At 53.9% G+C, this 57,671-nt stretch carries 55 protein-coding genes and 1 other RNA gene (1 of these 56 running past the window's edge); 51 read left to right on the forward strand and 5 right to left on the reverse strand.

Going from position 1 to position 57,671, the window contains the following annotated elements; all coding sequences use genetic code 11:
• From ACQ4N8_RS03415 to rnpB, 28 genes are all read left to right on the forward strand, one after another.
• Window positions 1–2,250 (forward strand): SbcC/MukB-like Walker B domain-containing protein (locus ACQ4N8_RS03415; protein ID WP_430702923.1); only part of this gene is annotated, 2,250 nt, incomplete at its 5' end.
• 47 nt (window positions 2,251–2,297) lie between these two features.
• Complete coding sequence (locus tag ACQ4N8_RS03420) at window positions 2,298–3,077, forward strand: response regulator (RefSeq protein WP_430702924.1); 780 nt, start codon at window positions 2,298–2,300, stop codon at window positions 3,075–3,077.
• Window positions 3,078–3,080: 3 nt separating this feature from the next.
• A complete protein-coding gene (locus ACQ4N8_RS03425; protein ID WP_430702925.1) occupies window positions 3,081–4,190 on the forward strand; it encodes a sensor histidine kinase in 1,110 nt (369 codons plus the stop codon).
• 160 nt (window positions 4,191–4,350) lie between these two features.
• Complete coding sequence (locus ACQ4N8_RS03430; protein WP_430702926.1) at window positions 4,351–5,286, forward strand: ABC transporter ATP-binding protein; 936 nt, start codon at window positions 4,351–4,353, stop codon at window positions 5,284–5,286.
• A gap of 42 nt (window positions 5,287–5,328) precedes the next feature.
• Entirely contained in the window at window positions 5,329–6,459 is a 1,131-nt protein-coding gene (locus ACQ4N8_RS03435; RefSeq protein WP_430702927.1) for an ABC transporter permease, read from the forward strand.
• Window position 6,460: 1 nt separating this feature from the next.
• On the forward strand, window positions 6,461–7,615 hold the full coding sequence (locus ACQ4N8_RS03440; protein ID WP_430702928.1) for an ABC transporter permease: 1,155 nt from the start codon (window positions 6,461–6,463) through the stop codon (window positions 7,613–7,615).
• 461 nt (window positions 7,616–8,076) lie between these two features.
• Window positions 8,077–8,442 (forward strand): histidine triad nucleotide-binding protein, encoded by a 366-nt coding sequence (locus ACQ4N8_RS03445; RefSeq protein ID WP_430702929.1) that lies wholly within the window; start codon window positions 8,077–8,079, stop codon window positions 8,440–8,442.
• Window positions 8,443–8,941: 499 nt separating this feature from the next.
• Window positions 8,942–9,115 carry a 30S ribosomal protein S21 gene (gene rpsU, locus ACQ4N8_RS03450; protein ID WP_005547957.1) on the forward strand — a complete coding sequence of 58 codons (174 nt, stop codon included), beginning with the start codon at window positions 8,942–8,944 and terminating at the stop codon, window positions 9,113–9,115.
• Window positions 9,116–9,131: 16 nt separating this feature from the next.
• Window positions 9,132–9,575: a GatB/YqeY domain-containing protein gene (locus ACQ4N8_RS03455; RefSeq protein WP_430702930.1), complete on the forward strand. Its 444-nt coding sequence runs from the start codon at window positions 9,132–9,134 to the stop codon at window positions 9,573–9,575.
• 243 nt (window positions 9,576–9,818) lie between these two features.
• Window positions 9,819–10,106, forward strand: coding sequence for a sporulation protein YqfC (gene yqfC, locus ACQ4N8_RS03460; protein WP_430702931.1), 288 nt, complete (start codon window positions 9,819–9,821; stop codon window positions 10,104–10,106).
• 3 nt (window positions 10,107–10,109) lie between these two features.
• Window positions 10,110–11,291, forward strand: a complete 1,182-nt coding sequence (gene yqfD / locus ACQ4N8_RS03465) for a sporulation protein YqfD (RefSeq protein WP_430702932.1) — start codon at window positions 10,110–10,112, stop codon at window positions 11,289–11,291.
• A gap of 6 nt (window positions 11,292–11,297) precedes the next feature.
• On the forward strand, window positions 11,298–12,269 hold the full coding sequence (locus ACQ4N8_RS03470) for a PhoH family protein (protein WP_430702933.1): 972 nt from the start codon (window positions 11,298–11,300) through the stop codon (window positions 12,267–12,269).
• 48 nt (window positions 12,270–12,317) lie between these two features.
• The gene (locus ACQ4N8_RS03475) at window positions 12,318–14,609 is read left to right on the forward strand and encodes an HD family phosphohydrolase (protein WP_430702934.1); all 2,292 of its coding nucleotides are present in this window, start codon (window positions 12,318–12,320) and stop codon (window positions 14,607–14,609) included.
• Window positions 14,581–15,078: an rRNA maturation RNase YbeY gene (gene ybeY, locus ACQ4N8_RS03480; protein WP_430702935.1), complete on the forward strand. Its 498-nt coding sequence runs from the start codon at window positions 14,581–14,583 to the stop codon at window positions 15,076–15,078. Before ACQ4N8_RS03475 ends, ybeY begins: the two co-directional genes overlap by 29 nt.
• Window positions 15,078–15,449, forward strand: coding sequence for a diacylglycerol kinase (locus ACQ4N8_RS03485; RefSeq protein ID WP_430702936.1), 372 nt, complete (start codon window positions 15,078–15,080; stop codon window positions 15,447–15,449). Before ybeY ends, ACQ4N8_RS03485 begins: the two co-directional genes overlap by 1 nt.
• 166 nt (window positions 15,450–15,615) lie before the next feature.
• Window positions 15,616–16,029: a cytidine deaminase gene (gene cdd, locus ACQ4N8_RS03490; protein ID WP_430702937.1), complete on the forward strand. Its 414-nt coding sequence runs from the start codon at window positions 15,616–15,618 to the stop codon at window positions 16,027–16,029.
• A 489-nt stretch (window positions 16,030–16,518) separates the two neighbouring features.
• Window positions 16,519–17,421, forward strand: coding sequence for a GTPase Era (era, locus tag ACQ4N8_RS03495; RefSeq protein ID WP_430702938.1), 903 nt, complete (start codon window positions 16,519–16,521; stop codon window positions 17,419–17,421).
• Window positions 17,422–17,543: 122 nt separating this feature from the next.
• Window positions 17,544–17,681: a YqzL family protein gene (locus tag ACQ4N8_RS03500; protein WP_430702939.1), complete on the forward strand. Its 138-nt coding sequence runs from the start codon at window positions 17,544–17,546 to the stop codon at window positions 17,679–17,681.
• 21 nt (window positions 17,682–17,702) lie between these two features.
• Window positions 17,703–18,452 carry a DNA repair protein RecO gene (gene recO / locus ACQ4N8_RS03505; protein WP_430702940.1) on the forward strand — a complete coding sequence of 250 codons (750 nt, stop codon included), beginning with the start codon at window positions 17,703–17,705 and terminating at the stop codon, window positions 18,450–18,452.
• Window positions 18,453–19,032: 580 nt separating this feature from the next.
• Window positions 19,033–19,920, forward strand: coding sequence for a glycine--tRNA ligase subunit alpha (glyQ, locus tag ACQ4N8_RS03510; protein WP_430702941.1), 888 nt, complete (start codon window positions 19,033–19,035; stop codon window positions 19,918–19,920).
• On the forward strand, window positions 19,913–21,994 hold the full coding sequence (gene glyS / locus ACQ4N8_RS03515; RefSeq protein ID WP_430702942.1) for a glycine--tRNA ligase subunit beta: 2,082 nt from the start codon (window positions 19,913–19,915) through the stop codon (window positions 21,992–21,994). The genes glyQ and glyS overlap by 8 nt, the downstream gene beginning before the upstream one ends.
• A 90-nt stretch (window positions 21,995–22,084) precedes the next feature.
• On the forward strand, window positions 22,085–22,534 hold the full coding sequence (locus tag ACQ4N8_RS03520; protein ID WP_430702943.1) for a YaiI/YqxD family protein: 450 nt from the start codon (window positions 22,085–22,087) through the stop codon (window positions 22,532–22,534).
• 100 nt (window positions 22,535–22,634) lie between these two features.
• Window positions 22,635–24,458 (forward strand): DNA primase, encoded by a 1,824-nt coding sequence (gene dnaG, locus ACQ4N8_RS03525; protein WP_430702944.1) that lies wholly within the window; start codon window positions 22,635–22,637, stop codon window positions 24,456–24,458.
• Window positions 24,459–24,503: 45 nt separating this feature from the next.
• Window positions 24,504–25,628: an RNA polymerase sigma factor RpoD gene (rpoD, locus tag ACQ4N8_RS03530; protein ID WP_430702945.1), complete on the forward strand. Its 1,125-nt coding sequence runs from the start codon at window positions 24,504–24,506 to the stop codon at window positions 25,626–25,628.
• 100 nt (window positions 25,629–25,728) lie between these two features.
• Window positions 25,729–26,556, forward strand: coding sequence for a hypothetical protein (locus ACQ4N8_RS03535; protein WP_430702946.1), 828 nt, complete (start codon window positions 25,729–25,731; stop codon window positions 26,554–26,556).
• On the forward strand, window positions 26,553–27,314 hold the full coding sequence (locus tag ACQ4N8_RS03540; protein WP_430702947.1) for a tRNA (adenine(22)-N(1))-methyltransferase: 762 nt from the start codon (window positions 26,553–26,555) through the stop codon (window positions 27,312–27,314). Before ACQ4N8_RS03535 ends, ACQ4N8_RS03540 begins: the two co-directional genes overlap by 4 nt.
• Window positions 27,290–28,405: a Nif3-like dinuclear metal center hexameric protein gene (locus ACQ4N8_RS03545; protein WP_430702948.1), complete on the forward strand. Its 1,116-nt coding sequence runs from the start codon at window positions 27,290–27,292 to the stop codon at window positions 28,403–28,405. The genes ACQ4N8_RS03540 and ACQ4N8_RS03545 overlap by 25 nt, the downstream gene beginning before the upstream one ends.
• A 123-nt stretch (window positions 28,406–28,528) precedes the next feature.
• Window positions 28,529–28,932, forward strand: an RNA gene (gene rnpB / locus ACQ4N8_RS03550) — RNase P RNA component class A.
• 104 nt (window positions 28,933–29,036) lie between these two features.
• On the opposite strand, the gene ACQ4N8_RS03555 is transcribed toward rnpB, so the two are convergent.
• Window positions 29,037–30,965, reverse strand: coding sequence for a S8 family peptidase (locus ACQ4N8_RS03555; RefSeq protein WP_430702949.1), 1,929 nt, complete (start codon window positions 30,963–30,965; stop codon window positions 29,037–29,039).
• Between the two features lie 148 nt (window positions 30,966–31,113).
• Between ACQ4N8_RS03555 and ACQ4N8_RS03560 the strand changes: the two genes are divergently transcribed.
• The 6 genes from ACQ4N8_RS03560 to thiI all read left to right on the forward strand — a co-directional run bounded on the left by ACQ4N8_RS03560 (window position 31,114) and on the right by thiI (window position 35,920).
• On the forward strand, window positions 31,114–31,620 hold the full coding sequence (locus ACQ4N8_RS03560) for a YpuI family protein (protein WP_430702950.1): 507 nt from the start codon (window positions 31,114–31,116) through the stop codon (window positions 31,618–31,620).
• 147 nt (window positions 31,621–31,767) lie between these two features.
• A complete protein-coding gene (locus ACQ4N8_RS03565; protein WP_430702951.1) occupies window positions 31,768–31,980 on the forward strand; it encodes a DUF1540 domain-containing protein in 213 nt (70 codons plus the stop codon).
• A 67-nt stretch (window positions 31,981–32,047) separates the two neighbouring features.
• The gene (locus ACQ4N8_RS03570; protein ID WP_430702952.1) at window positions 32,048–32,470 is read left to right on the forward strand and encodes a hypothetical protein; all 423 of its coding nucleotides are present in this window, start codon (window positions 32,048–32,050) and stop codon (window positions 32,468–32,470) included.
• Window positions 32,471–32,664: 194 nt separating this feature from the next.
• The gene (locus ACQ4N8_RS03575; protein WP_430702953.1) at window positions 32,665–33,423 is read left to right on the forward strand and encodes a lytic transglycosylase domain-containing protein; all 759 of its coding nucleotides are present in this window, start codon (window positions 32,665–32,667) and stop codon (window positions 33,421–33,423) included.
• A gap of 106 nt (window positions 33,424–33,529) precedes the next feature.
• Window positions 33,530–34,669 carry a cysteine desulfurase family protein gene (locus ACQ4N8_RS03580; protein WP_430702954.1) on the forward strand — a complete coding sequence of 380 codons (1,140 nt, stop codon included), beginning with the start codon at window positions 33,530–33,532 and terminating at the stop codon, window positions 34,667–34,669.
• Window positions 34,670–34,684: 15 nt separating this feature from the next.
• A complete protein-coding gene (gene thiI / locus ACQ4N8_RS03585) occupies window positions 34,685–35,920 on the forward strand; it encodes a tRNA uracil 4-sulfurtransferase ThiI (RefSeq protein ID WP_430703174.1) in 1,236 nt (411 codons plus the stop codon).
• Between the two features lie 67 nt (window positions 35,921–35,987).
• Here the strand turns inward: thiI and ACQ4N8_RS03590 are convergent, their stop codons facing one another.
• Complete coding sequence (locus tag ACQ4N8_RS03590) at window positions 35,988–36,695, reverse strand: TerC family protein (protein WP_430702955.1); 708 nt, start codon at window positions 36,693–36,695, stop codon at window positions 35,988–35,990.
• A 129-nt stretch (window positions 36,696–36,824) separates the two neighbouring features.
• Here ACQ4N8_RS03590 and ACQ4N8_RS03595 point away from each other — a divergent pair, with 129 nt between their 5' ends.
• The 6 genes from ACQ4N8_RS03595 (at window position 36,825) to ACQ4N8_RS03620 (ending at window position 42,264) form a co-directional block, all read left to right on the forward strand.
• Window positions 36,825–37,484 carry a TerC family protein gene (locus ACQ4N8_RS03595; RefSeq protein ID WP_430702956.1) on the forward strand — a complete coding sequence of 220 codons (660 nt, stop codon included), beginning with the start codon at window positions 36,825–36,827 and terminating at the stop codon, window positions 37,482–37,484.
• Window positions 37,485–37,641: 157 nt separating this feature from the next.
• Window positions 37,642–38,142, forward strand: coding sequence for a hypothetical protein (locus tag ACQ4N8_RS03600; RefSeq protein WP_430702957.1), 501 nt, complete (start codon window positions 37,642–37,644; stop codon window positions 38,140–38,142).
• Between the two features lie 188 nt (window positions 38,143–38,330).
• The gene (gene typA / locus ACQ4N8_RS03605) at window positions 38,331–40,172 is read left to right on the forward strand and encodes a translational GTPase TypA (protein WP_430702958.1); all 1,842 of its coding nucleotides are present in this window, start codon (window positions 38,331–38,333) and stop codon (window positions 40,170–40,172) included.
• A 36-nt stretch (window positions 40,173–40,208) separates the two neighbouring features.
• Window positions 40,209–40,517, forward strand: a complete 309-nt coding sequence (locus ACQ4N8_RS03610) for a YlaH-like family protein (protein ID WP_430702959.1) — start codon at window positions 40,209–40,211, stop codon at window positions 40,515–40,517.
• Window positions 40,518–40,610: 93 nt separating this feature from the next.
• Entirely contained in the window at window positions 40,611–41,702 is a 1,092-nt protein-coding gene (locus ACQ4N8_RS03615) for an LCP family protein (RefSeq protein WP_430702960.1), read from the forward strand.
• 109 nt (window positions 41,703–41,811) lie between these two features.
• A complete protein-coding gene (locus tag ACQ4N8_RS03620; RefSeq protein ID WP_430702961.1) occupies window positions 41,812–42,264 on the forward strand; it encodes a pyridoxamine 5'-phosphate oxidase family protein in 453 nt (150 codons plus the stop codon).
• A 40-nt stretch (window positions 42,265–42,304) separates the two neighbouring features.
• On the opposite strand, the gene ACQ4N8_RS03625 is transcribed toward ACQ4N8_RS03620, so the two are convergent.
• On the reverse strand, window positions 42,305–42,880 hold the full coding sequence (locus ACQ4N8_RS03625) for a YhcN/YlaJ family sporulation lipoprotein (protein ID WP_430702962.1): 576 nt from the start codon (window positions 42,878–42,880) through the stop codon (window positions 42,305–42,307).
• A gap of 133 nt (window positions 42,881–43,013) precedes the next feature.
• Between ACQ4N8_RS03625 and ACQ4N8_RS03630 the strand changes: the two genes are divergently transcribed.
• Window positions 43,014–44,345 carry a PhoH family protein gene (locus ACQ4N8_RS03630; RefSeq protein WP_430703175.1) on the forward strand — a complete coding sequence of 444 codons (1,332 nt, stop codon included), beginning with the start codon at window positions 43,014–43,016 and terminating at the stop codon, window positions 44,343–44,345.
• A gap of 822 nt (window positions 44,346–45,167) precedes the next feature.
• Window positions 45,168–46,436 (forward strand): extracellular solute-binding protein, encoded by a 1,269-nt coding sequence (locus ACQ4N8_RS03635; RefSeq protein WP_430702963.1) that lies wholly within the window; start codon window positions 45,168–45,170, stop codon window positions 46,434–46,436.
• 9 nt (window positions 46,437–46,445) lie between these two features.
• Here ACQ4N8_RS03635 and ACQ4N8_RS03640 read toward each other — a convergent pair whose 3' ends face one another.
• Entirely contained in the window at window positions 46,446–47,522 is a 1,077-nt protein-coding gene (locus tag ACQ4N8_RS03640) for a coiled-coil domain-containing protein (RefSeq protein ID WP_430702964.1), read from the reverse strand.
• Between the two features lie 127 nt (window positions 47,523–47,649).
• A complete protein-coding gene (locus ACQ4N8_RS03645) occupies window positions 47,650–47,886 on the reverse strand; it encodes a DUF2626 family protein (protein WP_193416364.1) in 237 nt (78 codons plus the stop codon).
• Window positions 47,887–48,231: 345 nt separating this feature from the next.
• Between ACQ4N8_RS03645 and ACQ4N8_RS03650 the strand changes: the two genes are divergently transcribed.
• The 9 genes from ACQ4N8_RS03650 to bshC all read left to right on the forward strand — a co-directional run.
• Complete coding sequence (locus tag ACQ4N8_RS03650; RefSeq protein ID WP_430702965.1) at window positions 48,232–48,885, forward strand: RsfA family transcriptional regulator; 654 nt, start codon at window positions 48,232–48,234, stop codon at window positions 48,883–48,885.
• Between the two features lie 137 nt (window positions 48,886–49,022).
• The gene (locus tag ACQ4N8_RS03655; RefSeq protein WP_430702966.1) at window positions 49,023–49,994 is read left to right on the forward strand and encodes a ketopantoate reductase family protein; all 972 of its coding nucleotides are present in this window, start codon (window positions 49,023–49,025) and stop codon (window positions 49,992–49,994) included.
• A gap of 77 nt (window positions 49,995–50,071) precedes the next feature.
• Window positions 50,072–50,455, forward strand: coding sequence for a DUF3397 domain-containing protein (locus ACQ4N8_RS03660; RefSeq protein WP_430702967.1), 384 nt, complete (start codon window positions 50,072–50,074; stop codon window positions 50,453–50,455).
• Window positions 50,456–50,679: 224 nt separating this feature from the next.
• Window positions 50,680–52,389, forward strand: coding sequence for a peptide ABC transporter substrate-binding protein (locus ACQ4N8_RS03665; RefSeq protein WP_430702968.1), 1,710 nt, complete (start codon window positions 50,680–50,682; stop codon window positions 52,387–52,389).
• Window positions 52,390–52,578: 189 nt separating this feature from the next.
• A complete protein-coding gene (locus tag ACQ4N8_RS03670) occupies window positions 52,579–53,511 on the forward strand; it encodes an ABC transporter permease (RefSeq protein WP_430702969.1) in 933 nt (310 codons plus the stop codon).
• A 3-nt stretch (window positions 53,512–53,514) separates the two neighbouring features.
• Window positions 53,515–54,477, forward strand: coding sequence for an ABC transporter permease (locus ACQ4N8_RS03675; RefSeq protein WP_430702970.1), 963 nt, complete (start codon window positions 53,515–53,517; stop codon window positions 54,475–54,477).
• 11 nt (window positions 54,478–54,488) lie between these two features.
• Window positions 54,489–55,484, forward strand: a complete 996-nt coding sequence (locus ACQ4N8_RS03680; protein ID WP_430702971.1) for an ABC transporter ATP-binding protein — start codon at window positions 54,489–54,491, stop codon at window positions 55,482–55,484.
• A complete protein-coding gene (locus tag ACQ4N8_RS03685) occupies window positions 55,481–56,422 on the forward strand; it encodes an ABC transporter ATP-binding protein (RefSeq protein WP_430702972.1) in 942 nt (313 codons plus the stop codon). The genes ACQ4N8_RS03680 and ACQ4N8_RS03685 overlap by 4 nt, the downstream gene beginning before the upstream one ends.
• 168 nt (window positions 56,423–56,590) lie before the next feature.
• Window positions 56,591–57,671: the 5' portion of a bacillithiol biosynthesis cysteine-adding enzyme BshC gene (gene bshC, locus ACQ4N8_RS03690; RefSeq protein WP_430702973.1), read on the forward strand. The gene runs 557 nt beyond the window's last position; the window shows 1,081 of its 1,638 coding nt (coding positions 1–1,081); the start codon lies at window positions 56,591–56,593; its stop codon lies off the right edge, out of view.

The following is a 57,671-nucleotide window of genomic DNA, read 5'->3' on the forward strand; positions in this document are numbered from 1 at the left end:
GCGACTTGTGAGCTATCAACGAAATCAAACGCAACAAAGACCACTAGGCATAAGCACAAGTGGTCTTTTCATTTTCGGAGCGCCGTTCAGTTCGGTCAACAGCTCGCTGCCCTTGGCGAGCAGTTGGCCAAAGCGGAAGCGGAGGAGGCGGGCGGCCGCGCCTCCATGCAGCAAGCGGCGGACACGCTGCAGCGCGCGGTCGGCGAAGAGCAGGCGGCGGTCGCCGCCGTCCGGGGGATGGCGCAGCCGGTCCGGGAAACCGCGCGGCAGCTGTCGGGCCTCGAGGACGCCCTGCAAGCCTATGCCGGGGAACTGGCCGGCCGGGAGGCTGCGCTGCGGCAGGGGCTAAAGGATCGCGAGCGGCATCGCTGGTCGGCGCGGCTGGCCGAGGAGCTGGCCGGCGGCGAACCTTGCCCGGTGTGCGGTTCGGTTCATCACCCGGCGTTGGCGCAAGCGGACGAGGGGGAATCGGCCGGCAGCGAAGCCGAGCTTGAAGCGATAATCGGCCTGATTGCGGCCAGCCGGGAGCTGCTGTTTGACGTTTCCCGGGATCGGGATGTTTGCCTGAGCTTGTTAGATACGTTGAACGCACCGGACGAGGACGAGGGGGCCGCAAGTGACAGCGGCAAGCAGGCTGCCATGCCGCTGGGGGCACGCGAGGTTGCTGCGACCCTAACGGCCGCGGCCGGCGACGCGTCAGAGCCCGTCGCCTTAGCCGCCGCCGAACGGCATGGAGCCGCGCTGCGCGAGCAGCATGCCGACTGCCGCCGCCGGCTCGAGGCGCTGCAGAAAGACTACCGTGCGGCCCAAAGCGGGCTTGCGGCGGTTCAGCCGCAGCGAGCCGCCGCCGAAGCGGCCGTCGCCGCGGCCTCCGGGCTGCTGGAGCAGGCGGTACGGCGCTGCGCCGAGGGCCGCGAGGCTCTCGGCGCCAAACGGCGGGACTGGGACGGCTTATATCCGGGCCTTACGCCGGAGGATGCGGCCCGTCGGCTGGATGATTTCGCCGCCAAAGACCGAATGGCCGAGGATCTTCGCCAGCGTCTTGCGGCAAGCATTCCGTTCATCGAGGAGAAGACGGCCAAGCTGCAGGCGCTGGCCAGCGAAACGGTGGAGCTGGACAAGATGCTGCTGCAGTGGGAGGTTCAGGAGCAGGGCAAGCGGGAACTGCTGGGCGAGAAGCAGGAGCGGTTGTTTGCGGTAGCCGGCGACCGTCCGGCGGACGAGCTGTTGGGCGAAGCCCGGGAACGTCTGGCAGCGCTGCGCAACCAGGCGGAAACCGCCCGGGTCCGCCAAGCGGAAACGGCGGCTCAAAGCAACGAACTGTCCAAAGCGGAGGCCCTGGCCCGACAGGCGGCCGCCTCGGCCGGGGAGCAGGAGACGCAGTTGCAGGAACGCTGGCGGAAGGAGCTGGAGGCTTCGCCGTTTGACGGGGAATCGGCCGTGACGGAAAGCCTGCTCGCTCCGGGCGAAGCGGATACGATCGCCGGGACGGTGCAAAGCCATCGCACCCGGGAACGCGAGCTGGAGATCGGCTTGGGCGAGCTCGACGCCAAGCTGAACGGCCAGACGGTCAGCGGCGAGGAATGGCAGGCCGGCGGGACGGCGCTGGCCGCGGCCAAGGAGCAGGACGAGGCGGCCCTGCAGGCCAAGGCTCGCGCCGAACGGGACTGGGAGGACCTGCAAATCCGCCATGTCCGCTGGAAGGAGCTGGAGTCGTCCCGCGCCAAGCTGGAGCACGAAGCGGGAATGTTGGCCAAGCTGCAATCCGCCCTGCGCGGCAACGCGTTCGTCGAATACGTTGCCGAGGAGCAGTTGATGAACGTCAGCCATGCCGCGTCGCAGCGGCTGCGGTTCCTGACGAAGCAGCGTTATGCGCTGGAGACGGATTCCGGCGGCGGGTTCGTCATATGCGACGATGCCAACGGAGGCGTGAAGCGCCCCGTGGCCACGCTGTCGGGCGGCGAGACGTTCTTGACCTCGCTGGCGCTGGCGCTGGCCTTGTCGGCGCAGATCCAGCTGCGCGGCCAATATCCGCTGCAGTTCTTTTTCCTCGACGAAGGCTTTGGCACGTTGGATCCGGAGTTGCTGGATACGGTGATCACTTCGCTGGAGCATCTGCATCACGACCATCTCGCCGTCGGCATCATCAGCCATGTCGCCGAGTTGCGGTCGAGGCTGGCGCGGAAGCTGGTGGTGATTCCGGCGGAAAGCGGCGGGGCCGGCTCCCGGGTCGAGATGGAGCGGCTTTAGCGCGTGCCCTCGGGCATGCTTGACGGAAATGAAACGGAGGCCAAGGCATGAAAATTAGAGTGCTGATCGCGGACGATAATTCGTTTATCCGCGAAGGAATGCGAATCATCCTGAACAGCTTCGAGGAGTTCGAGGTGGTGGATTCGGTGCAGGACGGGCAGGAGGCGGTCGCTTTTTGCCGGAATCACCAAGTGGACGTGGCCCTGCTGGACGTGCGCATGCCGAACATGAACGGAGTCGAAGCGACGCGGATATTGACGGAAGAAGGCTTGGCGAAACCGCTGATCCTGACGACCTTTGACGACGATGAATACATCACGGACGCCATCCGTTTCGGGGCTAAAGGGTATTTGTTGAAAAATAACGATCCCGAACGGATCCGCGACGCGATCAAAAGCGTCCATTACGGGCATAACGTGCTGCAGGACGTCGTACTGGACAAGCTAAAACAGTCCCTTGGCGGAAGCGGTGCCCGGAACAAGCCCGACACGCCCCCGGCGGAAGACGCGCCGATCCGTCGCGAGCCCATGAACCCGCCGATAGCCGCCGGCCCTGACGCATCGGCAACTCCCGCGGCGTCTGCGGTCGGAGCTTCCGCCGGTGCCGCCGATCCGCCTTGTCCGCCGATCGATCTTAGCCTGTTTACCGAACGCGAGCTGGACGTGATGACCCGCATCGCCAAGGGATTGTCCAATAAGGAAATCGCCAGGGAAATTTTTATCTCCGAAGGAACGGTCGCCAATTATATCACTTCCCTCCTGAATAAAACCGGGCTTGAGCACCGCACGCAAATCGCCATCTATTATTTGACGGGAAGGACGCGCTAGTCGATGGAACCGTGGAGCGTAGGAAATAAAATGATCGTGCTGGGGCTGATGGTGGCCCTGGCCTATTTCTCCGCAGCGGCGCCTTCGTCCTGGCTCGTGCTGTTCATATTGGTGTACCTGGCCTTGAACCTGTCGGCCATGAACATCCGAAAACCGGGCTTCCGGCTAGCCGTTCACGGACTGACCGTGGTTTACGCTTCCCTCTGCGCCGTTTACGTCAGCCCGGAATTTGCGCTCCTGCTGCCGCTCAGCATCTGCGAGCTGGCCTGCTCCGGGCCGGTCCGCCAGATGGTCCCCGCGGCGGCGTTGATCGTTCCGGCCGTGTTCCTGCACGGTACGCTGCTGATCATCTATGCGTTCATCGCCTTGATCAGCTTGTTCAACAGTCTGCTCGTCCAGCGCCTCATCCGGCGCATGAACCAACAGGAGGGCCAGCTCGACAAGATGCGCGAGGATCAGGAAAAGCTGCGGAAACAGCTGCACGAGAACCGGGAATTTATTCGCGCCTCCGAGTATACCTACAAGCTGGAGGAGCGGAACCGGCTGTCCCAGGAAATTCATGACGGCGTCGGCCACTCCATGACGGGGGCGCTCATCCAGATGGAGGCGGCCAAACGGCTGCTGCATCATGACCCGCCCGGGGCCGAGAAGCTGCTGCAAAACGCGATCGGCATCGCTAAGGAGGCGATTGAGCAAATCCGGCAAACGCTCAAAAACATGAAGCCGCCGGTTCAGCAGTTGGGCATCCATCGGCTCAGGACCGCCGTCGAAGCCTTCGGCGGCCAGTCCGGCTTGCATACGACGGTCGTGCACGGCGGAGATTTGGAGCGGATTACGCCGCTGCATTGGAAGATCATTCACGACAACGTCACGGAGGCGTTGACCAATACCGCCAAATATGCGGAAGCGACGGCCGTCCATGTCGAGGTCCGGGTGCTGAGCAAGCTGATCAAAGTCATGGTATCGGACAACGGGCGCGGACAGGCGAAAATCGTCAAAGGGCTGGGGTTGCTCGGCATGGAGGAGCGGACGGCGGCGGTGCACGGCACCGTGATCGCCGACGGGGCGAACGGGTTTACGGTAACGATGCTGATCCCTTTCGGAGGAAAGTAGATTAACGTGCACCATGAATAATTTCACCACATGTTTGCCCGTACCGGACATTCAGAACGTGAAGAATCTCATGCGAAAAGGATGAACTTATGCACTGACATAAGGGCATCCTTTTTTTCTACAATAGGGTCAAGAACGAAACAGGAATGGAGAGGTAACGATGAATGTGTTGGAGATTCACGGTCTGACCAAAAAATTCGGCGATTTCATTGCGGTCGACAATATGTCCCTTTCCGTCAAGGAAGGGGAAATCTTCGGTTTTCTCGGCTCGAACGGCGCGGGCAAAAGCACGACGATCAATCTGGCCGCCTCCTTGCTCCGGCCGACGAGCGGAGAAATCCGCATTCTGGACAAGAACATCGCGAAGCACAGCCGCTTTGCCAAATCGAACCTCGGGATCGTGCCTCAGGATCTGGCGATCTATCAAGATATGACCGCGTTCGAGAACGTGGAGTTTTTCGCGGGCCTGTACGGCTTGCGGGGGACGGAGCTGAAGGAACGGGTGGAGGAAGCGCTCAAATTCGTCGGGCTTGAGGATAAGGGCAAAAGCTTTCCGAAGAACTTCTCCGGCGGGATGAAGCGTCGGCTTAACATCGCCTGCGCCATCGCGCATCGGCCGAAGCTGATCATTATGGACGAACCGACGGTAGGCATCGATCCGCAGTCGCGGAACTACATCCTTGCCTCCGTGCGCAAGTTGAACGAAATGGGCTGCACGATCATTTACACCAGCCATTACATGGAGGAGGTCGAGGAGATCTGCTCCCGCATCGCTATCATCGATCACGGGAAGATCATCGCCGACGGGACCAAAGAGCAACTGATCACCGCGATTACGGATGTGAAGGAGGTCCGCATCGAGCTCAAAAAGGCGGAGGAGGCGCAGCTTCGGATGCTTCAGGCGATTCCCGGCGTCCGCAGCGTCTCGGCCCACGATAACGCGATTCGGATTTACAGCGACATGGCCGTCGACAACTTGAGCAGCATTTTGCAGCAGCTGATCGAGAGCGGGGCGGTAATCCGCGCCGTCGAGGAGCTGGAGTCGAATCTGGAAACGGTGTTCCTCACGCTGACCGGCCGGAATTTGCGGGACTGACGGCAACGCGGGATATCGGAGCAGCCTTAAGGAGGAATCGGAATGAATACAATCAGGATTGCGCTCAAGGAGATCAAAAGGGATATGCGCAACCGTTGGACCCTGATGTTTATGCTCGCTTTTCCCATCGTCCTCATGTTGATTCTGGGCGTAGCCTTGACGAATGCGTTCGGCGGCACGGTCGAGGTTGGGGAAATACGCGTGTTGGTCCAGGATACCGGCAGGAATGAGGCGCTGTCCCAAGCCTTTGACGCTTTTGCCAAAGAGGCGGGCGGAATGGGGATGTCGTTCGACCGCCTAAAGCCGGGAATGAACGGCCGGGAAGAAGTAGAGGAGAACCGGTACGAGGATTACGTCGAACTTGACGGAGACGGGATTTCACTCTATTTAAGCGGTCAAAACGCGATTCAAAGCAATGTGGTCCAAGGGATGCTGACGGCGTTTGCCGACCAGTACAACGCGTTGTATGCCATCGTGAAATCCGCTCCGGACCAAGCGGAAACGGCGTTCGCCGCCGGCGCGTCCGGACGCGATTTCATCAAGGAGACCTCGATTGCCGCGGATCGGCAGCCGGGCTCCCTGGACTACTATGCTTTAGCGATGACTTCGATGATCGCCCTGTGGAGCTCGATTTCCGCTAGCCAGCTCATCACGGGCGAGATCAGGCAAGGAACCGGGATACGCCTCGCTGCGGCCCCGGTACGCAAGGGAGAAATTTTTGCCGGCAAAGTGCTGGGCAACATGGTGATCAATATGTTGTGCGTGCTGATCATCATCATCTTCAGCAAATACGCTTTTGCCGCCTACTGGGGCAATCATCTGGGTACGGTAGTAGGCGTGCTGGCTTCGGAGGTCGTGATGGCCGTCAGCTTGGGCTTGGCGATTAGCTACGTCCTGAAGGAAGCGGCAACCCGCGGCGTGATCATGATCTTTACGCAAATCGCGGCCTTTTTCGGAGGCGCGTATTTTCCGATGGGCGCGGATGAGGATTTAGGCGCCATCGGTTATGTCGCTAACCTTTCTCCGATCCGCTGGGCCAATGTGGCGATCACGAAAATCATTTACAACGATCAGTTGTCCGTGGCATTGCCGGTCGTCGCGCTAAACCTGGGCGTCGCTTTTGTGATGCTGGCGGCGGCAGCGCTTATGATGCGGCGCAGGGAGGGATTGTAATATGGGAAAAGACATTTGGTGGATCGCGGCCAATATGCTGCGGACAACGTTTCGTAAACGCAATAACCTGATTCTTTATTTGGGCTTGCCGCTCGTCGGGATTTTGGTGACCATGCTTATGTATGGCAACCTGGGGCAAACCGGGCTGCGGGTCGGTGTCGTGAATGAAGACGGGGCGGAGCGAATCGCGGCAGATACGGTTCGTTTTCTGCAGCGCTTGGATCAGGTACAATTGACGAAGGTCACGGAGGCGGAGCTTCGCGAGCAACTCGCCGCCGGCAAGCTGGACAGCGGACTCGTGCTCGAAGCCGGATTTTCGCAAAGCGTATTGGCCGGAGAGCCGGGCCGCATCGACATTCAGTCGGTCAAGGGCGCGCAAGTGACGGCTTACGTCAAATCCATGCTTTATAGCTACATTAACAACATTTCCGCCCTTGGCCGGGCCGCCGGGGGAGATCAAGCGAAGTTTGAACAACTGGTTGCGGATTACCAGAACCCTGCCGTCAAGCTGGCGGTCCAATCGGTCAACGACTCGTCCGAAACGAAACAAGCGATGACCTATCAATCGATCGGCTTCCTGATCATGTTCATGATGATGTCGGCGGTCAACCTATCGGAGCTGATTTTGAAAAGCAGGGAAGACCGCACCTTCTTTCGGGTCATCTCTTCGCCGATCAACGCCAGAACCTATGTGATCGCGAATATTATCGTCAATTTGACCGTCATGCTGGTACAGATCGTCTTCACCCTGTTTTTCATGCAAGTCGTGTTCAACATCGATCCCGGGATCCCATTCGGCCGAATGGCGCTGCTGTTAATGCTGTTTGCGCTCGTATCCGTCAGCCTTTCGCTCGTCATCGTGGCTTTTTCCAAAAACAGCGGCATTTCCGGCACTTTGCAAAATATCATCATCACGCCAACCTGTTTGCTCGCCGGTTGCTTTTTCCCGATCGAGATCATGCCGTCGGCCGCGCGCCGCATCGCCGATTTCTTGCCGCAGCGCTGGATTCTGCAATCCATCGATTCGTTGCAGAAGGGTGACGGTTTCGCCGGGGTTTGGTTCAACCTGTCGGTGCTGGCCGCGTTCGCCCTGGTCTTTTTCCTGCTGGCGGCTTACAAGTTTGGACGCAATAACGATACCCGCCATTTCATTTAAGAGGTTAATTAATAAATCATCACTTTAAGATATAAGGAATCGGAAGAAAAACTGCCGCTAAACGCGGTCTTGCTTCCTAGAAGGTACGACGATAGTGTTTATCTTATCACGAAGCAAGTCCTGAAGCGGATTCGGCATCGAATCTTGAATTCAACCGGGCCTTCCGGTGCCGAAAACCTGACTTTTTGAACACTCACGATAGGCAGAAAAAAATAACATTCGGAGTCGTGATGTAGATCACAGATACAGTACCACCCCGCTGTTATACTACAGTTAGCCGACATCATATTTGCAAGCACCCCGCCGGACGTATTGGTGACAGAGAGTTGTGCGAGATTTTCCGTCCAATACGTCCGTGCGACCAGCCAACTCATTTTTGAGGTAGCAGGGTGCTTCTTTTTTTTGCCTTTTTTCGGTATTATGGAGCCATTGGGAAAGAACAAATGACTAGGAGGATTACGATGGACAATTGTTTGTTTTGCAAAATCGCCGAGGGCTCGATTCCGTCGAACAAGGTTTATGAGGATGACCGGTTTCTCGTTTTCCACGATATCCAACCGGCTGCGCCGACCCATGTGCTGATCATCCCGAAGAAGCATATCGCCTCCATGAATGACGTGTCTCCGGAGGACTTCGCCTTGATCGGGGAGATGCACCGGATCGCCCAGGATACGGCCAAGAAGCTGGGCGTCGCGGAGAGCGGTTACCGGCTCATCAACAACTGCGGTCCCGACAGCGGACAAGCGGTTCAGCACATCCACTACCACTTGCTTGGGGGAGCCAAGCTGGGGGCGTTGGTGCAGTCCTCGGACTCGCATGCTCTATAACACTATAGAGGAAGTTCAAAAAGTCATCTTTGGATCACGAAGCTTATACAAGGAGTGGACTCGACGTCGAATCTTGAATTCAGCCGGGCCTTCCGTTGCTCACGTAGGTCTGCCTACGCTGCGCTACTCAATCCCTAGCTTCATCCAACCTTCTCGGTGCTCCAAACCCGACTTTTTGAACCTTCATTGAAACGGTAGTTCAAAAAGTCATCTTTGGATCACGAAGCTTATACAAGGAGTGGACTCGACGTCGAATCTTGAATTCAGCCGGGCCTTCCGTTGCTCACGTAGGATCCATCTACGCTACGCTAATGACGTCCTTGCCTCATCCAATTCTCTCGGCGATCCCAATCTGATTTTTTGAACTCGCACTATTTTAGAAATTGGAAGAGAAAAAAGCGGGCGCTCAGGTTGACACCCTATTTCCCTTTCCCCTATAATGAAATTTGATGAACCGTGTTATGCTCTTGGACGGTCTGGTCGGAGGGAGGGAAAACTGGTGTCTGAAACTAAAGTTCGCAAAAACGAGACAATTGATGCTGCACTTCGTCGCTTTAAACGTTCCATCGCTAAAGATGGGGTATTGGCTGAGGTGAAGAAACGTAAGCATTATGAAAAGCCAAGCGTAAAGCGCAAGAAAAAGTCCGAGGCTGCTCGTAAGAGAAAGTTTTAGGAGGATTTAGTCAACTATGAATCTTAGCGAGCGATTGAACGAAGATATGAAGCAAGCGATGAAGAGTCAAGACAAGTTCAAGCTCTCCACCATTCGAATGGTTCGTGCTACGATGAAGAATCTTGAAATAGATTTGAAAAGAACTTTGGACGATAATGAAGTGCTTGATATCCTAAGTCGTGAAATCAAACAGCGCAAAGATGCCCTCCAAGAATTTGAAAAAGCGGGTCGCGACGATCTTGCCGCACAAGTGAAAGCGGAAGCGGAGATCCTGACGGAATACCTTCCCGAACAGCTAAGCGAAGAAGAAATTAAAGTCATTGTACAGCAGACCATCCAGGAAACCGGTGCTTCTTCGAAAGCCGAGATCGGGAAAGTGATGAGCGCGCTGATGCCTAAGGTCAAAGGCCGGGCGGACGGCAAGCTTGTTAACCAGACGGTTCAGCAGCTTTTGCAATAACTTCACAGACAAACACCTTCTACACGATTCATCGTAGAAGGTGTTTTTTCATTTTTGCGAAGGACTTAAAAAGTCAAGGCTGCCTAACCAGAGCGGCCTTGACTTTTTTTATCGCGAATTGTGAATCGGAGGGAGTTTACGTCCGTCTTGGCAAAAGGGACTTCCGGGACAGCTCTTTTCCTTTCTCATAAAACAGTAAACCTCCGCATAATTTGTACAGTAAGGGAAGGAGGATTGCCCCGTATGAGCCGGTTTGTCCGCAAAATCCGCAAATGGACGGTCGATGCGCTCGACTTGCCCAGCGACCTTGTATTCGATTTACCCAGGCTCACCTTAATTGGAGGTCAGCAGCTTTATATAGAGAATCACCGGGGCGTTATCCATTTCTCTCCCGAAGCGCTGCATTTGGCTCTCAGCCAAGGAACGTTGGAGGTAGAGGGCAGCGACCTGGTCATTAAGGCGATCATGCCGGAAGAAGTTGTTGTGGAAGGCCGTATCTTCGGCATCAAATATCGCGAAACGGAGGAATAGCCCGTGAAATCACCGGCTTTAACCCAACTCAGGGGTGTCGTCACCATCACGGTCCGCGGAGGATCGATCGCACAGCTCGTGAACGAGCTATCCAGACAGGGCATCGACATTTGGGATGTCAAGCCCTTGCCTGGAGGGCAAATGGAGTTGAAGGTACAGCTCGCCGACTTTTTTCGACTGCGGCCGTTGTTAAAGCGGACAGGCTGCCGCCTAACCGTCAAAGGCCGTTCGGGCTTGCCGTTTGTATGGGCCAAGATATGGAAGAGGAAAGGCTTCATCGCAGGCTTTGCTTTGTTTCTCGTAGCGATCTTTTGCCTTTCCTCGCTGGTTTGGGACGTCGAGGTGAAGGGGAACGATCAAATCGCTTCCGAGGACGTGCTGAATGCGGCCAAGCAGGAAGGCATATATCCGTTTCAATGGATTTTTCGTTTGCCTGAACAGGACAAGCTTTCGGCCAGCCTGACCCGCAAGCTCCCGGGAACGTCTTGGGTCGGCGTGTCCCGCACCGGGACGCGGATTACGATCCAGGTGGTGGAAGCCACCCAGCCCATGGAACAGGAACTGCTGAGCCCGCGCCACCTCGTCAGCAAAAGCGATGCGGTCATCACGCATATTTATGCGGAAAAGGGCCAGCCGGAGGTCGGCAAAAACGATCGGGTCAAAAAGGGCCAGGTGCTCGTTTCCGGTTTTCAGGGAGGCAAAGCCGTCGTGTCCAAAGCGGAAATCTGGGGCATCGTTTGGCATGTCTATAACATCGAAGTGCCGCTGGTGCACCGGCAAAAGGTATACACTGGGGAACGGAAGCAACGCGGGTATTTGTATTTCGGCAAAACGGCGATTCAGTTGACCGGGTACGGCAAAATATCTTTCGCCCAGTCGGAGACGCTGACCGAGCTGGACCCGCTGACGTGGCGCAGCGTGAAACTGCCGATCGGTTGGATGAGCGAAAAGGTGATGGAGACCACGGAAATGGAGTGGAAGCGGACGGCCGAGCAAGCGAAGCAAGAAGGAATCGAACGGGCCAAGCGCGATATTTTGGCGAAAAACGGCGTGGATAGCGTCATTATGAATCAAAAAATTTTGCATGAGAAGACGGACAATGGTAAAGTTTATATGAAAGTGCATTTCGAAGTAGAGCAGAATATCGCCGAGGAAATGCCGATAGTACACGAGCAAGGAGAATGAGGCTATTTGTCAGAACAACTGGTAAACATCAAAATACCGCTTCAAAGCGCGGCTGAAGGACTCTCGTTATTCGGCCCTCAAGATGTGTTTCTTAAATTGATCGAACAGCATTTGCAAGCGAGCATCGTTTTGCGGGAATCGGAGATTACTATCCGCGGGGAACACCGAGAAGCGGAGAAGGTAGAGCAGTTGTTTGAAGTATTGCTTGAACTGATCCGGAACGGATACATTTTGACGGAACGGGACGTCCTGTACGCTATCGATTTAGCTAAGGATCTCCGTGCCGATCAACTTCTTGATTTATATAAAGGCGAAATCGCCATGACCTATCGGGGCAAGCCGATTCGCGTCAAAACCATCGGGCAAAAGCATTACGTCACGACGATCAAGAAACGGGACGTCGTGTTCGGCGTCGGCCCGGCCGGAACGGGCAAAACCTATCTGGCGGTCGTGCTGGCCATCACGGCGCTGAAGGAAGGCTCGGTCAAACGGATCGTTCTGACCCGGCCGGCGGTGGAAGCCGGGGAAAGCCTGGGCTTTCTGCCGGGCGACCTGCAGGAAAAGGTAGATCCTTATTTGCGTCCGCTGTATGATGCGCTATACGACGTTATGGGCCCCGAGCAGACCGCCAAGGCGCTGGAGCGGGGATTGATCGAAATCGCGCCGCTGGCCTATATGCGCGGGCGGACGCTTGACGATTCGTTTATTATTCTGGACGAGGCGCAGAATACGACGCCGGAGCAGATGAAGATGTTCTTGACCCGGCTCGGATTTGGGTCCAAGATGGTGATTACCGGGGACGTGACGCAAATCGACCTCCCCAAAGGCAAAAAGTCAGGCCTGGTGGAAGCAAAGTCGATTTTGCGCGATATCGAGGAGATCGGGTTCGTCTATTTTGCGGAATCGGACGTCGTCCGCCATTCGCTCGTCCAAAAAATCATTGTTGCGTATGACCGTGCTGCCGAAAATCAAGGTTAAGCTTCCAGCCACTTCGCGGGGTTTACATTGTTCAGGAGGGCTGTCTTTATGACAAATAACGATCAGCAAAAAAAGAGTGCGTTTCAGTCCAGAATAGCAGGATGGAAACATAGCACAGCCGTGCGTTATGTTCTGTTCGTGCTGCTCGTCGTTATGCTGTACGTCAGTCTGGCGCCCAAACTGCTTCCCGAAACGTACGATATCGCCGTAGGTTTGCCCAGCGACAAGGAAATTATGGCGCCGATGGATATTCCCGATACGAAGGCGACGCTGAAAGCCCAGGAGGAAGCGGCCGAGAAGGTAGGTCAGGTCTATACGATCCTTCCGTTCCGCAACGAAACGCTGGTCGCGCAAATGCTGGACCGGATTTTTCGTTTGAACCAGGACGATCAGGTGTCGGAAGATGACAAAATCAAGATTTACCGCGAAGAGCTGCCGCAGCGCGTCAAGGACTACGTTCAAAATTTCATCATGAACAATCGCGGCTCCAGTACATATTCGCCTACCCTGTTCGAGGAAGTTACGCAGCGGGTAGATGAACAACAGTATCACATCTCGGAAGAAACGTTTATCAAGATCCCCCGGTTGACCTCGGAGGATATCAATGAAATGAAGCCGGTAGCGGCGGACATCGTTGCCCGGTTGACGGCGGACCCGATCGTGGAGGCGCAGACCGCGCGGGCCAAGGTTGCGGAAATGGTCAGCACGAGCTCCCTTGGCAAGCGGACTTCCCGCGAAGTCGTTCAGGAGCTTGCTCGTCTCTCGATCACTGCCAATAAGTTTTACGATGAGGAAGCAACGAAGGCGGCGAAAGTGGAAGCACGTGAAAACACGCCGACCGTGTTTATCAAGCAGGGGGATGTGCTTGTCAAGAAAGGCGAGAAAATTACCCAGGAAATGTATACGCTGTTGGAGAAAAACGGCCTGCTCAAGGATGAGGTCGATTATTCTCCGCAATTTGGCCTCGTTCTGCTGTCCTTGCTGATGTCGATCGGGCTCATCATGTATATTCGCCAATCGGAGGGCGCGAACCGCTTCAAATATAACAATGCCCAGTTCGTCATGCTGCTGCTGATCATACTGATCACCATCGTTTCGATGCATGTGATTAACATATTGCAAACTGAGCAGCACGCGTACATCGGGTATTTGGCGCCGATCGCTACGGGGGCGATGCTAATTACGCTGCTTCTGGATTTGCCGCTGGCGTATATCTGCTCCATCCTGTTCAGCATTTTGGCCAGCATTATCCTCAATACGCGGCAAGGCGAGATGTTCGATTTTCAGTTCGGCTTTTTTGCCTTCGTCATCTCGTTTGCTTCGATTTTCGCCATTCACCGGGCCAGCCAGCGTTCCACGCTGCTCAAAGCGGGCATCATGATTTGCCTGTTTGGCTCGTTGTCCATCTTTACGATGATGTTGATCGACAATCAGGAATGGACGCAGGAAAGCACCTTATATGCTTTGGGATTCTCCGTGGCTGGAGGGTTGCTGACGACGATTCTGGTCATCGGACTGATGCCGTTCTTCGAGGTAACCTTCGGGATCTTGTCCGCGCTCAAGCTGGTGGAGCTGTCCAATCCGAACCATCCGCTGCTGCGCAAGCTGCTGACGGAAACGCCGGGCACGTACCACCATAGCGTCATGGTCGGCAATCTGTCGGAAGCCGCCGCGGAAGCGATAGGCGCCAATGGGCTGCTCTGCCGGGTCGGTTCGTATTATCACGACATCGGGAAGACGAAGCGGCCAAGCTATTTTATCGAAAACCAGAACAACATGGAAAATCCGCATGATTTCATCGATCCGAAGCTGAGCAAATCAATCATCATCGCGCACGCCAGGGACGGAGTGGAGATGCAGAAGGACTACAAACTGCCTAAGCCGATCCGGGACATTGCCGAGCAACATCATGGGACGACGTTTTTGCATTATTTTTACCACAAGGCGCTTCGTCTGGCCGAGGAGCAAGGCGTGGAGCCGGACTTCACCGAGGAGGATTTCCGCTATCCGGGACCGAAAGCCCAATCTAAGGAAGCTGCGGTAGTCGGCATCGCCGACAGCGTCGAAGCCGCCGTTCGTTCACTGCGCAAGCCTACGGTGGATCAGGTGGAATCGATGATCGAGAAGATCATCAAAAGCCGGTTGGACGACCATCAATTCAACGAATGCGATCTGACGATGCGCGAGCTGGATCTCATTGCGCAGACGTTGAAGGAAACGGTAATGGGCATCTTCCATTCGCGGATCGAATATCCGGAGGAAATCAAGAAGAGCAAAGAGAACGAGGAGAAGGACAGGGGGCAAGGCGTGAATGGGCCTACAGCTGGCTTGGAGCAATGAACAAGAGAAAATGGAGATCGGTCAGGATTTGATCGATGTATTGAATAAAGTGCTTCAAATCGCCGGAGCGGCGGAAGGCATTGCCGAAGGCGAAGTGGCATTAACTTTCGTGGACGACGAGGCGATTCACGAGTTGAATCGCGAATACCGCGGCATCGACCGGCCAACCGACGTATTGTCTTTTGCGATGAATGAATCGCTGGAGGAGGAGCCTGAGATCGTCTATGAACTGGAAGCGGATGAGGAACTGGAAGATCTGACTGATGTGCTGGGGGATATCATTATCTCCGTGGATCGGGCCAAGGCGCAAAGCGAAGATTACGGGCACTCCCTCGAACGGGAGATCGGCTTTTTGTTCGTGCACGGTTTTTTGCATCTGCTGGGATATGATCATCAGGACGCCGAAAGCGAAGCGGAAATGATGGGCAAGCAGGAAGACGCGCTGGCCCAAGTCGGGTTGCTTCGCTAATGAAGCCGCCTCGTCGATGGAGTTCCACGTTCTGGTATGCGCTGGAGGGGATCGCAGCTTCGCTTAAAACGCAGCGTAATTTACGAGTCCATGTCGTCGCCGCCATAGTGGTGATCGTTGCAGCGGTGGGTTTTAAACTTCCCGCCCGGGACACGGCCCTGCTTCTGCTGGTCATCGCCCTGGTGATCTCGCTGGAGCTGGTAAACACGGCAATTGAGGCTCTGGTGGATCTTGCAGCCCCGGGGTGGCATCAACTAGGCAAAATCGCCAAGGATGCCGCTGCCGGGGCCGTGCTGGTCGCAGCGGTTTTTGCCGTAGCGATCGGCATCTTGTTATTTTACGGGCCCGTAATAGACTGGCTCGGGTTATAGCTGAATTAACTTAAGTTGAACTGCGGATTTAGGCTAGAGGGTGAAATGATTCGGAAGAAGCGGAGTGTTCGCCTTTATGGGCGGATTTCTGCAATTTCTGAAACTAGTGAATCAGAAAAATCCGCTAACCACTCTTATTTTAGCGTTGTTAAGGAGATGATAAAACATGGATCACGCCCATTTAATGCAGGAAGCGATTAAGGCCCATAAAAACGCCTATATCCCCTATTCCGGCTTTGGCGTCGGAGCGGCACTGCTGGATCGTCAAGGTCATGTCCACCACGGCTGCAACGTGGAGAATGCCGCCTACAGTCCAACCAACTGCGCCGAGCGAACGGCCTTGTTCCGGGCGATTGCCGACGGGCATCGCCCCGGGACCTTTCAAGCGATCGCCGTTGTCGGCGACACGGATGAACCGATCGCGCCATGCGGCGTTTGCCGCCAAGTGCTGCTGGAGCTGTGCGGGCCGGATATGCCGGTGATTCTCGGCAATCTCAAGGGCAATATCCGCCATACCACCGTGCGGGAGTTGCTGCCGTACGCTTTCGCTCCCTCGCACTTGGAGGAGCCCCAAACCTAGAGGTAGTTCAAAAAGTCATCTTTTGAAGATATAGGAATGTATGGGCGCCTTAAGCATCAGCTTCCTTATATCGCAAGAAAAACTACCGCTAATCGCGGTCTGGCTTCCTGGAAGGTACTTCGATAGGTGTTTTTCTTATCACGAAGCTTTTGCATAGAAGCGGATTCGACGTCGAATCTTGAATTCAGCCGGGCCTTCCGTTGCTCACGTAGATTCATCTACGCTGCTCTACTGAGTCCCTAGCTTCATCCAACCTTCTTGATATCTAACGGACACCAGAGACGCTATTGACACACTTTTGGGCATTTTCCGATTCTAACGGACCGAAGAGACCTTATTTCGGGCAAAACGTACTAAATGGCCGCCATGAGTGTCCAATAAGGTCTCTGGAGTCCGTTACAGTGGGAAATAACCGGGAAATGGGCAAATAAGGTCATTACGGTCCGTTAATTAAACCTATGTTCAGGTCATGACGAAAGGAACTATTTTATGGCTAAAACAAAATTCAAGTCCGGCTTCGTGGCGATCGTCGGGCGGCCCAACGTGGGCAAGTCGACGCTGATGAATCAGGTCATCGGCCAAAAAATCGCCATTATGTCCGATAAGCCGCAAACGACGCGGAACAAAATTCACGGGGTGTATACCTCGGAAACCATGCAGATCGTGTTTCTGGACACGCCGGGCATCCATAAACGCCAATCGAAGCTTGGCGACTATATGAACAATACGGCGCTGAATACTCTTGGGGAAGTGGAAGCGGTCCTCTTTCTTGTCGATGCCGCGGAAGGGCTCGGCGGCGGAGACCGATTCATCATCGAACGATTGAAGGATGTGCGAACGCCGGTCATCCTGGTGCTAAACAAAATCGACCGCGTCGAGCCGGAGCAGTTGCTGCCGCTGATCGAGGAATATAGCAAGCTTCATCCGTTTACGGAAATCGTACCGATATCCGCTAAACTGGGCAATAATGTCAATACTTTGCTCGAGCAGATCGAGAAATATTTGCCGGAAGGTCCGCAATATTACCCTGAGGATCAGGTGACCGACCATCCGGAGCAATTTGTGTGCGCGGAGTTGATTCGCGAGAAAATCCTGCATCTTACCCGCGAAGAGGTTCCGCATTCCATCGCCGTGACGATCGAGGACATGCGCGTGCAGGAGAACGGGGTGGTGAACATTTCTGCGGTCATCTTCGTCGAGCGCGATTCCCAGAAGGGAATCATCATCGGCAAACAGGGGTCTTTGCTGAAGGAAGTAGGCAAACTGGCGAGACATGATATCGAAAACCTGCTCGGTTCCAAAATTTTCCTCGAGTTGTGGGTCAAGGTAAAGAAAGATTGGCGGAATCAGGAACGGATTTTGAAGGATCTGGGGTTCCATAAGGACGCTTGATCGACCGTGACGGAAGTTAGCCCATTCTATACTGGGAGTTATTGCAACGCATAGTTCGCTTCTATGCGCACATCCTATCTTTGAAGATGCAGGCGTCATTTCCGAAGAAAGGATGAATACGAATGCGAGATTTTTCGTGGAAGTATTTTGCGATGACTGGAGATGTCGATGCTTATATGCTATATAAAGAAGCCGGCGGCAATTCCGAGGAGGAGGCTGCGGCCGCTGAAGAGCTGGTCATAGAGGAAGAAGCCGAGTAATAACTGTTTGGGGGAAAAGGCATGCTCTACAGGGTGGAAGGTATCGTCATCCGCAGCATGGACTATGGAGAAGGCAATAAAATCATTACATTATGCACGGAATTGAACGGTAAAATCGGGGTTCTGGCGCGCGGCGCAAAAAAGGTGAAAAGCCGGCATGCGGCGCTGACCCAGCCTTTTACGCAAGGTGAATACGTGTTCTTCCGCCAAAACGGGGGGTTGGGAACGCTAAATCAAGGTGAGATCATCGAATCTCACTTTTCTTTGCGTGAGGACCTTTTTTTGGCGGCTTACGCCTCCTACGCCTGCGAGCTGCTGGATCGGACCCTGCAGGATGAAGAGGTGGGCAGCTTTTGGTACACCCAGCTCAAAGCCTGCCTGGACGGGCTGTCGTCGGGTAAGGATCCGCAAATCGTATTGCATTTGTATGAAATGAAAATTCTGCAGGCGGCCGGTTACGGTCCTTCGCTGGAACGCTGCATCTCCTGCGGACGGATCGACGATTCGCCTTATGTCAGCCCGCGTTTGGGCGGGAAGCTGTGCCGCAGCTGCCGGCATCAGGACCCTGCGGCGCTGAAGGTTTCGCCGGGCGTGCTCAAGCTGCTGGCGCTGTTTGAAAAAATGGATCTCCGCCGGCTCGGAAACGTAGAGGTGAAGGACGAAACGAAGCAGGAGCTAAAAACCGTGATGCGGGCTTTCATGGACATGCAGCTCGGACTCAAGCTGAAATCGCAGCATTTCCTCGACCAGCTGGACAAGTATGAAATTTGACGAACTGCATAAAATCATATAATATATAAAGGAATTTCTCCTTTATGGAGACTTGTGCGTTGAACGGGAAAAGTAATAAGACAGGCTTTTGTTAAAAATCAGCTTTTCAGCACCGAGAAGGTTGGATGAAGCAGGGACTGAGTAGCGGAGCGTAGGTGGAGCCTACGTGAGCAACGGAAGGCCCGGCTGAATTCAAGATTCGATGCCGAATAATCTTCATGGAACTACTTCGTGATCAAAAGCTGACTAAGCGAGCCGGGGAGGGTGGGAGCCCGGTCGGAAGGTCTTATGAACGGCGTCCCGGGAGCATGAAACGATCGTGAAAAGCGGATTTGTCCAGCTCGGCGTTTTTTGGCGGCTCGGCAAATCAAGTAGGGTGGAACCGCGGGAACTTAAAGTGCGAGTTTAAAAAGTCGGATTTTTCTTGATTCACTTCGTGATCAAAAGCGGACTTTTTAAACGACCTTTTACAGCTCTCGTCCCTACGTCTGACAGCAGGCGTAGAGGCGGGAGCTTTTTTATATTGCCCCGAAACAGCCGGCTGAACACCATCTAAAGTAGAGGGAGATGTGGTTCGTTTATGAATTTTCAGCAGATGATCTTAACCCTGCAGCAGTTTTGGGCTGAGCAAAATTGCATCGTCGTGCAGCCTTATGACGTGGAGAAAGGCGCGGGCACGCTGAACCCGATGACGTTTCTGCGTTCCATCGGTCCGGAACCGTGGAACGTGGCTTATGTCGAGCCTTCGCGCCGTCCGGCCGACGGACGTTACGGGGAGAACCCGAACCGTTTGTATCAGCATCACCAGTTCCAGGTCATTATCAAGCCGTCACCCGACAATATTCAGGAGATTTACCTCGAAAGCTTGAAGCGGCTGGGCATCAACCCGCTCGAGCATGATATCCGTTTTGTCGAAGACAACTGGGAGCATCCGGGTCTGGGCGCTTGGGGCCTGGGCTGGGAGGTCTGGCTTGACGGGATGGAGATCACCCAGTTTACCTACTTCCAGCAGGTCGGCGGGATCGAGGCCAACCCGGTTGCCGTGGAAATCACGTACGGGATGGAGCGCCTCGCTTCCTATATCCAGGACAAGGAAAACGTGTTCGAACTGGAGTGGGTCGACGGAACGACTTACGGCGACGTGTTCCACCAAGCGGAATTCGAGCATTCCAAATATACGTTTGAAATCTCCGACGTAAAAATGCTGTTTACCTTATTCAACATGTACGAGCAGGAAGCCGGCAAGGCGATGGAGCAGCATTTGGTGTTCCCGGCCTATGATTATGTGCTGAAATGCTCCCACACCTTCAATTTGCTGGATGCCAGAGGGGCGATCAGCGTAACGGAGCGGACGGGTTATATTACCCGGGTACGGAATTTGGCGCGTCAAGTCGCCGCCACGTATTTGGAGGAGCGCGAGAAGCTTGGCTTCCCGATGCTTCAGAAAGGGGGGGCTGCACGTGGCTAAGGATTTGTTGTTCGAAATCGGTTTGGAGGAAATGCCGGCCCGCTTCATCCGCGGAGCGATGGAGCAGTTGAAGGATCGGACGGCCAAATGGCTGGAGGAGTCCGTGATCACGCACGGCGCGATCGAAACCTATGCAACGCCGCGCCGTTTGACCGTGCTCGTAAAAGAAGTAGCCGAGAAACAGGAGGATGTGCACGAGGAAGTCAAAGGCCCTTCGCGCAAAATCGCTCTGGACGAAAACGGCGATTGGAGCAAAGCGGCGCTGGGCTTCGCCCGCAGCCAAGGAGCCAGCCCGGAGCAATTCACGTTCCGCGAGGTGGGAGGCACCGAATACATTTATGTCAACAAAAGCCGCATCGGCGTTGAAACGGCAAGCATCGTGTCCGAAGGCTTGCTAGGCATTTTACAGGCGATGAATTTTCCGAAGAACATGCGTTGGGGCAGCTACGATTTCAAATTCGTCCGTCCGATCCGCTGGATCGTCGCCTTGTTCGGTAAAGACGTCATCGATCTGGAGATCGCCGGCGTGAAATCCGGCAACGTGACGCGCGGGCACCGGTTCCTCGGGGCGGAAACCGTAATCGAAGAGCCGGCCGTTTACGTGGAGACGCTACGGGCCCAGCACGTGATCGCCGACGTGAACGAACGTCAGACCCTGATCCAAAACCAAATCGATGCCCTGGCCAAGGAAAAGGGCTGGCATATCGCGGTCAAAGAGGATTTGCTGGAGGAAGTGCTGTTTTTGGTGGAAACCCCTACCGTACTGTTCGGTACGTTCGAGGAGTCGTTCCTGCACATTCCGCAAGAAGTGCTGATCACCTCGATGCGCGAGCATCAGCGCTATTTCCCGGTGCTGAACGAGCAAGGCAATCTGTTGCCATACTTCGTCACGGTACGAAACGGCAATAACGCGTCGCTGGAGACAATCGCTCGCGGTAACGAAAAAGTGCTGCGCGCCCGTTTGTCCGACGCCAAATTCTTCTATGAGGAAGACCAGAAGCTGGCCATCAAGGACGCGTTGTCGAAGCTGGAAAGCATCGTTTTCCACGAAGAGCTGGGGACGATCGGCGACAAAGTCCGCCGCATTCGCCGGAATACGGAGAAGCTGTCGAGCCTGCTGGCCATCGATACCGGAACGGCCGAAGCCGCGGCACGCACCGCGGAAATCTGCAAATTCGACCTCGTTACGCAAATGGTTTACGAATTCCCTGAGCTGCAGGGCGTCATGGGTGAAGACTACGCGCGTAAAGCCGGAGAACCCGAGACCGTGGCGAAAGGAATCTTCGAGCATTATCAGCCGCGGTTCGCCGACGATGCCGTTCCGGCGGGGGCCGTTGGCTCCATCGTCAGCATCGCCGATAAAATCGATACGATCACCGGCTGCTTTTCGATCGGAATTATCCCGACCGGGTCGCAGGATCCTTACGGCTTGCGCCGCCAGGCTGCCGGCATCGTCCAGATCATCCTCGAGCATCGGTTGTCCGTTTCTTTGACCGATATTTTCAAGATCGCCCTGGAAACGCATCAGCAGCTTCGCGGCCTCAAGCGCGGCGAGGAGGAAATCTTGAAGGACCTGATGGAATTCTTCGGACTGCGCGTCAGAAAAACGCTGTCGGATCTTAATCTTCGCTATGACGTGGCGGACGCGGTCCTGGCGGCCGGATATGATGACGTGGTGTCTGTGGTCGCACGCGGCAACGCGTTGATGGAGGCCGTTAATGCGAAGGAGGATTTCAAGCTGACGGTGGAATCGTTCGGACGGGTCAGCAATCTCGCGGCAAAAGCAACCGGCGAAAAGGTTCGCTCGGACTTGCTTGCCGAGCCGGCGGAACAAGCGCTTTACGAAGCTTGGCGTTCACTGTCAGGCAGTTACCGCGACACGTTGGGCCGGCGCAACGCAGCGGGAGCGCTGACTTTGCTCGCCGGCCTGCAGGAAGCGATTACGGTATTCTTCGATGCCGTCATGGTTATGGCTGAAGACGAAACGATCCGTAAGAACCGCTTGGCGCTGCTGTCTGCGATCGATGAAGATCTGAAGTCATTTGCCGATTTCGGCAAACTCGTTTGGGCATAATAGAAGAAGCAGGAGACATCGTGGCTGCCGGTGAGTATTTCTCGCGGTCAGCCACACATTCCTAAACTGACATGTTGGAGGCGGTAAACCATGCGCATCGTCGTCGATGGGGACTCTTGTCCGGTAAAGGCGGAGATAGCCGAAACGGCGGGCAGGTTCCGCGTTCCGGTGCTGATGGTGTCATCTTACGATCATGTGCTGCAGCCGGCGGAAGGTGTAACGGTGGTTCAAGTGGACCGCAGCGAACAAAGCGCCGATTTGTACATTGCCAACCATGTGGATAAAGGCGATATCGTGGTTACGCAGGACTACGGCCTGGCCGCGCTGGTCATCGCCAAAGCCTGCCATAGCCTGTCTCCCCGCGGCGATCTGTATCATCCCGGCAATATCGATTATTTGCTGGAGCGCCGCCATCATCATGCCAAAGCGAGGCGCGGAGGCCGTTATCCCAAAGGACCGAGGCCGTTTTCGGTTGAAGACCGCGAGCATTTCGCCGCGGTGCTGTCAAAACTTTTGGAACGTTTGCAGGAGAATGTATAGTTTTAGCGAATTACTATTTACGTGTCATAGAGGAGCTTCAAAATGCCCGAAATTTTGACATTTTGGACGATTCTCTTTGCGAAAGATGAAGGTGGTTTGGATGAGTACCGGGCGTGGCAACATTCCGGAGGAAGTCATCGAGGCAGTCTTGCGGCAGCATGATATCGTCGATACGGTCGGCAAGCACGTTCATCTGACCAAACAGGGGAAGTACATGAAAGGGCTATGCCCGTTCCATTCGGAGAAAACCCCGTCGTTCACGGTAACTCCCGAACGGCAAATTTTCCATTGCTATGGCTGCGGCAAAGGCGGGAACGCCATCAAATTCAGGATGGAAATCGAAGGATTAACCTTTCCCGAGGCTGTCAGAATCATGGCGGAGGAAGCGCATATCCCATTTGAGGATAAGGGAAGAAGTTACGGGGATTCACCGCGGAACCAGGAGCTCGAGCAACTGCTGCAGGCTCATGAATGGTCCTCCAAGCTGTATCACTATTTGCTGAAAAATACGGAATACGGTAAGCCGGCGATGGCCTATTTGAAAGCCCGCGGCTTCACCGACAAAGCCATCGACACGTTCCAGATCGGTTACGCACCCGCCAGATGGGATACACTCGTCCAGTTTTTGGACAAACGGTCTTTTGATCTCGGAGAGATGGAGAAGGGCGGACTGCTGTCCTCGAGGCAGGACGGATCCGGTTATGTGGATCGTTTTCGCGACCGGGTCATTTTTCCGCTGCATAACCGCACTGGCAAGGTGATTGCATTTGCGGGAAGAGTGCTGGGCGACGGACAGCCGAAATACTTGAATTCGCCGGAAAGCAAGCTGTTTAGCAAGAGCCGGATCCTTTACAATTTGCATCAAGCCAAGAACGAAATCCGCAAAACGAGACAAATCGTATTGTTTGAAGGGTATGGAGACGTCATCAGCGCATGGGAAGCCGGAGTACACAACGGCGTAGCCACAATGGGCACGGCATTGACGGAAAGCCATGCGGCCATCATGCGGGGATTGGCCGACGAGGTTCTGGTCTGTTATGACGGGGATTCGGCCGGACAAGCCGCGGCGCTCAAGAGCATCCCGATTCTCGAAGGCATCGGCTTTCAAGTGAAAATCGCTTTGCTCAGCGAAGGTTTGGACCCCGATGAATTTATCCAAAAGTTCGGAGCTGAGAGGTTCCGGCATCAAGTATTGGACGGCGCGGTGTCATCCGTCAAATTTAGGCTTATATATCTGAGAAAAAACCATATACTGCTAGAAGAAGACGGTAAGGTCGCTTATATCAAAGAGGCGATGCCGATTATTGCAGCGCTCTCTTCGCCAAGCGAACGCGAGATTTATTTGAAGGAATTATCGGCCGATTTGCAGGTCTCCTTCGATAGCTTGAAGCAGGAATGCAACGAACTTAGGACGGCTATGCAAAAAAAGGCAGACGCCGGGGATAATAAGCCCGAAAGGTGGAATAATGGTAGGCATAAAAAAGGGCAGGCTTCCATGCCGGCTTTGCTGCCCGCTTATCACGTGGCGGAACGGAGATTGATTTCTTTTATGCTGCAGGACGAAGAGGTATCCCGCTATGTGGGCGATCGTCTTGGCACCGGCTTTAACATCGAAGATCATGTGGCGATTGCCGCTTATCTATACGCCTATTATGCACAGGGAAAGACCCCGGATGCAAGCCGCTTCATCTCGTCGCTTCAGGACGAACGGCTGGAGCAGACGGTCATTTCGATCGCGATGATGGATACGCCGGCCGAATGGACGACGCAGGAGCTGGACGATTGCATCCGCGAAATCCAGAGAGTACCGCTACTCGCGCAAATCAAGCAGAAGAAAGACGAGATGGTATCGGCCGAACGGGCCGGGGATTCCATGCGTGCGGCGCAAATTGCAAGTGAGATTATTGCCCTAGAGAGACAGTAAGAGGATGGACTTTCGGTGATGTTTCTAGGGAGGAGGGAGCCAGAGATGACGAATGAACAGCATACTGAACTAGAAACGGAATTGACGCTTGACCAGGTGAAGGACCAGTTGATCGAACAAGGCAAGAAAAGGTCTTCCTTAACATATAAAGAAATTATGGAGAAGCTTTCGCCTTTCGACCAGGACCCTGAGCAAATGGACGAGTTTTTCGAGCAATTGGCCGATCTTGGCATCGACGTGACGGCCGACGGCGACGAAGACCACCGGCGCAACGACGGCGAGGGCTCGCATGACGGAGACGACTTTAATTATGATGACGACCTGTCGCTTCCCCCGGGAATCAAGATCAATGATCCCGTTCGGATGTATTTGAAGGAAATCGGCCGTGTTCCGCTGTTGTCGGCGGACGATGAAATGGAGCTGGCCAAACGGATCGAGAACGGGGATGAAGAAGCAAAACGCCGGCTTGCCGAAGCGAACCTGCGTCTGGTCGTCAGCATTGCCAAGCGGTACGTCGGACGCGGCATGCTATTCCTCGATCTGATTCAGGAAGGCAATATGGGCCTGATCAAAGCCGTGGAAAAGTTCGACCATAAGAAAGGCTTTAAATTCAGCACCTATGCAACGTGGTGGATTCGCCAAGCGATCACCCGGGCGATCGCCGACCAAGCGAGAACGATCCGGATCCCGGTGCACATGGTGGAGACGATCAACAAGCTGATCCGCGTCTCCCGGCAGCTGTTGCAGGAACTTGGGCGTGAACCGACGCCGGAGGAAATCGCGGCGGAGATGGAGTTAAGCGTAGAGAAAGTCCGCGAAATCATGAAGATTGCCCAAGAGCCGGTCTCGCTGGAGACGCCGATCGGGGAAGAAGACGATTCCCACTTGGGCGACTTCATCGAAGATTCGGATGCTTTGGCTCCGGCGGATGCAGCAGCATATGAGCTGCTGAAGGAGCAATTGGAGGATGTCTTGGACACCCTGACGGAACGCGAAGAGAACGTGCTTCGACTTCGCTTCGGACTCGATGACGGACGGACGAGAACACTGGAGGAAGTCGGTAAGGTGTTCGGCGTAACGCGGGAGAGAATCCGGCAAATCGAAGCGAAAGCGCTCCGTAAGCTCCGGCATCCGAGCCGCAGCAAGCGGCTGAAGGATTTCCTCGAATAACGCGCGGCCCGCGTGCAACTTTGACCTTCTGCAGCTTAGCAGTAAGGTCATTTTTGTTGATCGTGCGTCTTCAACCTCTGAAGGAAGGTGAGTGGTTACCTTGGATCAGAACAAACGCAACATCATCCTGACGGAAATCGATCATTGGAGAAGAAGCCGGCTTCTTCCCGAGCAATATTGCGATTTTCTGGAAAACCTGTATCGTGAGCAGAACGAGGGACCTTCGTCCCGTCCTTCGTTCGCTTTGGGTCTTATCCAGCAAGGAAGCCTAAAACTCTGGTCCCTTTCTTTTGGAATTATTTCCTTCTTTTTCTTTATTGTTTTTTATTTTAGCGTTTTTCCCTGGGCTTTGCAAATCGTGATCACCCTGCTGCTCGCAGCGGTCTGCTATACCGTAGCCGGATATTACCGGCAGACAAGAACATTGTTCTCATTGTCGATGGCTGGAATCGGCAGTATGCTGCTGCTGGGGTTCGGCAGCTGGATCATCGCGCTGCAGGGCTGGCCGGCCGGCATCGGAACGACCCTGCTCATTACGGTATGCGGTCTTGTTTGGCTAGCGCTGGGATATGCCCTGCATTTCGGGATATTAAGCTACTGTGGTTTTGCCTGCGCCATTCTACTTTATGCCTTCCTGCTCGGCAGCATGAACCCGGACGTATCCTGGATCATGCTGCAGGTGCTGTGGCTTCCGTTCGCTGCTATCATGTTCTGGCTGAGCTGGTTAAGCCATCATCGGTTGAAGGAAGCGGCGCGCGTCTTTTTTGCCGTTTCTTTGACGTTATGGTTTATGCCGGAAGCGGATGCGCTGCTGCTGCGGGATGCCGTTTACGAGGGCATGGCGGTGCTGGTGCTGCTGAAGCTCGTGGCGGCCTTTCTGATTTTGTTTGGACTACGAAAAAAATGGGTGGTGTGGATCGCTTCATGAAATTATCAGCTAGATTACAGCTTATTGCCGACCTGCTGCCGGAGGGGGGCCGGTTCGCCGATATCGGTTCGGACCATGCGCTATTGCCCGTGGCCGCGGTGCGCAGCGGACGAGCTTCCTTCGCCGTTGCCGGGGAAGTGAACGACGGCCCCTTCGAGGCGGCCGGCCGTCAAGTGGCCGAGGCCGGGGAGGCGGCGCGGATTTCCGTTCGCAAAGGGGACGGCTTGGCCGTCATCGCTCCCGGCGAGGTCGATGCGATCACGATCGCCGGCATGGGCGGCGCCTTGATCGTTTCGATATTGAACGCGGGCCGGGCGAAGCTGGCCGGGGTCAAACGGCTGGTACTGCAGCCGAATGTAGGAGAAGAGTTCGTCCGCCGCTGGTTGCTGGACAATGGATGGTTTTTGGCGGAGGAGGCGATCCTGGAGGAAGACGGGAAAATTTACGAGATCCTGATGGCCGAGACCGTACCGCAGGCGGAGGAATTGAACGCCGAGCTATACCGGGAGCGCGAAATCGCCGACGGACGAGTGCGCCTCACCCGGGAGCTGCTGCTGTTGATGGGGCCGAGGTTAACGGCCGTGCCCAGCGGCGTGTTTTTCGATAAATGGGAATCGGAATTGCGCAAATTGGATAAAATCCGCCGATCGGTCGCTTCGTCGACGCAGGAGGCTTCCCGCGACAAGGAAGAGGAACTAAAACGGCTCTCGGAGCAGTTGAAGGAGGTGCTGGCATGTTTGCCAAGGGACAAACGATAGTGCAGTATTTGGAGCAGCTGGCTCCCAAGCATGTGGCGATGGAGGGAGATAAAATCGGCCTCCAGCTGGGTACCTTGCAGAAGGAAATCCGAAACGTGCTGGTGGCGTTGGACGTCAATGAGGCGGTGGTGGACGAGGCGATCTCGCTGGGGGCTAATCTGATCGTCGCCCACCACGCGATCATTTACCGCCCGCTTCCCCATTTGCAAACCGATACGCCGATGGGCAAGGTGTACGAAAAGCTGATCAAAAACGACATCGCCGTCTATGTCGCCCACACCAATCTTGACGTTACCGACGGCGGGATGAACGATTGGATGGCCGAGGCGCTGGGTATCGAAAGCTCCGGATCGCTCGAAGACATCCATACGGATCACCTGTATAAGCTGGTCGTGTTCGTACCGAAGGATCACCATGAGAGCGTGCTGGAGGCGATCCTGAACGCCGGCGCCGGAGCGATCGGCAATTACAGCCATTGCAGCTTTAATATCGAAGGCTATGGCACGTTTATGCCCGGCGAAGGCACTGACCCTTACATCGGCACGCAGGGCAAGCTGGCCAAGGCGGAGGAAATGCGCATTGAAACGGTTGTTCCGCAAAGTTTGCGAAGCAAGGTGATTCAGGCGATGCTCAAACAGCATCCTTATGAGGAGGTAGCGTACGATCTTTATCCGATGGATTTAAAAGGGCGTACGTTGGGACTTGGGCGCGTGGGCAAGCTCCGGGAGCCGGTCTCGCTGGAGGCTTTCGTGCAGCGCGTTAAGGAAGAGCTGGATGTGCCGACGGTAAGGGTCGTCGGCGATTTGGACCGGCCGATCCGCAAGGCTGCCGTACTTGGGGGCTCGGGCGGCCGGTATTGGAAGAGCGCACAATTCCGGGGCGCGGACGTGCTCGTGACCGGCGACGTGGATTACCACACGGCTCAGGATGCCTGGATGGCCGGAATCGCCATCGTCGATCCGGGACACAACGCGGAGAAAATGATGAAGCCGCGGGTAACGGCCTGGCTAACGGAGAAGCTTGACGAAGCCAAATCCGCAACGAAGGTGCATGCTTCCGCCGTCAATACCGAGCCGTTTGCTTTCATGTAAACTTGGGCGGACGGCCGCAGGCCATGATAGGGCTTCCAAGGCTGGCATAAAGCGTCAGCCTTGCCGCTTATTCGCTCTTGTCAGCAACCGGCAATGCTTGTATACTAACAAGTGTTGCCTTCGAAAGTTTGACAGACAATCGCCGGCGGCTTAGCGGCCGCGGGAGGAAAGTCCGGGCTCCATAGGGCAGGGTGCTGGATAACGTCCAGTCAGCGCGAGCTGAAGGATAGTGCCACAGAAATGGACCGCCGATGGCCGCTATATGGCGTGCACAGGCAAGGATGGAACCGAGGTGTAAGAGACCCCGAGGAACGCTGGCGACTTCGTTCCTGGTAAACCCCACTTGGAGCAAGACCTAATGGGACGTAGCTTCTTAGGAAGCAGCCTTTGCCCGAGGCGCGTCCGGGTTGGTTGCTGGAGCCGCCCAGTAATGTGCGGCCTAGATAGATGATTGTCACTCAAGGCGGGAGGGTTGTTCCCGTTATACCGCAGCGAGTACAGAACCCGGCTTACGGCAAACTTTCATCACTAAAGGGAACATCAACCATTCATATCTATGGATAAAGCCTCCGCATCGTTTGGAATCCCAAGCGATGCGGAGGCTTTTGGTTGTGGGCCGATGGTTTTAGGCTTAGTTGGCCCGGTCTACCGCGCGGTCCATTTTGCGTTGGATCGATTGCGGCCAGAATTGAAGCGGCGCTTCGCCGCCGCCGGCGGCCTGCAGCGCGGCGAAGACGTCGATTTGGCCATAACCGAAATATCTGTCCCGCCCGGTGTCGCCCAGGTCGATGACATTGTTCCGGATAATGTCCATGACCTCGGTATTCTTAAGCTCGGGATTTACCGACCGGATTAACGCCGCCAGGGCAGCCACGTGCGGGCTGGCCATCGATGTCCCGGACAAAGCGGCGTACTGGTTGTCCGGATAGGTGCTGGCGATGCTTTCGCCAGGGGCCATCACATCGATGTAGTCCCCGTAATTGGAGAAGGATGCTTTCTGCAGGTTATAGTCCGTTGCCGATACCGACAGGACTTCCGGATAGGCGGCGGGGTAACCCGGCCGTTCGGTGTTATCGTTGCCCGTTGCGGCGATCAGCACGACGTCCCGTTCATACGCGTATTTGATCGCTTCGTGCAGGAACTGGGCGTCCGCATAGTTGCCAAGGCTCATATTGATGACCTTGGCCCCGTGGTCGGTGGCCCAGATGATGCCTTGGGCAACGGAGTAGGTCGTCCCGGAGCCGGACTTGTCCAGCGCCTTGACCGGCAGGATTTTGCCGCCCCACATCATGCCGGCGATGCCTTCGCCGTTGTTCACGTTGGCGGAGATGATTCCCGCCACGTGAGTGCCATGACCGACATCGTCGGTCGGCTGCTGGTCCGGCGCGATCACGTTATAGCCTTGAAGCAGCCTGCCTTGCAGGTCGGGATGCTTCAGGTCGACGCCGGTATCGACGACGGCGACAATGACGTCGTTGCTGCCCTTGGAAAGCTGCCAGCCCCGGTTCGTTTCGATGATCGGCAGGTTCCACTGGTATTCGGAGAACAACAGGTCGTTCGGTATCTCGGGCGTTTCTTCTGAAACGCCGGTTTGCTGGTCACTGAACCAGCCGCGGTCGTCCCAATAGCTTCCGCCGCTTTCATTCGTCAGATACAAATAATGCGGCTCGATATACTTCGGATTCCATTTGTTTTGGAAGTACTGTTTGAGCTGCTTCATGTCCATCGTATCCGAACGGAAGATGTAGGTGTGATTCAGCTTCCGCGCCGGCCGGCAGGCAATATCCCGTTCGATTTGCTTCATTTGCTGCGGGGTGGGAGTTTTTTGAAAGGTGACAACGATCTCGTTTTCGTAATAATGGCTTGCTTTTTCGTTGTCGTGACCCGTCTTGACGGTCATGTCCCGCAGCGTGTCCGTATGCACCGATTCAACCTTGTATTTGCCTTCCTTCGGATAGGGGATCAACCGCAGATTTTTATGCTGATGATCCTGCACCCGGGCGAGGATGCCGACGTCCATGATGGCAATGACGCCCTGCTTCTTGTTTTTGGCCGGCTCGGCGGCTACGAAATACTTCGGCTGTTTTTCGGGAAATGAAGGGGACTCGTAGGACGACGATTTTTTGATCGCCTTTTTGGCATATCCCAAATACGTATCAAGCTGTTGCTTCACGGCGGAGTCCGGTTTGAAATCCGGGCGGCGGAATGCTTTGGTCTGGCCGGTTGCCGCATCGTACCACAAGATCGCCTGGAACTGCTTATGGTCCTTTTGCAGCTCCTCCGCGGAAGTCGGCTGTTTACCGTTCGTGCTCTGGCCCAAGGAAGCGGCCAGTTTGCGGAGATGCCCCCTCGCATCCAATCGCGATAACCGTTCGGTTGCCGTGATGTCGCGTTTCAGCATGTTCTGCTTCAATTTTTGCTCCTGTGCCGGTTTGGGCACGGAAAGCTCTGCTACCCGGTTTCGCGGGGGCTTGCTATCCGAGGGTGGGAATAACAGGGAGACCGCAGCTACTGCTGCGGCGCCGGTCAATCCGACCGCGGCCCATCTGCGCCATTTCATCGGTTTACCTCCTTCGATTCTAATGGGTATAGCGTGAGGTGATGTCCCTGTTTTTATTCCTGCGGGGATACCGAATTCGGCGAAATTATGTTACGATGATTTCGTTAATGACTATACCGATCATTACAGGTGAAGGAGAATTGTTCGCATGCCACAAGCCAATAACATCAGGCAACTGTGTGAGACCACCAAAGAAAAGCTGAAAAGCGCGGCAGGTCCGATCGAGGCGTTTCTGAACGAATATTCGTTGCCGCAGCTTATGGAAGGCCAGGACGAAGAGACGAAATTGTTTTACCAGGGTTTTTTGTCGGATCTGCGGCATTTGCTTGTATTTTCCGAGGTTTGCTATGAGAAGCTGGGCATCGCTTTACGTCGCGGAACTTTTGACGAGGAAGCCGCGGAGAAAGTGTTGTACCATGTGTACCACGACTGCGTGAATCATTTCTTCTATCCCAAGAACGAGAGCTATTCCGAAGACGGAAGATATGCTTATACCGGGCAGGATGCCATTCGTTTCCGCAAAAAGCCGTCGCGTGCGGCTCGCGACATCGTGCTGGACATCACCCGATATTTCGAAGATCTGCGCGATGATCTGACCTACTATGAAAGCGACTATTTGACCCAGATCCGCCTGAACCGAACCCATTCCAAATGAACTGAATGCTCAGAAACCATCCCGATGCCGATTCCGGCATCTTTTTTTATTTTTGCATCGATTTGTTAATTGCACGGCTGCATAAGGCATTCGACGCGCGGGGACAATGTACCCGAGGTGATCAACATGCCAAATGGGGAAAAACCCATGGTAAAATGCAGCGTTTCGAACTGTAGCTATTGGGGAGAAAAAAATGTATGCAACGCCGATGTGATCATGATCGATATCGATCAGCACGCGGGCAACCATTATAAGGCGGAATTTGCCGGCGAAACGTTCGATACGGAGCACCGAGATGCGGCACCTGCTTCCTCTGCCACCTGCTGCCACACGTTTAAACCGAAGTCGAAATCATCGTAACGTAGGACCCGGAGGTCAGGGGGATTGACACCCGGAATCGCACAACACTTTTACGGAGGTGCTTTTGATGACTGAGACTGATTCCAAAAAGGGCAAACCAGAACACCCATCATCCGGAAAGCAACACCGTACCGACTATCCCCGTAAAGCTGAGCGGGAACACCGGGAGGAATACGCCACTGATATAACGCCGGCCGGCACGTTCAGCGGAAACGTCGTTCGCGGGGAACGTTCGGAAGGCGGCGTCCGCGATGTCAACCGTTCCGAACGCGCCGATGGCGAGAACGCCGCGGGACGTACCGTGGGTTATGTCGGCGTCGGATTGGGGATCGCCTCGCTTTTTATGTGGTCGATTATTTTGGGGCCGCTGGCGGCGGTGATGGGGTTTTATGCATACAGCCAAGGCAATAAAACTTCCGGCGCGTGGGCCATCGGACTGGGCATCGTTTCTACATTAAGTTATTTCGTTCTTATGCCGTTTACTCGTTAACGCTGCCGGGTAAGGACTGATTTTGCCACGTGGAATAATCGATTGAGCAGGCTAACGTCGCCTTATGGACGTTGGCCTTTTCCCGTTTTTTCGCGGCTTTTTTGCAAAAAAGTGGTGGTTATTGCAGCGGATTACGTGTAAAATATAGGCATTAACCTTGTGTTGAACTTGCATTAAAAAGGAGCCTATTTCGCATGCAAATTGACCCGCGCACCATGGGACAGCTGATTCAGCTTCAGTCGATCAATAACGTGGATTTGCAGGGAACCTCGGTACAGCGGAATTCCGGAGATACCGACGGCTCGCTATTCGATATATTGCTGGAGGAAATGATGTTGGCCGAGCAAGGGGAAACCTCGGCAGCCTCCTCGTCTGCTTCTGCTGCTTCGGCGTTGTCTTCGCTTCAGGGTTACCTCATGTCTGCCGGTGTGGACCTCTCCGACGGCCTGGAAGGGATGTTCCCGGAATCGCTGCCTTCGGCACAGGTTTCGTCAGGTAGGTTTGGCGACGGCGGTACGCCTGCTCCTTATGCGGGCGAAGAGGATTTGCAATCGTTGATATCCCGCGCCAGCCTTAATTACGGCGTGCCGGAAAGCTTAATCAAAGCCGTGATTGCCACGGAATCGTCCTTTAATCCTCAGGCGGTTTCCTCCGCAGGGGCCAAAGGCTTGATGCAGCTCATGGACGGAACGGCAAGAGGGCTGGGCGTCAGCGATCCGTTCGATCCTGCGCAAAACATTGATGGCGGCACGAAATACTTGTCCTACCAGCTTAACCGCTACGGAGGCGACGTCAAAACGGCGCTTGCCGCCTACAACGCCGGACCTGGACGACTGGAGAGGCTGGGGATCGGCAATGATGAGCAATTGATGGAGAAGTTTCACCTGCTGCCGCAGGAAACGCAAAAGTACATCGGCAAGATTTTGAATGCCCAAGCCCGTTTTGGGGTTTAGGTTACGGGACGAATATACTCAGTAAGATCAAATGGGAAAACGCTCCGAAGCGTCTTCGGATTTTCGCGTTTTTTCTTTTGGTCTTTTTTAGGATGAAGGTGAAAACATGATTTATTTTGACCATGCTGCCACGACGCCTCCCTATGAAGAGGTGACGCGAACGGTGGCCGAGGTAATGGCGCGTCATTTCGGAAATCCGTCTTCGCTTCACCGGCTAGGGGAGGAAAGCGGAAAGCTTCTTAATAAAGCGCGCGAGGTTTGCGCTGCCGCCCTTGAGGTGAAGCCGCGAGAAATCGTCTATACGGCCGGGGCCACGGAAAGCAACAATCTGGCGATCAAAGGAGCGGCCTTACAATATGCCGGCCGCGGAAAACATTTGATTACGACCGCCACGGAACATCCCTCCGTTCTGGAAAGCTGCAAGCAGCTCGAATCATGGGGCTGGGAATTGACGATATTGCCGGTGGACGAAGCGGGACGAGTCACCGCCGATCGGGTGCTGGAAGCGCTTCGTCCAGATACCGTGATCGTATCCGTGATGCATGTCAATAATGAAACGGGTACGGTTCAGCCGGTCGACGAGATCGGAAAGAGGCTTCAAGCTGCGGCACCGCGGGTATTATTCCATGTCGACGGGGTGCAGGGCTTCGGCAAGCTGCCGTTATCGATCCGGGAAAGCGGAATTGATTTGTACAGCTTATCCGCCCATAAGCTGAGAGGTCCCAAAGGCATAGGCCTGCTGTTCATCCGCGAGGGCTTGCAACTGTCTCCGCTGCTGGCGGGCGGGGGCCAGGAAGGGGGCTTGCGTTCCGGGACCGAAAACGTGCCTTATATCGTAGCTTTCGCCAAGGCCATGCGCCTGGCGGCGGAAGGCCGAGAATCCCTCGCGCTTAGGCTGAACGGTTTAAAGGTTCAATTGGTTGGGGGATTGGCCGCGTTGCCCGAGCTGGCGGTCAATTCGCCGGAAGGCGGTGCTCCGCATATCATCCATTTTTCCTATCCGGGCATGAAAGCCGAAGCATTGCTGCACATGCTGGAGGAGGAAGGATTTCTCGTTTCGACCCGCTCGGCTTGCTCCTCCAAACGCAGCGAACCGAGCCGCGTACTGCTGGCCATGGGAAAAAGCAAGGAAGAGGCCTCGTCAGGCATCCGCATTAGCCTTGGCGAAGAACATAACGAACAGGACATTGACGATTTGCTTGCAGCGTTGCGTCGAGCGGTTTCGCGGCTGCAAGCTTTACGATAGGAGATAGGAAATATGTTGGAGTATGATATGCTGCTGCTTCGTTTCGGGGAAATCACCATCAAAGGGCGCAACCGGTCCCGTTTTGAAAAAGTGGCCTACAGCCACGTAAAAACGCTTCTGCACAACTTCCCCCGGACGGAGATTCGCAAGGAATTCGGCCGAATTTATGTCGTACTGAACGGGGAGCCGTTCCAGGAGATCCTGGCCGCAATGAAGAACGTATACGGCGTCGCTTCCATTTGCCCGGTTAAAGTTGCACCTTCCCGTTTGGAAGACATCCTCGATACTGCGATCGCCTTCGTAAAAGAGCGGGCTGCCGCCCCGGGAACCAGGTTCAAGGTTAGCGCGCGCCGGGTGTGGAAGCCGTTTCCCCATTCGTCCCATGAAATGAATCGGCTCGTCAGCGGACCGATCCTGAACGCCTGCCCGCAGCTTAAGGTGGACGTACATGAACCGGAAATCGATTTGCGCGTGGAAATTCGCGAGGACGGTACCTATTTGTTCTCCGAGGTGATCCCGGGGGCGGGAGGTTTCCCGCTGGGAACGAACGGCAAGGCGATGCTGCTCCTGTCCGGCGGCATCGACAGCCCGGTAGCCGGCTGGTCCGCGCTTCGACGCGGGCTGGAAATCGAATGCGTACATTTTCACAGCTACCCGTTTACGAGCAAAAAAGCCGAGGAGAAGGTAATCGACCTGGCCAAGGTGCTATCCGGATATGCCGGAAGGATCAAGCTGCATCTGGTTCCGTTTACCGACATTCAAACGGCGTTGGCGCAGACCGGCCAAGATAATCTGATCATCACGCTGATGCGGCGCTCGATGCTGCGCATTGCCACCAAGCTGGCCGAGCGGAACGGTGCCCTGGCGCTCGTGACGGGCGACAGTCTCGGGCAGGTAGCCAGTCAGACGTTGTCCAGCATGAACGCGATCGGACGGGCGACCGACCTGCCGCTGCTTCGGCCGCTGGTCATGACCGACAAGACGGACATCATCGCCATGGCCCAGCAAATCGGCACCTACGATCTATCGATTCTGCCGTATGAGGACTGCTGCACATTATTTGTGCCGAAATCGCCTTCGACCAATCCGAACCTGCGCATTCTCGAAAATGTCGAGCAATCGCTAACGGACTTGACGGAGCAGATCGATAAGGCCGTGGAGAACACCGAGACGATCATAATCAAGGCAGGTCGCGGGATCGTTAGCCGCAATGCGGCAGAGAAGCCCGTCATCGAAGAAAACTGGTTTTGACACGGCTGCATAACAATCAAAAACCCGCTCTTGGCCATCCCTGCGATGGCTCGAGCGGGTTTTGACATTAATGCGTTGCCGGATGGGTACGGTGACCGTCCTCTTCCTTGCGCTGTTGTCTTTTCTTCTTCAGGAAGCCGGCCAGCAGCACGCAGGCAATGACCAGGGCGATCAGCGTATAGCGAAGGACCAGGTTCTCTTCGAAGAAATGAAGGAAATGGGGTTCCTCGGTAATCATATTGGCGGCGGTATAAGCGAGCACCGCAGCGCCCACATAAGCGATCCAAGGGAACTTGTCCAGCAACTTGATGAACAAGGTGCTTCCCCATACGACGATCGGTACGCTAATCAGGAGGCCGATCACGACCAACACCATATGCTGCTTGGAGGCTCCCGCGACCGCGATCACATTGTCCAGCCCCATGGCCGCATCGGCCACGACGATGGTGCGGATCGCCGGCCACAGTTTATCTTTAGCTTCAATGTTGTCATGCCCGCCGTCATCCGCTAATACCTTGTAAGCGATAAAGACGAGCATAAGACCGCCGACCGCCAACAGCCAGGGGATGCCGAGCAGCCAAACGACGATCAGCGTTGCTACGATCCGCAGGATGACGGCTCCGGCCGTACCGTATAGGATCGCTTTTTTCTGGACTGAATGGGGGAGCTTTCTCGCCGCCATCCCGATCACGATAGCATTGTCTCCCGCAAGAATGAGATCAATAAAAATAATGTTGATCAGCGAGAGAAAAAAAGCAGCACTAAATAATTCCACGTATGTCACTTCCTCTATAGACGTATATACGTATTAATTCATCAAAAGGATTCATTTGTCCAGAGTTGTTTTTGGAAAATGGCATAGCTTGGCTCATCTCCTCATACAAGTTGTAGGGGAGGGATGAGCGTGGAACAATTACTTCTGTTATCGGAAATCTTGATCATCAATTTGGTGCTTAGCGGCGACAACGCCGTAGTGATAGCCATGGCCAGCAAAAATTTGCCGCTCCATCAGCGGAGACGGGCGGTATGGTGGGGGGCGATGGGGGCGGTGGTTCTGCGCTGCCTGTTAACCTGGATCGCCGTCATTTTGCTGAAGATCCCTTTTATCCATGCGGCCGGAGGCCTGCTTCTGGCTGTGATTGCCTTCAAGTTGCTACTGCCGCATGAAGAGCATTCGCGCGTGACCGGGGCCGGTTCGCTGTGGAAGGCCGTGCAGACGATCCTGGCCGCCGACTTCATCATGAGCCTCGATAACGTGCTGGCGATTGCTGCGTTGGCGAAAGGAGACCTGTCGATCCTGGTCATCGGGATCGCCATCAGCATTCCGATCGTCGTCTGGGGCAGCAACCTGATCGCCGACTGGCTGCAGCGTCTGCCTGTCCTTACGTATGCCGGGGCAGGGATCCTCGGGTATACGGCGGGCGACATGCTGCTGCAGGATCCGCAGCTCGGACCGGCCTTGACGGCTGCGGCCCCGGCATTGGCCCATGCGGTGCCCGCCGTGACGGCTGCGGTCGTTATTATGTTCGGCTGGATGAGAAAATATAACGCCGGCCGCGGCTGAACCCCATCGGAATATCCATCCACCCCGCCTTGAAAATCATCTTGATTCCTTCACAAGGGAAGAGTGGTTTTTTGGGCGGAATTCATATAAACTGGAAGTGAAAGGGATGTCGTATTTTGCTGCGGCTTGTCCCTCATTGTCTTCTGGAAGGTGTGTGATGGATATGTCCGACAACAACAAGCTAATGACAGGCGTATTGATTCTGGCTGCCGGAATTATTATCCTGCTGGGGAAATTGGGCTTTTTCAGCTTTCTGGGCAAGGCGCTTTGGCCGCTGTTATTGCTGATTCCCGGGATCGTGCTGCATCTTTGGCATTTTTGGCGGAAAGGGCCTTCGGAGCTGTTGCTGCCCGGCGCGATTTTGGTGGTGTACAGCATCGTGTTTTTCATCGGAATTATCGGCGGGTGGCAAACGTTGAAGTATACCTGGCCCGTATTTTTTCTCGGCATCGCGATCGGCCTGTTCGAATACGACTTCTTCTCGCCTCAACGCCAGGGCGGATTTCTCATCGCAGCCTTGATTCTGGGGGCAATCTCCGTCATCCTGCTCGGATGGACGCTGTTCTCCTTGTCGATCGTTTATATCCTTGCCGTACTGCTGATTATCGGGGGGATCTGGTTGATCGCAACCCGAGGGAATAGAAGGCGCTCCTGGTGACGCCTTTCCAAGTTCTTGAATTATTCAAAATTTCGCGTATAATATAGGGGATATGTCAAGCGTCGGCATTTTAGTCGACGCTTTGTTTTGTGGCAAATCGTGTTGCACTTTGCCTAGCCGAGTAATAACCGTCTGAGGTGCAAACTTTAACACTAAATATAGATATGAAAGGATTTGGAGATAAACCCATGCATGAAAGAAATCAAATTCGCAACATTGCGATCATTGCCCACGTCGACCACGGGAAAACAACGTTGGTCGACAAATTGCTGCAGCAGTCAGGTATTTTCCGGGAACACGAGGCCGTACAGGAAAGAGCCATGGACTCGAACGATTTGGAGCGGGAGCGCGGCATTACGATTTTGGCCAAAAACACCGCCATTACGTACAAGGACTTTTTGATTAACATCGTCGATACGCCGGGACACGCCGACTTTGGCGGCGAAGTGGAGCGGATCATGAAGATGGTCGATGGCGTATTGCTGGTCGTCGATGCTTACGAAGGCTGCATGCCGCAGACGAAATTCGTGTTGCGCAAAGCATTGGAGCACCATCTGACGCCGATCGTGGTCGTCAACAAAATCGACCGTCCCGCTGCGCGTCCGGCGGAAGTCATCGACGAAGTGCTGGATCTGTTCATCGAACTGGAAGCGAGCGACGATCAGCTCGAGTTCCCGGTCGTTTACGCTTCGGCCCTGAACGGTACTTCCAGCCTGGATCCCGAGAAGCAGGACGATACGATGCTGGCCTTATATGAAACGATCATCGACCATATTCCGGCACCGACGGAAAATGTCGAGGAGCCGCTGCAATTCCTCGTTACCCTGATGGATTATAACGAATATTTGGGCCGGATCGCGATCGGTCGCGTCAACCGCGGCGTAATTCGCCAAGGTCAGCCGGTTACGGTCATGACGCGCGACGGAGGCAAAAAGTCGGCCCGGATCGAGAAGTTGTTCGGTTTCCAAGGCTTGCGCCGGGTAGAAACCGACGAAGCCGGAGCCGGAGACATCGTGGCCATCGCCGGCATCAAAGATATCAACATCGGCGAAACGATTGCCGATCCGAACCAGCCGGAAGCATTGCCTGTCCTGAAAATCGACGAGCCTACGCTGCAAATGACATTTCTCGTCAATAATAGTCCGTTTGCCGGCCGCGAAGGCAAATGGGTGACTTCCCGCAAACTGCGCGAGCGTTTGTTCAAAGAACTTGAGACCGACGTTTCCTTGCGCGTCGATGAAACGGACAGCCCGGACGCATTTATCGTCTCCGGACGCGGCGAGCTTCACCTCGGGATTTTGATCGAGAACATGCGCCGGGAAGGCTACGAGCTGCAAGTCTCCAAACCGGAGGTTATCGTTCGGGAAATCGACGGGGCCAAAATGGAACCGGTCGAACGCCTGCTGATCGACGTGCCGGAGGAAAGCATGGGCGCGGTTATGGAGAGCCTGGGCTCCCGCAAGGCGGAGATGGTCAACATGATCAACAGCGGCAACGGCCAGGTTCGCCTGGAGTTCCTGATTCCTGCTCGCGGCTTGATCGGATATCGGACGCATTTTCTGACTTTGACGCGCGGTTACGGGATCATGAACCATGCCTTCGACAGCTACGGTCCACTCATTGGCGGCCAAGTCGGCGGACGCCATGAAGGGGTGCTGGTATCGAGCGAAAACGGCGTATCCACGCTGTACGGCATTTTGTCGATCGAGGATCGCGGCATTTTGTTCGTGGAGCCGGGTACGGAGATTTACGAAGGCATGATCGTCGGCGAGCATACGCGCGATAACGATATCGTGGTGAACATCTGCAAAGAGAAACAACTCACCAACGTTCGTTCCGCGACGAAGGACGAAACGGTGAAGATGAAGACGCCGCGCCTGTTCTCGCTGGAGCAAGCTCTTGAATATTTGAATGACGACGAATATTGCGAAATTACGCCGAAGTCGGTCCGCCTGCGCAAGAAAATCCTGAACAAAAGCGAGCGTGAACGGGCCGAAAAGCATCGCAAAATGTCGGAAGCCAATTTATAATAAAGTTAATGTGGCCATTTGAAGGAGGGTACTGTCATGCAAGCCTGGTTTGCGCAACATCCGATGATTTCCTATTTGCTGATTTTGGCGCTGGTGATCTTTGTGTACAACAAAGTATTCCGTGCGCAGCAAAAACTTCCGCTATTTAAAGAAATCATCCTGTACCTTCTCATGGCGATCGGTTCTTTCCTTCTGCTGATTTTTCAAATCGATAAATTGCCGATTATCCAATGCCTACTGGTTGCCGTCGTCCTGATGCTGATGGTGCGGATCCGTTATTTTGTCGAGGGGCGCCGGAATAAGAAAAACGGGGCGGATTCCGCCTCCGGCGACAAAACGGCATAAATACAGCCGACCGTGGGCCGGTAACTTTTCCGCTCCAAACATCGTCTTTATAGATGCGACATAATTTTTTGAAGAAATAGGGTGTTTGTTTTCATGAGTTCTAACCGCAGCGGTTTGCCTCCTAGAGGGCAGAGTCAGAAAGCATCGTCCAATAAAGGCCAGGCTAGAAAAAGAAAGAAATCCGGCGGCTTTAAGCGATTTTTGAAGGTTCTGCTGACGCTCATGATCATTGGGGTGATCGGCGTCGGCCTTTATGCAGGATATCTGTTTTACACCGCAGATCGGGTAATCGACGCCACCGGTACTTCGGATACGGTAGCGCCGGGGCAATCCGCCAAGGTCAAACCGATCACGATGCTTCTGCTCGGGACGGATTACCGCCCGGAAACCGGCACGCATCTCAGCGACGTCATGATGGTCATCGCGATGAATCCGGAGACGAAGTCGGCGACCGTCGTGTCGCTGCCGCGAGATACGAAGCTTGAACTGGATGGATACAGGACGAACAAAATCAATGCGTTTTATCCTAATTTTTTGGCTGCCGAGAAGAAATCGGGCATTCCGGCCGAGCAGGAAATGAAAACGATGATGAGCAAGTTTTTCGATATCGGCATCGACTACGTGACGGTGCTGAATTTCCAGGGCTTCCGCGACGTGGTTGACGCTCTGGGCGGCGTGAACGTCAATGTCGATGCGGATATGTGTTATCGGGATACCGCCGACGGCACCGACATCAACTTGCAGGAAGGCGCACAGCACTTGAACGGCGAAGATGCGCTAGGTTATGTACGTTACCGTAAATCGAACTGCAGCCCGAGAACGAAGGGTTCGGACGATTTCGACCGCAATCGCCGGCAAAACGAGGTGCTTCATGCTTTGATCGACCAGGCCAAGTCGCTAAACGGCGTGATGGGTGCAGGCAAAGTGATCGAATCGGTCGGCAAGAACATGGAAACCGATCTGGAATCCCAGCAAATGAAAAACATGATTCAAGCCTATTGGAGCATTTCCAAGGAAAACGTCGATTTCATGCCGGTGACCGGCGATTGGGAAAGTCCGTACGTTTACCTGCACGAGGATGAGCTGGAAGCATCCAAACAGGCTCTAAAGGATGAGCTTGCCGGAACCAAGCAGCCGGCGCAGCAGGAGAATGCCGGCGAAGCGGAAAACACGGCAGGCAACTGACGATTGAATGCAAGTTTTGACCCATGCTATAATACAATTAACTTACAGGATAGCTGAAGTGTCTTAAGTTCAATCCCATGAATGGCTGTGTACAGGAGGGCTGGTCGTTATGTCCGAGGTCGTTACCCAATTGTCCGATTCGCTTTATGCTGTTTTCCAGTCCGAAACGTTTGTATTGCTGAACACGGTGGATGAGGAATCCGGAGGTCCTACCTCAAGCGCGATCTCCTGGGTTTATGCCGTGGACCACGCCAAGCTGCGGCTGGCCTTGGATCATCGATCCAGGCTGGTAGGCAATATGAAGGCCAACCCCAGGGTAACGGTAACGGTATTTGGCAAAGAAACGATTTATGCGATCAATGGCCGGGCAACGGTCGTGCAGGATCCGTTGGATGGAGTGCCGTTTAACATGTGCTGCTTCGACATCCGTATCGATGCGGTGCGCAATGCGCTCTTCTACGGCGCGCAACTGTTGTCCGCTCCGCAATATGCGAAAGTGTATGACCAGCGTGCTGCGGACATGCTGGATAGTCAAGTTTTTGCCGCAATGAAAAAAGCCTAGCGAGATTCTCGCTGGGCTTTTTTCCATACCGGGACAAACCTTAGCGTACGTTTTGCCGGTTTGAACCGCCTGGGGCGATTTGCATTTGCTTCGGGTTGGCGTTCCCCTGCGGACGCGTATCGTTAGGCATTTGCGGAACGATACGCCCGATGATATCGGCCAGTTCGGTGGCCAATCCGGCAACGGGGCGGCCCTCCCGGATCTTCTTGCCGATTTCGGCGATTCGCTGGTTCAGGTCGATATCGGCGGTAACGATCGCGCCGGCCCCATGCGGATCTTTACGAAGTGCTTCAGCTACTGTATATTTGATGCTTCCCACACGGGCACGCTCAAGACGGCTGTCGACGTCGATGCCAACGATCGCGGTTTTGCCCATGACAACGCAATGCGCACCTTTCACACCAGGTACCTTTTTGACAAGCTCTTCTAAATAAACCTGTCTGTCCCGATCTTGCATGTTCCCGGTATCGGCCAAACCGTTGGCGTAAGGATCCACGCTTTGCGTCCGAGGAACGTTCTCCGTTTGATTTCGTGGAGAGGGTGATGCCTTTTCAGAACCAGTTCCGCAGCTCGTAAGCAGGGAAGCCGTTACTAACAAACACAGCCAAATTCGCATGTTCGATCCGTCCTTTCGGAAATGATCTCTAATTGTGCCGAGAGTTCTGATATCGCTGTTTAGATTTCCCTAGGCGGAAAAAAATATGTACGAATCTAGAGAGGCTGCAATGACCGCGGTGGAGGGGATAATGGTGAAGAAAATCTTTGTATTGGATACCAACGTACTGTTGCATGATCCGGGTTCGATTTTTGCCTTTGATGAGCATGATGTGGTCATTCCGGCGGTCGTGCTGGAGGAAATCGACACCAAAAAACGCAATGCGGACGAGATTGGCCGAAATGCCCGGGGCGTTTCGCGTTTGCTCGACGGGTTGCGCGAAACCGGGCATTTGCATGATGGGGTCCCGCTCGATGGCGGGGGAAGGATCAAGGTGGAATTAAACCATCGCAGCTTCGTCAAGGTTCAGGAAATGTTCGGCGAAGTAACGAACGATAACCGGATTTTGGCGGTGGCCCTAAATTATCACCTGGAAGAACAGGGGCAGCCCTCGCCGCGTCCGGTCGTCCTGGTCAGCAAGGACGTGCTGGTACGGATCAAAGCCGACGTGTTGGGTTTGACCGCCGAAGATTATTTATCCGATCGAACGGTCGGGCCAAGCGATTTGTACGGAGGTTACTCTACCATCAAGGTTCATCCGTCGGTGATCGACGAATTCTACACGTACCGTACTTTGCCGATTAAACCGCTAGGGTTAAACTATTCCCTTTACCCTCATGAGTTTGTTATTTTGAAAGACGAAATGGGCAGCGGCAAATCCGCATTGCTCAAAGTCAACGATGATGCGAGCCGCATGGAGCCGCTCTATTTGAGCAATGAGCCGGTGTGGGGAATCAGCGCCCGGAATGCCCAACAGCGCATGGCGCTCGAGCTGCTGCTGAACGACGACATTCCGCTGGTGACCATCACCGGCAAGGCGGGAACCGGGAAAACGCTGCTGGCGTTAGCCGCCGGCTTGCTCAAGGTAGAGGATGAACATAAATACAAGAAGCTGCTGATCGCGCGCCCCGTCGTTCCGATGGGGAAGGATATCGGGTATTTGCCCGGGGAGAAGGACGAGAAGCTTCGTCCCTGGATGCAGCCGATTTACGATAACTTGGAGTTCCTGTTCGATACGAAAAAATCCGGCGATATCGATAAAATCCTGATGGGCTTAGGCAGCATTCAGGTGGAGGCTCTCACCTACATCCGCGGCCGCTCCATTCCCGGACAATTCATCATCGTGGATGAAGCGCAAAACCTGTCGCGCCACGAGGTGAAAACGATCGTATCGCGGGTCGGAGAAGGGAGTAAAATCATTCTGATGGGCGATCCGGAGCAAATCGACCATCCTTACCTGGATTTCTCCAGCAATGGGCTGACCTGTCTGGTCGAACGCTTCCGCGACCAAGGCATTAGCGGGCATATTACGCTGGAGAAAGGAGAGCGCTCGAAGCTGGCTCAGCTGGCGGCGGATTTATTGTAAAAAAGGGTGTAGCTCAAGCAAGTGAAGCAAATATGCAGCCGAATCAACGGAAGCGAGTAACGACCTCGGGCCGCTGTTGTCCGCCGCTTGTCAGAATGATTAGACGGAGGGATGACAAGCGGCTCCCAAAGGCGGGCGTAAACTCCCGCCGGTTCGTCACTCGCTTTCCTGCAGTAAGAAAAGACCAAAAGCTGAATGCTCCCTCTTCAACCGCGAGCAGAGATATAGAAGCAGCCCGGCAAATCTGTGGAACACGATTCGCCGGGCTGTTTATGTTTTTTAGTCGAGTCAACGGACGCAAGTAACGACCTCGGGCCGCTGTTGTCCGCCGCTTGTCCAAGGATGAGATGGAAGGATGACAAGCAGCGGCTCCCAAAGGCGGACGTAAACTCCCTCCGGTTCGTTACTCGCTTTCCTGCAGCAATAAAGACCGAAAAGCTAAAGGCTCGCTCTTCAACCGCGAGCAGAGATATAGAAGCAGCCCGGGCTGCTGAAGCCGGAATAAGTGTTAGAGAAGTTGAATAATAAGAGCAAAAAAAGGCCAGAGGGTGAAATGATTCTGAAGAAACGACAGTGGTCGCCTTTGCGAGCGGATTTCTACTACTTTTGAATTTAGTTCAATCCAAGAAATCCGCGAACAACAGCGATGGTAAGAACATTTCACACGGGGGCTCTTATTGACACTATTGTTCAACTTGCTGGCTTGATGCAGCCGGTTATAACATTTTTTTCGGGACAACACTAGCCGGGATTTGCTACAATACGGAGTATCGGATTGTTTTTAGACTTGTACTCCTAAACATGCGGAGAGGAAGAACAGGCGTGAAGCGAAAAAACCATTGGGTGCTTTTTGCCCTCCTTCTGCTCGCTTTGATCAATCTGTCGCCGAGTGAGGAAACGGCATGGGTCCGTTCCGAGGACCGTGGCGAAACCCAACCCATAACGCCGCCGGAGCAAGAGATCTTGCAGGAATCGGGGCATATTCGGGTAGCGGTCCAAATGGACGAGTCCGACTTTCGCCGGTTGGAGGAATTGAATCGGCAATTTATGGACCATCACCTGGTTGAGGTCGATTTGACGAACGTATCGCCGGAGGAGACGTTTGCCTCCTATCAGCGTCAGTTGTTGAAACTGGGAGAATCGCCCGACGTCCTCTTGCTTGATAACGTCTGGGTTCGGCGTTTTGCGGCGGACGGTTATCTGCGGCCGACGGAAGGCTATTATTCCGCCTCTTTGTCCGGGGAAGTGTTAAGTGCTTCCCTGATCCCGAATGAATGGAACGGTTATGTATGGGGAGTCCCCGTCGATGTGGATCCCTATGTATTCGTATATGATACGGCCAAGCTCAAGCAACTGGGGCTTAACCATCCGCCGTTATCGGCGGACGAGTGGGGCGTTTTGTTATCCGCTTACAAAAAACAGCGCTTAACGCCTTACATCGTGGGAATGGATTTCGGCGATCCGTATGCAGCTCTTACGTTGCTTTGGCAGTTGGGGGGAGGGATGAAAACGGGGGGGACCGAATCTCCGTTCAAGGCGACCGCTGAGATGCAACCATCGATGCAGCAGATGGAGCTAATGCGGCCATGGCTGCTCGATATGAGCAAACCCGGCGCGGCGGAAGACGATCCTTGGAGCAAGCTTTATCGCGGTGAGCTTGCGTTTATTCTTACGACGGCCTCCGAACTGAAGCACCCCCACCCCCGTGCGGGCGTCTGGATGCCGGAAATGAAACCGAACCTGGCAACGGCATGGATTCGCGGGCGGAGCTACGTCGTGTCCTCCCAATCGGAAAACGCCGAGGCAGCGGGACGATGGATTACCGCCATGACCTCGGCCATAAACCAGCCCCGATGGTACGAGGCAACCGGGTTCCTGCCTGTGCTGAAGACGGTTTATTATGAAGCCGCCAAAAACGATTTGCCTGCATGGGTACCGGCCGCTTTGCCGGCTGGATCGGGAGGGGCTTTGCCGGCCAGTCCTGATTTGCCTGAGCAAATGGTGAAATTAGCCCAAACGACGGCCAATTATTTGAACGGAGCCATCAGTGCCAAGCAATATCGCGCTTCGATGGCGGAAATTGGCCAATGACTCTAAATCTTATAGCGTCAATTTCAGCTTGACGCTAAGGGTTCCCTCGGAGATGACCGCTTCGGTTGCCTCGACGAAGGGAACTATTTTTTTGGGGTAAAAGCCCAGGTCAAAGTCTTGCTCCAGCTCCGCCCGCGTTGTGTCGGGAAGCGCCAAGCCGTTGAATAATAAGCGATCGACATGGAAGGTGATCGAATTCGGCTCTTGCTCGACCGTGTAATGTCCCTCCACTTCGAGCTCCAGGCCCTCTCTTTTGCCGTGGACGACGATTTTTTCCTCCTCGAAACGAAAGCTCATATCCTGTAGCAGTTCATCCTTGCCGTGAAGGAAGTCATTTAAATCGGCTTCGCGGACGACCAGGCGGTAGCCTCCTTTTTCAGTGACGAGGCTATCCTTGTGATCCGTCAAAAAGTCGGGAAATTCAGACATCGCGGAAGCGAGTGCGCGGAAATATTTCCGCAGCTCATAAAGCCCGACATTTTCCCAATAAGCGTTGAGCTCTTCAATCAGCTTTTTCAGCTTCTCGGGGTCGGCGCTCAGTCCCAGCGATTCATCAACATTTTGCTGCAAAACGGCGACGCGGCTGCGCTGCAACTGCAGGTTTTCTTTCATGCGGGCCAGCTCCGAAGCCGTGGAGCCCAGCTGCTTTTTGGTGCTTGTCAGCCCGGCATATTCGGTTTTGTATTTGTTCAGTACGCTGCGATCCCGGTCGAGAATCAACTGATAATAATCGAGCACGGTAAAAAAATCCTTCAAGCTGTTCACGGAGAGCAGCGCTCCGAGCAGGTTTTCCCGCTCCCCCATATAATAAGCGCGCAGTCTTGCGCCGGCTTGCTCCCGGCTGACTCGAATCTGCTCGTTTTTGTCGGCAAGCTGTTCCTGGAGCTGAAGCAAGGCGGATTCCGTGTCCCGCTGGCGTGACTCGATCCGTTCGATTTCCCGGTCGATTTCCTTGATCGACAAGCTTTGCTCCAAAACTTGTTGTTCTTCCGTCGAGAACGGCGCGGCGGCAGACGCCGGCGGGGAGACCGAATAACCGGCAGCCAACAGCAGCGATAACCATAAGGATATGAAGCGTATCTTCAAAAGCAATCCTCTCCCGTAAATAGTTGTACTATATATATGATAACAGGTTCGGAAATAGCAGGTCTCACGAAAAAAGGCGTTCGGCCAAGAGCCGAAACGCCTTTTGAAACGCTTATGAATGTTTGGATTAAAGGGGCAGACCCATTTTAAAGATCGTCCAGTAGCTGAAGCCCGTAAACGCAACGATCATGTATCCCCAAAATAGCAGGATATAAGTTCTTTCCGTAAATTTCAGATACCCGAAAAGAACGAAAAAGGCGGTTTGCAGAAAGAACAGCAGCGCCATTTCTGTCATGTCACCCGCAAAGGCCATGAGTCCTATGGCAAGGGTAAAAAAACCAAGGACGCGGAACATGCGTGCCACGCGTGAATCCCCCTTTCTTATGTATCGAAGGCATCCCATTTCTTTCCCCATTATACCCGTTAGCCCGAAAAGTGTAAACGAAAAGTCAAGAATAATCAGGGTGTATGGATGGAAATGTGATTTATTTAATGGTATTGTGCTCCTTTGAATGCATCTTCTATCCATTTGCGTTTGTGTCATGTATGGGAAACCCTGATTTTGGAAATACATTTTAGTATCAAATAGATTCTATGAACTCTATGAGAGGCATAGAAATGGAGTAAGAAGCATTTTACCCATACGCCTGCCGGAGACCGCCGGTTGGAAGACGGTTAGACTAGGATGTCGTTAGGAGGTTTTTATAGCATGACAGCGGTGAGACAAGATGCATGGAGCGCGGAAGATGATTTGATTTTGGCCGAGGTGACCCTTCGGCATATTCGGGAAGGCAGCACCCAGTTGACGGCTTTTGAGGAAGTGGGGGAACGCATCGGCAGAACGGCGGCCGCCTGCGGTTTCCGCTGGAATAGCTGCGTCCGCAAAAAATATGAAGCGGCCATTAGCATCGCCAAAGCACAGAGACAGAAACGGAATTATATGAAAAAACAAACGCCGCTTTCCGCGGGTTCGGGAATCGCTTCTTTGGCTTCCGTGGAAATGGATGACGGAGGTTATCGGAGCGACGGCGTCACGGAAGAAACGATTTCGATCGATGCGGTCATCCGTTTCTTGCGCGGATGGAAGAATACGGTACAGGACACCAACCGGCACGTGAAATCTCTGGAAAAGGAACTGAGGGAGAAGGATGAGAAAATCGCCGAGCTCCGGGAAGAAAATGAACGGCTCTCGGCTCAAGTGAACGAAGTGCAGACCGATTACCGGGTCGTGAATGACGACTATAAGGCGTTGATTCAAATTATGGACCGGGCTCGGCGATTGGCGTTCTTGAACGAAGAGGACGAGGAAAGCAAATCGAGGTTTAAAATGGATGCGAACGGAAATTTGGAACGAATCGAGTGAAGAGGGGCAAATCGCAAAGATCCCGCCGAAGAGGCGGGATTTTTTGTGTTTTGGTGGGAGGGTTTGGTATAAAAGATAGTAGGAAACGTTTGAAAAACTCAAGCTATAACAGATGAGACGGGAAGGAAGTCAGGACGATGAACATAGAGATCATCGGGGCGGGGGCGCTGGGTCTATTGTTTGGCGGCAAATTGGCGGCAGCGGGGGAACGCGTGCGGTTTTGGACCCGAACTCCCGAGCAAGCAGCGCTGCTGAAAACACAGGGGATCTCGCTTACCGAAGCGGATGGGCGTTCGCGGTTCATTGAGGGAATTTGCTTCGATACTGCTTATATGGAAGAAAATGGGGAGCTAGAGCGAAAATCGGAGGCCGAATGGCTGCTCATAACAACCAAGCAAAGGCACATTGACGATAACTTGCTGTCCTTTCTTCGCGGACTGGCGGGTCGGCAAACCAAGGCGGTTTGCTTTCAGAACGGAGTAGGACATCTTAATCGAGTTCAGCAGGCGTTACCCGAACGGCTGGTGTTTGCCGCCATTACGACCGAGGGAGCCAAACGGACGGACGGACGAAGCGTGATCCATGCAGGTTTCGGCGAGACAAATATTGGCATCTATTGGAATCGCAATCAAAGCGGGAAGGTCGTACAGGAAACCGAAACCGAAGCGAGCCGCCTAACGGGAGAAAGTTTGGTAAAAATGCTCGGGACGGCAGGATTTGCCGCCTTTTTGTCGAAAGACATCGATAGGGAAATCTATAGGAAACTGCTGATCAACGCAGTCATCAATCCGCTCACAGCATTGTGGCGGGTAGATAACGGGCAATTGCTTGAGAATGCGGAGCGGAAAGCTTTGCTTCGGCAGTTGTGCGATGAAGGAATAAGCATCTACCGTGCCCACGGCATTCCCTGCGACGAGGATATGTATGATCAAATCGTCGCGATTTGCCGGGCGACGTCCACCAATGTCTCCTCCATGCTGAAAGACGTGCAGCAGGGAACCCCCACGGAAATCGACTTTATCAATGGCCGGTTGGTTGAAATGGCAAGCGCCAAAGGGCTTTCGGCTCCAGGCCATGAGCTGGTGTGGCGGTTGGTCCGCGCGTTATAACCTGACATGCATATAAAAATATAGTTACTTACTTTGAAAGTAAGTTTTTTGTTTACATTATATAAGGAGGTGGGGCTTTGGGCGCTTTGGTCTCTTCCTTTATCGTGTTGGCCATGGTTCCGGTGATTCCGTTTTTGCTCGTCTATTTTATCCATTTTGCCGTCAGGCAGGATAAAAAAGCCGCCCTTAAGCTGGCGATGGACGTCACGACGCTGTTCCTGATCTTATCGGTATCCGCGTTATTCAATAACGTCTTTCATTCAACTTTCGGCGTTTACTTGATTCTGATTGTTCTGCTGATCGCGGGCGGCCTGATCGGCGGTGCCCAGACCCGCTTGAAAGGGAGGGTGGACCCCAGGAGATTGCTTCGGGCGGTTTGGCGGCTGGCCTTTGCCGGAACGGTGCTGGCCTACATCCTGTTGTTTTTAATCAGCTTTATTACATATATTTCGGCGGCTTAGCTCAAACTAGAAAAAAGCGCAAATAACGAATAAATTGGTGACATTCAAGGTTAATTGTTAAGGAAAACAAATGTCAATATGGTATGACGGACTATTTTGTTAAAGAAAATCGCTGAATTTGGCAAATCGCGCGAAAAATCTTTAAATTTATGTTGGATTTTTTTGACCGCTGGTTGTATAATCTAAAAACATATACCACAATATTTTAAGGGGGATTTTGCTAGATGAAGAAGAGTAAAAGTCTTTTGCTGCTTCTGACGCTCGTTCTTGCCGTCGGCACTCTGCTTGCCGCATGCGGATCGAACGGCGGAAACAACGGCGCTGCCAATAACGGCGCAGCGAACGGAGGCAACGCGGCTACTGACAGCGGCAACGCTAGCGATGAGAAGCTGGCTGCAGATCAAACGCTTAGAATCAACCTGAGTGCAGAGCCGCCTACTTTCGATCCGGCACAAGCACAAGATAGCCAGGCTAACACTGTTCTTAAAACGATGTATGAAGGTCTTACACGCATGGATGAATCCGGCCAAGTGATTCCTGCTGCAGCTGAAAGCTGGAAAATTGACGGTACCAAATATACCTTCACTCTACGCAAAGACGCAAAATGGAGCAACGGCGACCCGGTAACGGCGAGCGATTTCGTATTTGCATGGGAACGCGTGTTGAGCCCGAAAACGGATCCGGCCGCTCCTTACGCTTACCAATTGTACTATTTTAAAAATGCTCAAGAATATAATGAAGGAAAAGTCACTGACTTTAGCCAAGTCGGCGTAAAAGCCGTTGACGACTACACGCTCGAAGTGGATTTGGTTGCTCCAACTCCATACTTCCTGGGTCTGACTTCCTTCTATACTTTCTATCCGGTTCACCAATCCGTTAAGGATGACCCGAAATGGGCGGTTGACCAAAGCAAAATGATCGTAAACGGACCATTTACTCTGACCAACTGGGTGAAAGGGCAAACGATCGAAGTTACTAAAAACGATAGCTATTGGGATAAAGACAACATCAAGCTGAACACAATCACGATGTCCCTGGTGAACAGCAGCGCAACCGAACTGGCAAGTTACCAAAACGGCGAGCTGGATCGTGCCGGACATCCGAACGGTGAAATCCCAACCGACCAAATCCCGATCCTGAAGGATCAATTGAAAGACGAACTGCAAATCAAAGGGATTGCAAGTACTTACTACTATGAATTTAACGTAACGGCTAAACCGTTCGATAACGTCAATATCCGCAGAGCGTTCTCGATGGCTATCGATCGTCAAGCGATCGTAGACAATGTAACGCTTGGCGGACAGGTACCGGCGTTTGGCTTTGTTCCTCCGGGCATCAAAGGTCTGAACGACGAATACCGCAATGAACACAAAGACGACTACTTCACGGAGAACGTGGAAGAAGCCAAGAAATTGCTTGAACAAGGCATGCAAGAAGAAGGATACACGAAACTGCCTGAAATTACTTTGATCTACAACTCCAGTGAAGCGCATAAGAAAGTAGCTCTTGCGGTTGCTGACATGTGGAAGAAAAACCTGGGCGTGGACGTGAAATCGGAAAACCAAGAATGGGCCGTATTTATCGAGAACCGCCAAAACCTGAACTATCAAGTGGCTCGTGCCGGCTGGAGCGCCGACTATAACGATCCGATGACTTACATGGATATGTGGATGACCGGCGGCGGCAACAACGACACGGGTTTCTCGAACGCCGAATATGACCAACTGATTCAAGAAGCAAAAACTTCGGATGACATGGCAAAACGCGACGCAAACTTCGCGAAAGCCGAAGAAATCCTGATCAAGGACAACCAAGTCCTGATGCCGCTTTACTACTATACGAACGTTTCCGCTTCGAAGCCTTACCTGAAAGGCGTATCGCTTGATTTCAGCGGTGCCATCGATTATACTCGCGCTTACTTGTTGGAGCATTAATCGGTAAACCAGAATCGAATAGACATCTCGGGATATATATGTGGGTATTCCATATATATCCCGTTTTTTTTGTGTGCAGGCTTCTTCCAGGCATTTCGTCCTTATACAAATATATGGAATAGACAAAGTGGTTATTTTCACCTAAAATCGATATATGTCGAAATTTATAAGAAGGAGGTGTGAACGGGCATGGTGCGTTATATAGCCAATAAGTTTTTCTACATGTTGGTCTCGTTGTTTATTCTGATCTCAGCCACCTTTTTCCTGATGAAGGCCATTCCAGGCAGTCCCCTCACGTCGGAGAAACAGGTGCCTCCGGCGATCAAGGAGAGACTTATTGAACAGCTTGGACTCGATAAGCCCGTTTATCAGCAGTATTTGAAATATTTGGGTGACATTGCGCAAGGGGATTTGGGCATTTCCATGAAGATGATTAACCAAGACGTATCCCATATCATCAGCCAGACGTTTTCGGCGTCTTTGAAGCTGGGGCTCGTCGCGATCGTCGTGGCCGTAGTCGTCGGGGTGTTGCTTGGTATGCTGGCAGCGCTGTATCATCGCAAATTGATCGACAGCGTGGCGATGGTGATAGCGGTGCTGGGCATCGCGGTACCGAGCTTCGTGGTTGCCTCTTTGCTGCAGTATGTGTTCGCTTCCAAGCTGCATTGGCTGCCGACGATGGGCTTTAAAGGACCGATGTACTACGTGTTGCCGGTGGCGGCTTTGACCGCACAGCCGATTGCGTTTATCGCCCGTTTGACCCGATCGAGCATGCTGGAGGTTTTGCATGCCGATTACATCAAAACTGCCAAAGCCAAAGGCCTTGGCTGGATGGCGATTTTGTTCCGTCATGTTATACGGAACGGAATTATGCCGGTCATCACTTATGTGGGACCGATGACGGCCGATATCGTTACCGGCTCGGTCGTGATTGAGCAAATCTTCGGGATCGGCGGCATCGGCAAGCAGTTCGTGCAAGCGATCAGCGTCCGGGATTATCCGGTGATCATGGGGATTACGATTTTCTACGGCATTTTGTTGATGCTGGCACGTTTTATTACGGATATTGCCTACGTCTTCGTGGATCCGCGGATTAAGCTTATGAAAGGGAAGGAGGGGTAACGGATGGATACGAATCCAATCAAAATGATGCCGGTGCCGGCCGACCTGACCGCAGACGATTTCCGCAAAATCGGCACGGACGAGAAAGAAGCCGAAGTCATTCAGCGCGAAAGTATTTCCGCCTGGCGCGACGCTTGGCAGCGGTTGCGCAGCAACAAGCTGGCCATGACGGCTTTGATTATTTTGGCTCTGATCACGCTAACGGCGATCGTAGCTCCGTGGCTGATAGGCAAAATTTACGGCTACAACTACTATTCGAATGATCTGTTGAATACGAATAAAGGGCCTTCGTCCGCGCATTGGTTCGGTACGGACGATCTCGGGCGCGATATGTTCATCCGTACCTGGATGGGGGCGCGAATCTCGTTGATCGTCGGATTGGCGGCGGCATGTATCGACCTTTTTATCGGTGTCATTTACGGTGGAACTATGGGTTATTTCGGCGGCCGCGTCGATGAAATTATGAATAAGTTTTCCGAGATTTTATATGCCATTCCATACCTGCTCGTAACGATCCTGCTGCTGGTCGTGATGGAGCCAAGTTTGGGAACGATTATCCTGGCTTTGACGATTACGGGATGGATCAACATGTCGTGGATCGTCCGCGGCGAAATCATGCAGCTTAAAGGCCGCGAGTTCGTACTTGCTTCCCGCTCGATGGGTGCCGGCTCCGGACGGCTGTTGTTCCGGCACCTGCTTCCGAATGCGGTTGGACCAATCATCGTAACGGTGACGTTGTCCGTACCAAAGGCGATTTTTGCCGAAGCTTTCCTGAGCTTCCTGGGACTAGGCGTACAGGCTCCGGTCGCTTCGCTTGGTTCGATGATCAACGATGCTTTGACCGGATGGTTGTACTATCCGTGGCGTATGCTGTTCCCGGCTATTCTGATCAGCTTGATTATGCTGGCATTTAACATTTTCGGCGACGGTCTTCGCGACGCGCTTGATCCTAAACTGAAGAAATAGGAGGTGGAATGATGGAGCCGATTTTACAAGTCAAAGATTTGCATGTTTCCTTTCAAGTCAAAGGTGGAGAGATCAAAGCCGTTCGCGGCATGAACTTTGAAGTGGGGAAAGGTGAAACGGTTGCGATCGTCGGCGAATCCGGCAGCGGCAAAAGCGTTACGGCCCAAACGATCATGCGCCTGATTCCGTCCCCTCCTTCCATCATTAAGCAAGGCGAAATTATTTTCCAAGGGCAAGACATTTTGAAGAAAAGCGACAAGCAAATGGAATCGATCCGCGGTAAAGATATTGGGATGATTTTTCAGGACCCGATGACCTCCTTGAATCCTACGATTAGAGTAGGCCGGCAAATTACTGAAGTATTAATCAAACATCAGAATATGTCAGCGGGCGAAGCGAAAAAACAGGCTATCGAGATGCTTAAGCTGGTTGGCATCAAAAATGCAGAGGCCCGCTTTAACCAATATCCTCACGAATTCTCCGGAGGTATGCGGCAGCGCGTTATGATCGCGATTGCGCTGGCCTGCCGGCCATCGCTGCTGATCGCGGACGAACCGACCACGGCGCTTGATGTAACGATCCAGGCGCAAATCATGGACGTCATGAAAGAAATGCAGTCCCGTCTTGGCACTTCCATCATTTTGATCACGCATGACCTGGGCGTCGTTGCCGGCATGTGCGACCGCGTCATCGTCATGTATGCCGGAGAAGTGGTGGAGACAGGCACGAAATGGGAGATCTTCAAAAATCCGCAGCACCCGTATACCAAAGGCTTGCTGCGCTCCATGCCGCGGCTGGATCAAAAGAAAGGCGAACCGCTTATTCCTATTATCGGCACGCCGCCGGATTTGATTAAGCCGCCGCTCGGTTGTCCTTTCGCCGCACGTTGCGACCAAGCGATGAAAGTTTGCGAACGCATCGATCCGGGCGCGACCGTATTCAGCGATACGCATATGGCCCGCTGCTGGGATCTTCATCCGATGGCCAAGGAGGGACAGTCGTCATGAGTACCGGGAAAACATTGATCGAAGTCGAAGGACTCAAAAAGTATTTTCATGTTGGCGGAGGCAATGTACTAAAAGCCGTCAATGATATCAGCTTCTCGATTGCCGAAGGCGAAACGCTGGGCCTCGTTGGCGAATCCGGTTGCGGTAAATCGACGGCCGGCCGCACGATTCTTCGTTTGTATGAACCGACGGACGGCAGCGTCCGCTTTAACGGAACGGATATTAATCAGTTGTCGCCGAAGAAAATGAAGGCGATGCGCCGCGATATGCAAATGATCTTCCAGGATCCGTACGCGTCGCTGAATCCGCGTTTTACCGTTACCGATATTATCGGCGAAGCGCTGGACATCCACGGGATGGCCGGTTCGCGGGCGGAACGCAAGAAACGCGTCGAAGAGCTGCTTGATATGGTAGGTTTGAATCCGGACCATGCTACGCGGTATCCGCATGAATTTTCCGGAGGCCAACGCCAACGGATCGGGATCGCCCGCGCGCTTGCGGTCAATCCGAAGTTCATCATTTGCGACGAACCGATCTCGGCGCTGGACGTGTCCATTCAGGCTCAGGTCGTCAACCTGCTTAAGGATTTGCAGGATCGTCTCGGCCTGACTTATCTGTTCATCGCGCATGACTTGTCCATGGTTAAACATATCAGTGACCGCGTTGCGGTTATGTACCTGGGCCGGATCGTGGAACTGGCCGATAGCGAAGAGCTGTATGCCAATCCGATGCATCCTTATACCAAAACGCTCTTGTCCGCGATTCCGATTCCGGATCCGGAGATTGAAGCGAACAAAAAGCGGATTCATCTGGAGGATACCGCTAGCGGTCCGATCGGCAAAGAAGGCGCCGCTACCGGAGGTTTGTTCGATCTGGACAACTCCGAACTGGTCGAGGTGTCCAAAGGGCATTTCGTCTCCATGCCGAATAAAGGCTAATCTTATATACGCGTACTCCCGCTGCTTGTACATCGGCTGCGGGAGTTTTTTTCATGCCGGGGTTACGGAAAGTTAGATGTTCAGCAAAAGTAAGGTTATCTTTGACGGAGCAGCCGGACATCCGGTACAATCAAGGAAGGTTTGAGGAGAACAGGAGGATTCTACCTGATGAATGTGGTTCAAGAGCAGTTGCCATCCGCTGGGCCGCTGGCTGAGGTGTACGCCAATCATTTTGCTGCGGTTGAGCTGTTATATGAAAGTGACCCAACACAGGCGAATAGCTGGAGCGAACGGGCAAAGTGGCTTGATGAAACGGAAGGGAGGCGGGTCGGCCGAACCGCTTTGACGGCCCGGCTTCGCGAATACAACCGCCGGTTTAATCCGAACCCGGCCGTGTCACAGGCAATTGGCAAGCTGGAGCAGTCCGGTACCGCCGTGATCGTCGGAGGCCAGCAAAGCGGCTTGTTTACCGGACCGCTGCTCGTCATTCATAAAGCCGTTACGATCATCAAAGCGGCGAGGGAGGCTTCCGCCCGCTTGAAGCGTCCGGTTGTACCGGTGTTCTGGATTGCCGGCGAGGACCATGACTGGGACGAAGTCAATCATTCGTATTTCTTGTCGCCGGATTTGCAGGTGCGTCGGATTCGTATCCACCGCAATCCATTGGATCGACTCCCGGTCAGTTGGACACGGATTGACATGGCGGAATGGGAGAAGGCAGCGGCGGAACTGGAGCAACTGCTGCCGGACAGCGAGTTTAAAGCAGGTCTCTTGGAGATGCTGCGGCAATCGGCGGCAAATGCGGCGAACCTGTCGGAGTTTTTTGCCAAGCTAATGGGCAACTTATTCGGGAAATACGGGTTGGTGTTGTTGGATTCGGCCGATCCCGAGTTGCGCAAGCTGGAAGTTCCGGTATTCGAGTCGATCATTGCCCAAAATGATGAGCTGGAGCAAGCTTATCACGCCTCCGCGCTTGAGATGAGGGCACTTGGATATGAGCCTTCCGCAGAGGTTGCCGAAGGCGGGGCCAACTTATTTTACATAAACGGACAGGAACGTTTGCTGCTGTTTAAGCGGGATGGCCGTTTTACCGATCGGAAGGGCAAGGTGTCCTTTACGGCGGATGAGCTGGTTGTCGAGCTTCGGGAGCATCCGGAGCGTTATAGCAACAATGTGCTGACCCGTCCGCTGATGCAGGACAGCTTGCTGCCGGTGCTGGGTACAGTGCTGGGTCCCGGCGAAATCGCTT

Origin of the sequence: Paenibacillus macerans (genome assembly GCF_050565405.1) — a bacterium.
GTDB classification, from domain to species: Bacteria; Bacillota; Bacilli; order Paenibacillales; family Paenibacillaceae; genus Fontibacillus; species Fontibacillus macerans_B.

Excerpts from the sequence above, each read along its gene's own strand:
- ACQ4N8_RS03445 (WP_430702929.1), top strand. The coding sequence starts at position 8,077 with ATGGACAATTGTTTGTTTTGCAAAATCGCCGAGGGCTCGATTCCGTCG.
- yqfC (WP_430702931.1), top strand. The coding sequence starts at position 9,819 with ATGAGCCGGTTTGTCCGCAAAATCCGCAAATGGACGGTCGATGCGCTC.
- ACQ4N8_RS03655 (WP_430702966.1), top strand. The coding sequence starts at position 49,023 with ATGAACATAGAGATCATCGGGGCGGGGGCGCTGGGTCTATTGTTTGGC.
- ACQ4N8_RS03615 (WP_430702960.1), top strand. The coding sequence starts at position 40,611 with ATGAGTTCTAACCGCAGCGGTTTGCCTCCTAGAGGGCAGAGTCAGAAA.
- ACQ4N8_RS03430 (WP_430702926.1), top strand. The coding sequence starts at position 4,351 with ATGAATGTGTTGGAGATTCACGGTCTGACCAAAAAATTCGGCGATTTC.
- ACQ4N8_RS03475 (WP_430702934.1), top strand. The coding sequence starts at position 12,318 with ATGACAAATAACGATCAGCAAAAAAAGAGTGCGTTTCAGTCCAGAATA.
- ACQ4N8_RS03625 (WP_430702962.1), bottom strand. The coding sequence starts at position 42,880 with ATGCGAATTTGGCTGTGTTTGTTAGTAACGGCTTCCCTGCTTACGAGC.
- ACQ4N8_RS03455 (WP_430702930.1), top strand. The coding sequence starts at position 9,132 with ATGAATCTTAGCGAGCGATTGAACGAAGATATGAAGCAAGCGATGAAG.
- ACQ4N8_RS03540 (WP_430702947.1), top strand. The coding sequence starts at position 26,553 with ATGAAATTATCAGCTAGATTACAGCTTATTGCCGACCTGCTGCCGGAG.
- era (WP_430702938.1), top strand. The coding sequence starts at position 16,519 with ATGGCTAAAACAAAATTCAAGTCCGGCTTCGTGGCGATCGTCGGGCGG.
- ACQ4N8_RS03570 (WP_430702952.1), top strand. The coding sequence starts at position 32,048 with ATGACTGAGACTGATTCCAAAAAGGGCAAACCAGAACACCCATCATCC.
- ACQ4N8_RS03545 (WP_430702948.1), top strand. The coding sequence starts at position 27,290 with ATGTTTGCCAAGGGACAAACGATAGTGCAGTATTTGGAGCAGCTGGCT.
- ACQ4N8_RS03485 (WP_430702936.1), top strand. The coding sequence starts at position 15,078 with ATGAAGCCGCCTCGTCGATGGAGTTCCACGTTCTGGTATGCGCTGGAG.
- ACQ4N8_RS03520 (WP_430702943.1), top strand. The coding sequence starts at position 22,085 with ATGCGCATCGTCGTCGATGGGGACTCTTGTCCGGTAAAGGCGGAGATA.
- ACQ4N8_RS03680 (WP_430702971.1), top strand. The coding sequence starts at position 54,489 with ATGGAGCCGATTTTACAAGTCAAAGATTTGCATGTTTCCTTTCAAGTC.
- ACQ4N8_RS03420 (WP_430702924.1), top strand. The coding sequence starts at position 2,298 with ATGAAAATTAGAGTGCTGATCGCGGACGATAATTCGTTTATCCGCGAA.
- ACQ4N8_RS03435 (WP_430702927.1), top strand. The coding sequence starts at position 5,329 with ATGAATACAATCAGGATTGCGCTCAAGGAGATCAAAAGGGATATGCGC.
- dnaG (WP_430702944.1), top strand. The coding sequence starts at position 22,635 with ATGAGTACCGGGCGTGGCAACATTCCGGAGGAAGTCATCGAGGCAGTC.
- ACQ4N8_RS03580 (WP_430702954.1), top strand. The coding sequence starts at position 33,530 with ATGATTTATTTTGACCATGCTGCCACGACGCCTCCCTATGAAGAGGTG.
- ACQ4N8_RS03600 (WP_430702957.1), top strand. The coding sequence starts at position 37,642 with ATGGATATGTCCGACAACAACAAGCTAATGACAGGCGTATTGATTCTG.
- rpoD (WP_430702945.1), top strand. The coding sequence starts at position 24,504 with ATGACGAATGAACAGCATACTGAACTAGAAACGGAATTGACGCTTGAC.
- cdd (WP_430702937.1), top strand. The coding sequence starts at position 15,616 with ATGGATCACGCCCATTTAATGCAGGAAGCGATTAAGGCCCATAAAAAC.
- ACQ4N8_RS03440 (WP_430702928.1), top strand. The coding sequence starts at position 6,461 with ATGGGAAAAGACATTTGGTGGATCGCGGCCAATATGCTGCGGACAACG.
- ACQ4N8_RS03610 (WP_430702959.1), top strand. The coding sequence starts at position 40,209 with ATGCAAGCCTGGTTTGCGCAACATCCGATGATTTCCTATTTGCTGATT.
- ACQ4N8_RS03650 (WP_430702965.1), top strand. The coding sequence starts at position 48,232 with ATGACAGCGGTGAGACAAGATGCATGGAGCGCGGAAGATGATTTGATT.
- ACQ4N8_RS03555 (WP_430702949.1), bottom strand. The coding sequence starts at position 30,965 with ATGAAATGGCGCAGATGGGCCGCGGTCGGATTGACCGGCGCCGCAGCA.
- ACQ4N8_RS03670 (WP_430702969.1), top strand. The coding sequence starts at position 52,579 with ATGGTGCGTTATATAGCCAATAAGTTTTTCTACATGTTGGTCTCGTTG.
- ACQ4N8_RS03685 (WP_430702972.1), top strand. The coding sequence starts at position 55,481 with ATGAGTACCGGGAAAACATTGATCGAAGTCGAAGGACTCAAAAAGTAT.
- ACQ4N8_RS03575 (WP_430702953.1), top strand. The coding sequence starts at position 32,665 with ATGCAAATTGACCCGCGCACCATGGGACAGCTGATTCAGCTTCAGTCG.
- typA (WP_430702958.1), top strand. The coding sequence starts at position 38,331 with ATGCATGAAAGAAATCAAATTCGCAACATTGCGATCATTGCCCACGTC.
- ACQ4N8_RS03500 (WP_430702939.1), top strand. The coding sequence starts at position 17,544 with ATGCGAGATTTTTCGTGGAAGTATTTTGCGATGACTGGAGATGTCGAT.
- ACQ4N8_RS03560 (WP_430702950.1), top strand. The coding sequence starts at position 31,114 with ATGCCACAAGCCAATAACATCAGGCAACTGTGTGAGACCACCAAAGAA.
- glyQ (WP_430702941.1), top strand. The coding sequence starts at position 19,033 with ATGAATTTTCAGCAGATGATCTTAACCCTGCAGCAGTTTTGGGCTGAG.
- ACQ4N8_RS03425 (WP_430702925.1), top strand. The coding sequence starts at position 3,081 with ATGGAACCGTGGAGCGTAGGAAATAAAATGATCGTGCTGGGGCTGATG.
- ACQ4N8_RS03620 (WP_430702961.1), top strand. The coding sequence starts at position 41,812 with ATGTCCGAGGTCGTTACCCAATTGTCCGATTCGCTTTATGCTGTTTTC.
- recO (WP_430702940.1), top strand. The coding sequence starts at position 17,703 with ATGCTCTACAGGGTGGAAGGTATCGTCATCCGCAGCATGGACTATGGA.
- ybeY (WP_430702935.1), top strand. The coding sequence starts at position 14,581 with ATGGGCCTACAGCTGGCTTGGAGCAATGAACAAGAGAAAATGGAGATC.
- ACQ4N8_RS03675 (WP_430702970.1), top strand. The coding sequence starts at position 53,515 with ATGGATACGAATCCAATCAAAATGATGCCGGTGCCGGCCGACCTGACC.
- ACQ4N8_RS03665 (WP_430702968.1), top strand. The coding sequence starts at position 50,680 with ATGAAGAAGAGTAAAAGTCTTTTGCTGCTTCTGACGCTCGTTCTTGCC.
- ACQ4N8_RS03565 (WP_430702951.1), top strand. The coding sequence starts at position 31,768 with ATGGTAAAATGCAGCGTTTCGAACTGTAGCTATTGGGGAGAAAAAAAT.